This window comes from Sphingomonas sp. GW821-FHT10C01, from assembly GCF_059415525.1.
Genome location: NZ_JBWKNK010000003.1, coordinates 1 through 57,671 on the forward strand (window position 1 = coordinate 1; position 57,671 = coordinate 57,671).

Consider the following 57,671-nt stretch of genomic DNA (forward strand, 5'->3'; position numbering starts at 1 on the left):
CCAGCGTCAGGAAGATCACCGGCGCGATGATCATCTTCACCAGCTTGATGAACGCGTCACCCAGCGGCTTCAGCGACTCCCCCACGTCCGGCCAGAAGAACCCGATCCCCACACCACACGCGATCGCGATCAGCACCTGGATGTAGAGTTGGGCATACCACGCCTTGCGCCGCTGGGGTTCAGCTGCGTAATCGAGTGCAATCGCCATTCAGTCCCCCGCCGGTTTCGCCGCTTATGCTGCGGGTTCGGGGCAAGGGCCAGCGCTTCGTGCGGTCAGCGTCCGCCGCCCCGGATCATCCCCGCGACATAGCTGGTCATCATCGCGTCGCGCGCGGGCGATGGCGGGCCGATCACGCCACGGGCATGCTCGGGCAGATGCGCGGCCGCGTCGTGTGCGCCCTCACCGAACACATAATGGTCGAACCAGGCCCGCCACGCCTGACGCTCCGGCTCAGGCAGATCGCGGATCGAATGGATCCCGAGCATCAGCGCGGCAAAGGGAAACCGATCCGTCGGCTGGTCGAACCAGTAGTTGACCAGCACATTGAGCGCGCCCTCGGCCCGGACATGGTGCCACCACATTGGCGGGATGTAGATCGCATCGCCCAGCCCGAGTTCGGCGACCTGCGCATGACGCCGCGCCTCGGCAAAGCGCGGGAAGCGGTCAAGGTCGGGGTGATCGGGATCGACCATGCTGGTCGGCTGCCCCGCCACGGTCCGCTCGACCGGCCCGACATAGAGGTTCGCGATCTGCTCCGGCGGGAACAAGGTGAAGCGTCGGCGCCCGGCAACCACCACCGCGACGTTCGCCGCCACATCATAGTGCGGCGCGATCCGACTGGCATTGCCGACCCAGATGCGCGGATCGACGCCGCGCGTATCGACCGGCAGCGGGTTCTCCGCCGCGAAGCTCGCGACACTCTCAGGGGTCGGCGTCGATCCGGCATAGAGGCCCGGCGCATCCGCCCGCCCCCGCACCGCGAGCAGCCGGTCGAGCAATGCCCGCATCGGCATCTTCTCGGTCGCGAAATTGAAGCCGCGCACCGCGTCGTCGTAGAAATAGCGCCCCGCGACCCCGGACGGCGCGACCAGCACGTTGAGCGAACGGCCATTGTCACGCGCCGAGAGATAGGCCGCGATCGCCTCATCCCCTTCCCATGCCGCCGCGACCGCGGGCCAGGTGGCGGCGACGCCACGGATCGCCACCGGCCGCGTCGCCGCGGCGATGGCGGCGGCGATGCCTTCGCTGTCGCCGCCGTCCAGTTCCTCCATGAACGCTCCCGCCCTAGTGCGCCGATCCGACCCGAACCGTCCGGCTCGCGCGCTTGCCGTCGGCCGAGCGGCTACGGACCTCGATCGCGCCCGTCACCGCCACCGGTCCGTTATAGCGCGTCCAGGCGCCACCATTCGCACGATATTCGATCGCGGTACCCGGGAAGACGTTGTTCGCCTCAAGCTTGCCGCCCACAATGCGCGCGCCCGGAGGCGAGACGCGATAGGCGATGCCCGCGCCTTCCAGCAGCGGGAACTGTGCCGAAACGCGGCCGGCGAAGTTCCGCCACTCGGCACCCAGCTTCGCCTGATCGACGCGCGCATCCTGCCACTGATAGCTCACGCCCGGCTGATAGGCGGGCGCCCAGGTCGCGGGCGTCCAGGCCCGCTCGGCCAGCGCGAGCAGGCGCGGGAACAGCATATATTCGACATTGGCATCGGTGCGGATCGTCTCGCTCCACAGCTGCGCCTGGATGCCGACGATTCCACGGCCCGCATCGCGCACCGGCTTGTCCTCGATCGACTTCTCCTGCGCCTGGATGTTGCGCACCAGCGCCGCATTGGCCGGGAGGTTGTCGGTCATGAAACCGAACACCTGATAGGGATCGACCCCGCGCGACGCCCAGTCATAGCCACCCTCATCCGGGTGCGGGGCATAGGGCATGTCGAAATAGCCGAGATCGGGGATCGACAGCACCACGTTCCAGCCACGGTTGAGCTGGTCGTGCGCCTCGCGGATCGCGCCGCTGTGCAGCACGCCCCAGATGTTGGTCTGGACGTTCTTCGGCATCCGTGCGGGATCGGTATGGCCCATGCCGTCGCTCCACCCGCCGGTGCGGATGCCCTTGGCGGCGACATTGGCGGTCACCTTCTCGATGAAGCGCGAGGTGAGCTTGGTCGCGTCGCCGCCATTCTCGGCAATCATCGTCGCACAGGCGGGCGACTTGACCCAGGCGCCCGCGGTCTCGTCGGCACCGAGATGGAAGGTCTTGAGCGGCACCCCCGCCTGGCGGTGCATGTCGGCCAGCGCATCCACCACCGTGTCCATGAAGCGATAGGTCGACGGCAGACAGACGTTGAGCGTGTTGTCGGTATAATGCTGGACGCTGCTGTACTTGGTCTGGTCCGCCGGATCGATCAGGCGATAGGCTTCCGCCTCGGCCTGCTTGCCCTGCGCGGCGAGGCGGCGGTAGCGCGCCTCCATCGCCGTCACCGCCGCGCGCGAATGGCCCGGCGTGTCGATCGACGGGATCACCTCGATCCCGCGCGCCGCCGCTTCCTTGACGATCGTCACATAGTCGCTGGTGGTGAGATAGCCGTTGACGTCGCTGGTCCCGTCCGGCCCGGCGCCAAGCTGGGGCAGCAGACAGGTGTTTTCCTCAGGATCATGGCAGCGCTTGCCGCCGATCTGGGCGAGTTCGGGCAGCGCCGGAATCTCGATGCGCCAGCCTTCATCCTCGGCAAGATGGAGGTGCAGCTTGTTGAGCTTGAACGCCGCCATGGCGTCGACCAGCTTCAGAATCTCGGCGCGATCATGGAAATTGCGGCCGACATCGAGATGCAGCCCGCGGAAAGCGTAGCGCGGCGCATCCTCGACCCGCAGCGGTTTCATCGCGCCCTTTTCGAACGCCGCCTGTTGCGCGAGCGAGCGCAGCGCGTGGCTGGCGCCCACCGCATCGGCGGCGGTTACCGTGATGCCCGCTGGCTTGACGTCGAGCACATAGCCCTCAGCCGCCAGCTTCGCGGCGGGATCGACGCGGATCGACAGCGGCAGCTTGCCGCCTTGCTTGACGCCGACCCGGGCGAGCGCGGCCAATGCCGGCGCCACCGCGTCCGCGCCAAGGCCCGCCAGGCTCACCGCGACGCCGCCGCGCAGATCGACCGTTCCGCTGCCTTGAACCGCCAGCACCGGCTTGGGCAGGATCACCACGCCCGTCGCCACCGGCGCGGTGCGCCCGGCCTGGAGGTCGAAGGCACGCTCGGCGGTCAGCCAACGCGTGCGGTCGGCCCCGCCCTTGTTGGCAAGCTTCGCCTCATTGGTCATCGGCGCGACGAAAGGCAGCACTTCCAACCCGGTCTCGGGATCGATCTTGGCGCGCGACGCCGCGATCGTGCGGGCCTTGACGCCGTCCGCGACCAGATAGGCGTTGGGCATCGGGAATGCCTTGGAGAAGAATTTACCGGTGCCCCACAGCTTCACGACATGGGTCGAGCCCGGCTTCACGACCGCGCCCGGCTTGAGCTTGAGCCGCTGCAGGTCGCCGTTGACGAATTCGAGATCGAAGATGTCGCTTTCGATCATCGGCAGCTGCGTCGGGAAGCTGAAGTAAAGCGACAGACCCTTGTCCGGCAGCCCGGCGGGGAGCGCCTGGGGGATCGTCAGCGTGATCGTCGACAGGAAGCAGGCCGGCGACTTCGCCGGGCAGGTCGGCTGATTATCGACCACCTCGAACCGGTAATCGAGCGACTCCGCAAGCGTGTCGAGCGCGGCCTGTGCCGGCGCCTCCGCGTGCGCCGCAACAGGCGCCGCAATCATCATAGCCGACAACAAAGCCCAGCCCGCCTTACGCATCACTCTCTCCCACTCGACAATTTGTATTCAATTTGTCATGCTCATTACGCAGGGTCAACGCTCTTTCGAGGGGCGGATTTTCAGGGGGGATGTCAGGGGCATGAGACAGATCACGCTGGCGCAATGGCTGTGCGGATTCGCAATTGGTTTCATATTAGTCCTATCGCCACTTTCCGCCTCCGCTTCGGCGAAGCCCGTCACCGTCGGCTATGTCGCGATCTTCAAGGGTCTCGACCTGTCGATCGACCGGACGCACCTCCCCAGCTTCACCCATTTCAACCTGTCCTTCGCCAATCCCGATGCGGACGGCGCCTTCGTTCGTGACGGCAATTTGACCTGCATGATCGGTGCGTTCGGGTCGCCGGTAACGGTCGATTCGCTGCGGCCTGGTATCGCCCGGCTCAAGGCAGGCGGCGCGAAGGTGCTGATCGCGGTCGGCGGCGGCATCATTCCCGACTGTTCGGGCGACTGGAAGGCGCTGCTCGCCCCCGACAAGCGCGACGCGACCGCGGCGGCATTGGTCGCGCTGGTGGATCGGCTCGGCCTCGACGGAGTCGATATCGATCTGGAAGGGAAATTGCTCACCGAGATCGACCAGGCGGGCAATTATGTCCCCTTCATCGAAACGCTGTCCAAGGCGCTCAAGGCGCGCAGCAAGCTGCTCACCTGTGCCACCGGATCCTATGAGGGCGGTATGATCCCGGTCGGATCGATCCCCTATTTCGACCTGGTCAACGTCATGTCCTATGACGCGATCGGGCCGTTCTGGGGATCGGCCGGTGCGGAGCATTCGCCGCTGGCGATGGCACAGCGCGACCTTGACCTGTGGCTCGCCCGCGGCGTGGCCCCTGAGCGGCTGGTGCTGGGGGTTCCCTTTTACGGCTATGGCTTTGGCGGAGAGAAGGCCAATTGGTCCTATCGCGATATCGCAGCGGTCCATCCCCATGCCGCAAAGGGCGATGTGATCGGCGCGGCATGTGCCGGTTGCCGCTACATCACCTACAACGGCCCCGCCACGATTGCGGCCAAGGCACGGATCGCCCGGGCGAAGGCCGGCGGCGTCATGGTCTGGGAGCTTTCACAGGATTCACCCGATCACGCGCTGACCCGCGCGATTCATCGCGGGCTTTCACTACCCGATGTGCGCGCTAACGATTGACGCTGCGATACCAATGAAACACATGGTGGCATCGCAATGGTATTATAACCGGCACAGCCGAAGAAGGTGGAGCCCAATCCCTTGTCGCTGATCGAACGTACAGGTCCGCTCCAGAAGGAAGACCCGACCCCGCTCTATTTGCAGCTGCAGAAAATCCTGCGCGACGCGATCGAGAGCCAGCTGGTCAAGGCCGAGGAGGCGATCCCCACGGAGCGCGACCTGGCCGAGGAATTCGACGTGTCGCGCATCACCGTGCGCAAGGCGATCGACGGGCTGGTCACCGACGGCATCGTCGCGCGGCGGCGCGGGGCCGGCACCTTCGTCACCCGCCCGCGCGTCGAAAAGAGTTTCTCCAAGCTCACCTCCTTCTCGGAGGACATGATTTCGCGCGGACGACGGCCGCACAGCAAATGGGTGAGCAAGACCGCCGGCGCGGTGACGCCCGAGGAAGCGCTGTCGCTGGGCCTGTCGCCCGGATCGCTCGTCTATCGCTTCCACCGCATCCGCTATGCCGACGACACATCGATGGCGCTCGAATATGCGACGATCCCCGCTTACTGCCTCCCCTCGGCGGAGACGGTCGGCGCGTCGCTCTACGAAGCGCTGGAGGCCGCGGGCCACCTTCCCGTTCGCGCGCTTCAGCGGCTGCGCGCGGTCGCGTTCACCGACGAGCAGGCCGAGGTACTGGGCGTCGAGCCGGGCGCGCCGGGGCTGTTCATCGAACGGCGCGGATTCCTGGCCGACGGGCGCACCGCGGAATTCACGCAGAGCTATTATCGCGGCGATGCCTATGACGTGGTCGCAGAACTGAACGGCTAAGCTGTCCCGCCCGTTCGCGCGCGGCGAGCGGGATCAGGCCGATAGCCGCCGCAGGAATTCGACGTGCGGCGGCAGCTCGGCGAGCTGCTCGGCGACGCGTCCCTTGAGCGTCGCGAGCCGCGCGGCGAGTTCGGCCGACGGCAACCCGTCGGCCACCGGATGCCAGCTGCGCGGCCACACACCCTGCCCGGTCATCACGCAATACCAGTTGGTCGGGCCGAACAGGTCGCCTGGTTCGAACAGGATGTTGCCGGTCGCGCGGAACGCCTCGATCCGCTCCGCGAGCGTGTCGGGCATCCCGGCAGCGGCGACGTCGCGCCAGAACGGCGTGTCGTCGCGACCCGCCAGCGCATAATGCGCGATCACGAAATCGCGGATCGTCCGATATTCCTGCAGCGCGTCGCGGTTGAAGCGGGCAACGACATTGGGGTCGATCCCATCGCGCGGCAGCAGCGACAGCAGCCGGATGATCGTCGTCTGGATTAGGTGGATCGAGGTCGATTCAAGCGGCTCCAGAAACCCGCCCGCCAGCCCGATCGCGACGCAGTTGCGGTTCCAGATTTTCCGCCGGTGCCCCGCAGTGAAGCGCAGGAAATTGGGATCGGCCTGCGCCGCGCCCGGCAGGCGCTCGGTCAGCAGCCGTGCGGCCTCGTCATGCGCCAGATGCGCGCTCGAATAGACATAGCCATTGCCGTCGCGATGCTGAAGCGGGATGCGCCATTGCCACCCCGCCTCACGCGCGGTGGAGCGGGTGAACGGCGGCGGGTCGCCGTCTCCGGCGGCGGGCATCGCCACCGCGCTGTCGCAGGGCAACCAGTGGTTCCAGCTTTCGTAGCCGGTCTCCAGCGCGCCTTCGATCAACAGTCCACGAAAGCCCGAGCAATCGATGAACAAGTCGCCTTCGATCGTGCGCCCGTCATCGAGCGTCAGCGCCTCGATATAACCGTCCTCGGGATCGAGCCGGACATGGGCGACCTTGCCCTCGATCCGGGTGACGCCCGACGCCTCGGCGCGACCGCGCAAGAAGCGGGCGTAAAGCGAGGCGTCGAAATGCACGGCATGGTTGACCGGGCCGGATCGCGTCGCCGGTGCGAAGCGCCCCGCGCGTGCCGCCATCGTCTCCAGATTATAGTCGGAATGGTCGCGGTCGCCGCCGGCGGCGACGTACCGCAGCCAGAAATGGTGGAAATGGATCCCCGACATCTCGACGCCGAAATAGCCGAAAGGGTGGAAATAGCGGTTGTCCACCCCGCCCCAGCCGTCGAACTGGATGCCGAGCTTGATCGATCCGTTGGTCTCGCGAAGGAACTCACCGGGATCGATGCGCAGATAGCGGTTGAACTCCAGGATCGGCGGCACCGTCGCCTCCCCGACGCCGACGGTCCCGATCGCTTCGGATTCGACCAGGGTGATGCCATGATGCTGCCCGGCCAGCGCGCGCGCCAGCGTCGCGGCGGTCATCCATCCCGCGCTGCCGCCACCGACGATGACGATGCGGCGCACCGGCCGCTGCCGCGCGCTCAAGTCGCGCTGCCCCGGATGCGCGCCAATGCCTGTGCGTGCGTCTCCATGCTCCGCACTTCGGTGGCGACGGCCCGAAGCTGGCGCTGAAACTCCACCATCAACGCCTGATCTTCCACCGCATGCGCATGCGGGTCGAAACTGCGCGGCACAACGCCATGCCCGGCCATGCACAGCGCCCAGCTATCTTCAACGTGCGCTTCATGATTGCCATGCGCAAACATCCCCCGCGCCGCAAACAGATCGATCTTCGACGACAGCTCGCGTGAGATCGGCGCGGCGCGCGCAGCGTCCCAGAAGGGCTCGCCATCACGGGCGCTCAGGCGAAAATGCTGTGCAGCGAAGTCACCGACGCGTGCCCAGGACCCGCCCAACTCACTATTGTAGATCTCCGCCTCCGGCATATTCACGCGATCGATCGGCCAGAGCAGAACCAACTGGGCGACGGCGAGTTGGAGCAGGAGCAATTCCGCACCATCAAGCCCAGGCGCGCTCCCCACCGCCCGTCCGATCGCGACGCAATTGGCAACCCAGGGCCGTGCCCGCACCGCGGAAGAGATCGTCTCGACCTCACCGATCTCCACGGGTCGGCCCGCGATCCGGGCAAGCAGCGCGCGCGCGTCCGTGTCGGACAGATGGCGGCTATCATAGGCAATCTCGCCCGCAAGCCGATCGCCGAGCGGAAGAAAGCTGGTCCAGCCCGCGGGATGCGCGGTGACGCGACTGTAGAGCGGCGGCGGTTCGAGCGGCGCCGCAGACCCCCGAATCATCCGGTCGCAAAAGCCCGAGCTCTCTGTCACGCCGTGCGGATCGAGCAGCCCGATCAACGCGCCGTCCGCATCGACGAACAGGTCGGCGGTCACCGCTTCGCCATCCGCAAGCTCGATCCGCTCCAGCGCCCCGTCACCGACATGGGCCCGCGCATGAGCTCCGGACAGAATCGTCACGCCAACGCCGTTGCACGCCGCGCGCAACAACGCCGAATAGCCCGCGGCATCGAGGTGCCAGCCATATTTGGCCGCCTGACGCGTCGCCGGATCGCGCGCCTCACCCGTCCGCCCTTCTTTCGCGGCGGCGGCGGCCAGGCAGAAATCCTCAAGCTCCACGCGCAGCCCAGCCTGCCTGGCACGGGTCCAATGCTGAACAAAGGGAAGCGAGGCGAACGGCGTCCCGGCATCGCCATAGGCGTGAAGGAAAGCCCCATCCCCGCCCGACCAGCCGATGAATTGCTGGCCCATATTGAGCGTCGCCGATCCGTGTTCGATCAACGCCGCGTCGCCGATCCCGAGCAGTCGATGGAAGGAGGCAAGGTCGGGCAATCCGACCCATGCGGCATGTGCCCGCGGCACCTGACCAGTATCGATCCAGCTGACCCGTGTCCCCAACCGCCCGAACGCGCGGGCGATGGCGAGCGCGGCCATGGGCGCGGCAGCCCCGCCGCCATAGACGGCGACATGCTCGACCGGCTCCCTCACAGCGGCGGCGCCGGACAATAGCCTGCCACGAACTCGGCATGCGTCGGCATCGAGGCCGCCCCGCGCGCGATCGTCGCGGCCAGAGCCTCGAGCCGCTGCTTGAGCAGGTCCGCGGGCAACACGTCGGCCAGCCGATCAGCGGCCCGGGGTTCGATCCCCTGGCCGACGAACACCGCCTGCCAGCTCGGCGGGCCGAACAGGCCATCCCGATACGCCTCGATATGGCCACGGTGGCGGAAGCGCTCGATCTTGCTCACCAGCGTATCGGGCACGTCCATCGTGGTCACATGCTCCCACAACGGTGCGTCGGCATCGTTGGCGAGATAGTGGAGGATCAGAAAGTCGCGAATCCGGTCATATTCGACATCCATCACCCGGTTGAACTCGGTGGGCAGCGCGGGATCGATGCCATGCTTTTCCGGCAGCAGGGTCAGCAGATGCATGATCGCCATCTGGACGAGGTAGATGCTGGTCGATTCAAGTGGCTCGAGGAATCCACCCGCCAGGCCCATGCCGATGCAATTATGACTCCAGGCGAGCCGCCGCTTGCCCGCCTTGAACCGCAACACGCGTGGTTCGGCCAGCGCTTCGCCGTCAAGATTGGCGAGCAACGTTGCCGCAGCCTCGTCATCCGAGACATGGGCACTCGAATAGACATAGCCGTTGCCGGTGCGGTGTTGGAGCGGAATGCGCCATTGCCAGCCCGCCTTGCGCCGAGTCGAGCGGGTATAGGGCGTGAAATCCGTCGAACGCCCGCATGGCACCGCCTGCGCGCTGTCGCACGGCAGCCAGTGCGACCAATCCTCCAGCTCGACGCCGAGCTTCGATCCCAGCAGCAACGAACGGAAGCCGGAGCAATCGACGAAGAGATCGCCCGCGACCCGCTCGCCCGAAACGAGTTTCACCGCTGCGATCGCGCCGCTTTCCCCGTCACGCTCGACCTCGACAATCCGCCCCTCGACCCGCTCGATCCCGCGCGCCTCGGCCCATTGGCGTAGATAGCGGGCGTAAAGAAAGGCATCGAAATGATAGGCGTAGGCAAACGCGTTGCGCACATCGTTCGGAGCACCATTGGGCAGCATGAAGCGGTTCTGCGACGCGGTGACGATCGGGAAGCAATAGTCATCGAGCCGCGCGGCAACCCCTGAACGCCTTGCCCGGATCCAGTAGCTGAAGAAGTCCGCTTCTCCGATCGGGCGGCCATAGGTGCCGAAAGGATGGATATAGCGATGACCTTCGTGCCCCCAGTTCACGAATTCGATGCCAAGCTTGAAGCTCGCCTGGGTCGCCTTCATGAACTCAACCTCATCGAGCCCGATAAAGTCGTTGAAGTCCTTCATTTGCGGGAGCGTCGCTTCGCCGACGCCGACGGTGCCGATCTCTTCGGATTCGACCAGACGCACACGAACGCCGGCCGGAACGAGCTTGGAGGCACAGGCCGCCGCGCACATCCAGCCGGCGGTTCCCCCACCGATAATCACAAGTTCAAGCGGTTCCGCCATCGTTATGAACCTTACCGCACAAGGTTGCCGACGCCAGTCCCCCCGACCGGCGCCGGCGCAGGGTCAGAACGTCAGGCGCGCACCAATCTGGAAGCGGCGATCATTCTTGAACCAGGCATTGCCCTTAAGCAGCCCGGCGCTATCGACCTGCTGTTTGAGCACGGTGGTGGTGTTGAGCAGGTTGGTGCCTTCGACGACGAACTCGATATTGCTCGTCGCGCGGAACCGGACCGAGGCATCCATATAGCCCGTCGCGTCTTGCCAGATCGGCAAACCGACGCAGCAATCGATCGCCGTCACCAGGAACTTCGAGCGCCAGTTATAGGCGACGCGCGCGGACAGCTTACCCTTTTCGTACATGCCGACGACGTTGAAGGCGTGTTCGGAGACACCCTCCAATGCCTTCGCCTGCACCGCCGAAGTGCGGTAGTCAATGTCACCACCGCGGATACCCCCTGCGGTTTCATTGGTGATCGCCACGGTCTCGACGCCATTATTCTTCACCCAGGTATAGTTGGCCTGGATCCCGAACCCATCCAGCGGCTTGGGCAGGAAGTCGAAGAAGGTCTGGAACGCCGCCTCAGCACCGTAGATGCTCGCGCCCTTACCATTGAATGGACGTGTGACCTCGACGGTCTCGGTCACGCCACCATTCGCAATTGTGACGTCGAACGGACCAAGCTGAATATAGTCGTAGAACTTCTTGTAGAAGCCGGTGAACGTCAGCGAGCCGTTGGGCGAAAAATAATATTCGAAGGTCAGGTCGAACTGGTCCGCCGTCATCGGCTTCAAGCCCGCATTACCCATATCACCGGTATAGTCCCAGTCATAAGCGGTCGGATTGCCGGCCGCGTCACGAGTCACGCGAGGATTGTTGAAGTCGTTGAGATTCGGCGCAGTCCGACTGATGGTGAGGAAGTTGCGCAGCAAGCCAAGATCCGGCCGCGACATCGCCCGCGAATAGGCGAAGCGCGAGACGAGCTTGTCGGTCAGGTCGAACTTGATGTTGAAGCTCGGCAACGCATGGAAATGGTTGACGGTGGCCGCACTCCCCACGGTCGCGCCGTTGTTGAATGCGAGTTCCGACGCGCCGACAACGCAACCCGCACTCGCGGTGGGGCGACCCGTCGTCGGGTCGGTTCCGCGCACGCAGCTTCGTTCGGAGGCGGTGAACGGGTTCGCGAATGTCGTGGCACCCGCCGTCTTGTTCTGCGTCCAGACGAGCCGGACACCGAGATTGCCCGAAATCCCGACATTGCCGATCTTCAGGCTGTCGCCGCCGAACTTTGCCATCGCATAGGCGGCATAGGTTCGCTCGCTGACCTTATGGATTTCGCTCGGCAGATAGCAGCCGAACTTGCCCTTGACCGTCTCACCGGCGCGATAGCCCTGGTTCGAGCAAACCGGATAATAGTCGCCGACGCCAGTCGTCGGGCGCCCCAGCGCCTTGCCCAGATCGCTGAGATTCTGGAGCTTGTCCATGTTGAAGAACGGGAAGGAATGGTGATTGAGCTGGTTTCCGGCAAAGAAATCGTTGCCGAAATTGTGAGTCGCAACGCTGTTCGCGCCATAGACCGGCTTGTCGATGTTGAAATAGGGCGCCTGCGTATAGGTCCAGGTATTCGAGATATTCGCCCAGTTATAGGCACCCCAGCGCACCGTCTGATCGCGATCGGCATAGCGCGCGCCGATCTTGATCGCATCGAGCCATCCCGAATCCACATCATATTCAAGGTCGCCGCGGAGCGCGAATTCCTTGCCTTCGCTGTCCTCGGTGTGATCGGTGATCGCGTGGAAATAATAGTTGTTCGCATTGCTCAGGCCACCCGGCGACAAATTGATGTTGTCGGCAACGGTCGGGGTGAACTGCAGGCGCGGATACTGCCCGGTAAGATCGACAAAGGTGTTGGCGAAGCTGCGCGCAGCGACCGATGCGTTGTATTTGTTGACGGTCGCATCGACATACTGGCCATCCACCGTCAGGCGTAGCCGATCATTGATGTCCCAACGATATTTCAGACCGAAATCCTGGGTAACCTGCTTGCTGCGGAGCGCATTCGCATGGGTATCGACCTGCGGCGCACGACGCGGATTGGTGCAACCCTCCCAGTTGTAGCAACGATTGAAGAAAGCCTGACCGTTTTGGTTCATGCCCAACCCGCGGTTGGTATCCCCCTCTTCCACATACGGACGCGGCACCGACCACCAGCCGGTCAGAAAATCACCGTCCGAGTCGAACGTGAAGGCCGGCTTGCCCTGCAAGCTCGCGACCTGATCCGAATTCGTGTACATGAAGTCGGTGGGCCGACCGTAGAGGTCGAGATTGAACGCGGCGGCGAAGATCGCATACTCGCGCCAGCTATTGTTGTACTGTGACCGGTTATACTGGCCGGTGAGCTCCATCGAATTGTCGCTGGACCGCCACTGGAACGCCGCCGAAACGCCGTAGCGCTTCCGGTCATACTCGTTCTCGCGCATGTAGATGCCGCTCGGGATATATTGCTTACCCGGACCGAACACGTTGTTGAAGATGCCCATGCGCTCGAACTGGACGCCCTGGCTGGCCGTGATCGCGTGCGAATAGGCGCCGTTGACCATCAGGCCGATCTCGCCGATCCCGGTTTCCCAGCGATCCGAGATGATGCCCGAAACCTCCGGCGACGATTTCTTCGAGAGATCGCCATAGGTGTTCTTGACCGAGATCGAGATCAGCTGCCCCTTGCTGTCGAACGGCAGGCGGGTGCGCAGGTTGACGGTGCCGGCGATGCCGCCCTCAATCAGGTCGGCAGTCTGGTTCTTGTAGACATCCATGCCACCCAGCAGTTCGGGCGAGATATCCTGCCAGCTCAGGCCGCGCGAGGAATCGGCGCTGAACACGTCGCGGCCGTTGAATTCTGATCGGACCTGATTGAGGCCGCGGATGATGACGCCCGACGGCTCGGCCGAGAAGTGCGAGGTGTCGTCGGTACCGGCGAAGCGATTGACGGTGATGCCGGGAACGCGCTGAAGCGCCTCGGCAACCGATTTGTCCGGAAAGGACCCGATATCCTCGGCCGTGATCGACTCCACCACGGTGTCGGCGTTGCGTTTGCGGTTCTGCGCTGACTCAAGGTTCCGGCGCGCGCCCGTGATGACCACGTCCTCGGTAACGACTTCGTCGCTGGCGGCGGCCTGCGCGGCGACTTCCTGCGCCGATGCCGGCATCGCGATCGCGCTGGCGAGCGCGGTGACACAAATTCCCTGAAACAGATTGTGGCGCGCCCCAGCCGCCTTGACCGTCGATCCGATCATTCCCCGATCCCCCTTCCCTTGATACCCCCAGGCCGTTCCACTCAGCCTTTTATGAGACCAATTGCACAATTGGACTATTACCAATAGACTACAAATTCGACAGCCTGTCCATTGCAAATTTATGTCAGCGTAATGAAATTGCGCCGTGGCACTGGATGGCGGAACGGGGGAGATGCCATGCGCCTGATTTCACTCGATGTGTTGCGCGGGCTGACCGTGGCGGGGATGATCCTCGTCAACGCGGCGGCCGGGATGAAATATGGTGCCGACGCCCATGTCGCACCGATATTGCTACACAAGTCCTGGGAGGGACTGACGCTCGCGGACCTGGTGTTCCCGGCCTTTCTGACGATGGTCGGGATCGCTATCCCCTTCTCCCTGCGGCAACGGGCCGCGGCAGGCGCCCCAACCGGCCAGATCCTGAGCCGCACGGCACGGCTGATCCTGCTCGGCTTCATTCTCTCCAACCTCTACTGGTTCGCGGATTTCAGCGTCCGCGACTGGCGCCTGTTCGGCGTGCTCCAGCGAATTGGCCTGGTCTATGGCGCCTGCGCCCTGCTGTTCCTGTTCGTGGGTCCGCGCGTGCGGCTTGCGCTGATCGCAGTGCTGCTGATCGGCTATTGGCCGCTCACCCTGCTCCCGGCGCTCGACGGCCTGCCCAACGACCTCTGGCAGCGCGGGCATAATTTCGTCGCCTCGGTCGACCGCGTCCTGCTCGGCAACCATCTCTATGTGAAGGGGCCGGAAGGCTACGACCCGGAAGGGATTCTGGGCACGCTCCCGGCGATCGCGCAGGGCCTGATCGGCATCGCCATCGGCGAATTGCTGCTGAAGCGCGAGGGGCAACGCACCCGCCTGCTGCTGGCTGCCGGCGCCGCGATGCTGGCCGCCGGCATCGCGTGGAGCTTCGCCTTCCCGATCGTCAAGGACATCTGGTCCAGTCCGTTCGTGCTGGTGACTGCGGGCATCACCGTGCTGACGCTGGCGGTTCTGCATCAGATTCTCGACCGCGAGGGCCGCGCGCCGGGCATCGCCGCAACCGCGATGCTGGCGTTCGGCGCCAACGCCATCGCGGCCTATACGCTGCACCAGGTGACCTCGAGCGTCGTCACCTGGGACCTGCTGCTCGTCCCGTTCCAGGCGACCCGCGCCGCGATCGGCGATCCGATCGCCTCCCTGCTTCCGGTGCTGATCTACCTCACCCTGATCTGGGCGGCGATGGAGTGGTTGCGGCGCAAGAGGTGGATCATCAAAATCTGATCCATCCGAACATACATCTTGATGAGACCAATATAACCTATATAGTACCAACTTAAGCAATGGCCTTACCGGCCGGCAGATTTGGAGAGATGCGGGAATGGTGCCGAACGCGGCCGAAGCGAAGTTGGGTACGCTGATGGAGCGTGAGGCGGCTGAAGCCGGTGCCGCGGTGTCGCGGATGCTGGCAGCGAATCACGACACCATCGCGCAGGTCGCCGCACGGCTGCGGGCTTCGCCGCCCGCAGTGGTCGTCACCTGCGCGCGCGGGTCGTCCGACCATGCCGCGACCTATGCCAAATATCTGATCGAGACGCTGACCGGCGTCCCGACCGCCTCCGCGGCGCTTTCGGTGGCATCGCTCTACGATGCGCCGGTGGCGCCGGGGAACCGGCTGTGCATCGCCATTTCGCAATCGGGCAAGAGTCCCGACCTGCTCGCCACGATCGAACATCAGCGCAAGGCAGGCGCGTTCGTCGTCGCGATGGTCAATGCCGAGGACGCGCCACTCGCCGCGCTCGCGGACGTGGTGATCCCGCTCAAGGCCGGACCCGAGCGTTCGGTCGCCGCGACCAAATCCTATATCTGCTCGCTCGCGGCCATTGCCGCATTGGTCTCCGCATGGGCGGAGGACGCCGAATTGGAAGCGGCGGTCGTCGACCTGCCGGCCCAGCTTGAGCGTGCGTTCGAGCTCGACTGGTCACCGGCGGTGACATCGTTGACCGATGCGTCCAGCCTGTTCGTGCTCGGCCGCGGCTATGGTCTGGCGGTGGCGCAGGAAGCAGCGCTGAAATTCAAGGAAACCTGTGCGCTGCACGCAGAATGCTTTAGCGCGGCCGAGGTTCGCCATGGCCCGATGGCCATCGTGGACGACGCCTTCCACGTCCTCGCTTTCGCCAGCAGCGATCGCGCGGGCGGGAGCGTGCGTGAGACCGCTGCGGAATTCCGCAGTCGCGGTGCCGAAGTGCTGCTCGCCGACCCCGCCGCGCCGGACGCCGGCCTGCCGGCACTCGCAGCGCATCCAGCGATCGAACCGATCCTGATCGTCCAGACTTTCTACAAGATGGCCAACGCCCTGTCGCTGGCCCGCGGCTGCGATCCCGATTCGCCGCCCCACCTCAACAAGGTTACAGAAACACTATGAGGATTCGACTGGAGAACGGCCGGATCGTCACACCGCAAGGGGTGCTCGACGGCGCGGAGGTGACCATCGCCAGCGGGACGATCGTGACGCTCGGCCCCGTGAGCGGCGGCAAGGCCGATCGCGCCATCGATCTTGAAGGCGGCTGGGTACTTCCCGGCTTCATCGACACCCAGGTCAATGGCGGCGGCGGCGTCCTGTTCAACGACGAAGTCGATGTGGGCGCCATTGCCGCGATCGGTGCGGCGCACGCACAGTTCGGCACCACCGCATTCCTGCCCACGCTGATCAGCGACACGCCCGACCAGATCGCCGCGGCGCTGGCGGCGGTCGATGCCGCGATCGATCATGGCGTGCCTGGCGTGGTCGGTATTCATGTCGAGGGTCCCTTCATCAACGAGGTGAAGCGCGGCATTCATGAGGCGCGGCGGATCCGTCGGCTCGACGCCGACACGCTGGCGCTGCTCGCCGCACCGCGACGGGGTCGGGTGATGCTGACGCTGGCGCCTGAGCTGTGCGATGAATCAGACATCCGGACCCTGGTCGAGCATGGCGTGATCGTCAGCGCGGGGCACACCAATGCCACCTATGACGAAATGATGGGGGCGATCGGCGCAGGCCTGACCGGCTTCACGCATCTGTTCAACGCGATGTCACCACTCCACCATCGCAATCCCGGCGCAGTGGGCGCGGCGTTCGATTCCAGCACCTATTGCGGGATAATCGTCGATGACGCGCACCTTCACCCCGCCGTGGTCCGCCTCGCGGTTCGTGCCAAGGGGGTCGAGCGGCTGATGCTCGTCACCGACGCGATGCCCAGCGTCGGTACCAACGACAGTGAATTCATGCTGCAGGGCAAGCGGATCATGGTCCGCAACGGCGTCTGCCTGTTCGAGGATGGTACGCTGGCCGGGACGCATCTCGACATGGCCTCCGCGCTGCGCAACACCATCGCCGAGACCGGGTTGAGCGTTGCCGAGGCGGCGGTGATGGCAAGCGCCACGCCTGCACGTTTCCTGGCGCTCGAAACACATGGCGAACTGGCGCCAGGCAAGCGCGCCGACTGGGTCTGGCTGGACGACAAGCTCCAGCCGCGCGGAACCTGGATCGGTGGCGAACCACTGACTGACACAGAAGAATTCGCCCGCGCGGCGCAATAAATACAGAGCCGGGGGAAGGATGGCATTGATTATCACGTCGCCGCTGCGAGGCTGGGCTGCGCCCCTCGACAGCGTTCCGGATCCGGTCTTCGCACAGCGGATGATGGGGGACGGAGTCGCGATCCAGCCACTGGGCGATACCGTCTGCGCGCCGTTCGACGGCGAAGTGGTGACGCTCCATGAATCGGGCCATGCCGTCTCGCTGCGCAGCGTCGAAGGCGCGGAAGTGCTGATTCATGTCGGCCTCGACACAGTCGCTCTGAAAGGCCGCGGCTTCACCCCGCTCGTCGCGGCCGGCGCCACCGTCGCGCGCGGCGATCCGCTGATCCGTTTCGACATGGACGCGGTCGCGCTGGGCGCGACCAGTCTGATCACCCCTGTGATCGTCACCAACGCCGAAGCGTTCACGATCACGCGCAGCGTCACCGGGCGCGCGGTGGGTGCGCATGAAGAACTGATGGCACTCGCCCCGGTGCGGGTCGAGACCCGCCGCTGGTCCAATGATGGTACGGCAATCGAAGAACGCGTCAGGCTGATTCTGCCGCACGGCATCCATGCCCGCCCCGCCGCCCGCCTGGGTGAGTGCGCGCGCCAGTTCGAGGCCGAGGTGCATCTGCTGCTCGGTGAGAAGCGCGGCGATGTCCGCAGCACCGTTGCGCTGCTGGCGCTCGGCACGCGGATGGGCGACGAGGTTCGGGTCCAAGCGCGTGGCAGCGATGCCGAGGCAGCGCTGGCCGCGATCACCGCGCTGTTGGGATCGGATATGGGCGAAGGCGCAGCAACGGCTCCAGTCGCCATCGTCGCTGCGCCGGCCATGCCCGCGCTCAAGCCCGGACAGATTGGCGGCGTGATCGCTTCCCCTGGTCTTGCGATGGGGCCGGCCACCCGTCTGAACCAGACCACCATCGCGGTGGAACGCGAAGGCAAGGGAACGACCGCCGAGCGCGGTGCGCTCGAAGCTGCCCGCAACGAGGTTCGCGCCCGGATCAATGATCGCGCAGCGAGCACGGATGAGAGTGTCGCGTCGGTGATGCGCGCGCATCTGGCGCTGCTCGACGATCCGGAGCTCATCGCGGGCGCCGAGGCACGCATCATCATGGGGAACAGCGCAGGCTTCGCCTGGCGCGGATCGGTGCACGATCAGGTCGCCGCGCTCAAGGCGACCGGCAATGCGCATCTGATCGAACGGATCGACGATCTCGTCGATATCGAACGACAGGTGCTGCGCGTACTGGCAGGGACACCAGCCGACGCCGATGTCGTGCCGGCAGGTGCGATTCTGGTCGCAGACGATCTTCTTCCCTCGCAACTCGTGACGATTGCCGCGAGCAAGCCGGCGGGTATCTGCCTCACGCGTGGCGGACCGACGTCGCACGTCGCGATCCTCTGCGCCGGGATGGGACTGCCCGCCCTGGTCGCGATCGGCGCGGCCCTCGACACGATCGGCGACGGCACGCAGCTTTTGCTCGACGCCGAGGCGGGGCATCTAACGCCCAATCCCGATCAGGCCGATGGGGAGGCCTTCGCCGTTCGTCTCGCCAAGCGCGACGCCCGGCGTGAGGCCGCGCGCGCCGCCGCAGCCGACACCTGCCGCACGGCCGATGGCGTGCGGATCGAGCTATTCGCCAATCTGGGCACGGTCGCAGATGCGCAAGCCGCCGCCGTACAGGGCGCCGAGGGATCGGGACTGGTACGCAGCGAGTTCCTGTTCCTCGACCGCGACGATGCGCCGTCCGAGGACGAGCAGCACGCCGCCTATCAGGGCATCGCCGACGCGTTGCCCGGCAAGCCGATCATCGTCCGTCTGCTCGATGTCGGCGGTGACAAGCCAGCGGCGTACATCCCGATCGACGCCGAAGAGAATCCCGCACTCGGCCTGCGCGGCATCCGCGTCGGGCTGGCGTATCGCGATCTGCTCGAAACCCAGGTCCGCGCGATCCTGCGTACCCAGCCCGCCGGCCAATGCCGCATCATGCTGCCGATGGTCGCGAGCGTCGCTGAGGTGCACGCGGTGCGCGAGGTGGTCGAGCATTTGCGCAGCGAGATGGGCATCACGACGCCGGTCGAAGTCGGCGTGATGGTTGAGACCCCGGCAGCCGCGATCACCGCCGACCTGCTGGCCGATGCCGCAGACTTCCTGTCGATCGGTACAAACGACCTCACACAATATGTGCTGGCGATGGACCGCGGCAATCCGGCGGTCGCCGCTGGCGTGGATGCGATGCATCCGGCCGTGCTGCGGATGATCGCCGAAACCTGTCGGCGTGCTACCGCCAAAGGGCGGTGGGTTGGCGTGTGCGGCGGCCTCGCCTCCGATCCGGCAGCCATACCTATCCTGGTGGGCCTGGGCGCGACCGAACTCTCAACCGTTCCCGGCTTCGTTGCAGAAGCCAAGGCGATCGTGCGCGGCGTGACGCTGGCCGATGCCCGTGAACACGCCGAACAGGCGCTGCTGTGCAACTCCGCCGCCGAAGTGCGCGCGCTGGCCCGCGCGTTCGAGGAGAAGACACGATGAGAAAGATCCTCGAGACGCTACAGCCGCTCGGCCGAGCGCTGATGCTGCCGATCGCTGTACTGCCGATCGCCGGCCTGCTGCTGCGCATCGGCCAGCCCGATCTGCTCGACATCGCCTTTGTTTCCGCCGCCGGCACCGCGATCTTCGGCAATCTTGGCATCCTGTTTGCGATTGGCGTCGCGGTGGGCTTCGCGCGCGACGGCAACGGTGCCGCCGCGCTGGCGGGTGTCACCTGCTATCTCGTCACCACCACAGGCGCTCAGACATTCCTGATCGCCCCGCCCGAAGTCATTGCGGGTCTTCCAGAGGCCGCCGTCAAGGTGGCCGCGCAGGCTTGGGCGACGGGGCAGATCGACCGTCTCGAAGTGCCGATCGGCATCATATCGGGCCTGATCGGCGGCAAATTCTACAACCGGTTCGCGACCATTGCGCTGCCGGAGTATCTCGCCTTTTTCGGCGGTCGCCGCTTCGTGCCGATCGCGGCCGGGATCGCCGGGCTGCTGCTCGCAGGGCTGGTCGGCTATGGCTATTCGCATATCAGCTCGGCACTCGACGCGGCGAGCCACGCGGTGGTCGAATCAGGCGGCATCGGCATGTTCGTCTACGGCGTGCTCAACCGGCTGCTCCTCGTCACCGGGCTTCACCACCTGCTCAACAACGTCGCCTGGTTTCTGGTCGGTGACTTCGCCGGGGCGACCGGCGACCTCGGCCGCTTCTTCGCGGGCGACCCCAATGCCGGCGCATTCATGTCGGGTTTCTTCCCGGTGATGATGTTCGGCCTGCCCGCCGCGTGCCTCGCGATGTACCATGAGGCGCGGCCCGAGCGGCGCAAGGCGGTAGGCGGCATGCTGTTCAGCCTTGCCTTCACCAGCTTCCTGACCGGCGTGACCGAGCCGATCGAATTCACCTTCATGTTCCTCGCGCCGTTCCTCTACGCGATCCATGCGGTGCTGACCGGGATCGCGATGGCGCTGATGGACGTGCTGGGAATCAAGCTCGGCTTCGGCTTTTCGGCAGGGCTGTTCGACTATGTGCTGAACTTCAAGCTTTCGTCCAAGCCACTGATGCTGCTGCCGGTCGGTGCGGCCTATGCACTGATCTACTATGGCCTGTTCCGCTTCTTCATCCGCAAGCTCGACCTGGCGACGCCGGGACGCGAGAAAGGTGACGTCGCCGCTCCCGCCCCTGCTGGCGAAGCGGCTGCCGGAAGCGCCCGTGGCGAGGCGTTCGTCAAGGCGCTCGGCGGGGCAGCCAATCTGACCAGCGTCGATGCCTGCACCACCCGGCTGCGGCTGATCGTCGCCGACCAGAATGTGATCGACGATGCAGCGCTGACCGCGCTCGGGGCACGCGGCATCATCCGTCCGTCCGCCAATGCGACCCAGGTCGTGCTCGGCCCAATCGCCGATCTGGTCGCTGAAGAGATCCGCAACGCCCTGGGCGGCGGTGCGGCGCCGGTCACACAAGCTGTTCCAGCGCCCGTTCCGCTGACGGACGACGCGCTTCCGGCCGCGATTCTCGCGGCGCTGGGCGGCGGCGACAACATTCGCTCGCTGCGCGCACTGCACGGCCGCTTCCGCGTCGAGGTGGCCGAGGCCAGTCTCGCCAATGAGGCCGGACTGGTCGCCGCCGCGCGCGGCGTCGTCTCACCCCAGCCCGGCGTCTATCATATCCTGAGGGACTGAGATGATCGCGATCCTTGCCGCCGGGCTGCTGCTCGGCTCCGCCGAGTCCGCTGTGTCGCTGCCGGTCCATATTGGCGGCCGCACCGCCCCCACGCCGGACGGGAGCCAGAGTTTCGGCTGGCCAGGGGTCTATTTCGAAGCCCGCTTCCGTGGGACCGCGGTGCGGGTACGCTTCGATGCACCGGCAGACCATCTGCGCCTTTCGATCGACGGCAAGGAGCATCGCGTGTTTCGCGCGCCAGGCGCCGTGGACGTCGTCATCGATGGCCTTTCACCAGGCGAACATCGCGTGCGGCTGGAGAAGCTTACCGAAAGCCAATACGGGTCGAGCCGCTTCATCGGCTTCGAAGCACCGGGCGGCACCCCGCTTCCGCCCCAGCCGCGCACGCGCCAGATCGAGTTCATCGGCGACAGCTTCACCGTCGGCTATGGCAACACCTCCCCCAGCGTCATGTGTACGCCACAGCAGGTGCACGCACTGACCGATACCCGCCAGGCGTTCGGACCACTGGTCGCATCAGCCATTGGGGCGGATTATCGCATCCATGCCTATTCGGGCTTTGGGGTGGTCCGCAATTACGACGGCAATGTGCCGGACCAGAACCTTCCCCTGCTCTATCCACGCGCGATTCCCGGCGAAGCGGAGCGGATGGCCGCCGCCGATCCGACCTGGAAGCCCGAGGTGATCGTGATCGGCCTGGGCGGGAACGATTTCTCGACACCAATCAAGCCGGGCGAAGCGTGGCGCGACGCTGAAGCCCTACGCACCGCCTATCGCGATCGCTATGCAGCGTTCGTCACCGAACTGGCGGCGCGAAACCCCAAAGCACGCTTCATCCTGACTGGCGCCGATCTGTTCTTCGCCGAGGTCACGGCAGTCGCTGGCCGGCTCCAGCCCACCCTTGGCACCCGCGTGCGGACGTTACGCGTCACCGGCTTCGAACTCACGGGTTGCCAGGGACATCCCTCGCTCGCCGATCACCGGCGAATGGCGACGTTGCTCGGTGACGCGCTGGCGAAGCACTGAAACAGCTCAGCGAGGACAAGTCCCTGCGGTTGCACGATGGCGGATCGCCTTGCCCCCGGCCTTGCCGGTCAGCTGGCCGTCCGCGATCACCGCGGTGCCGTTGACGATCAGCGTGCGCACACCCTCGCTGGTCAGTTCCGGCTCGAGATAGGTCGCGCGCGGACGGTAGGTCTTGGGATCGAACACGACGATATCGGCGAAATAGCCGGCCTTCAGATGCCCGCGCCGGTCGAGCTTGTAGAAATCGGCGGTGCGCCCGGTGCTGGCGTTGATGAAGGTCGCCAGGTCAATCGCCTTCTCCGCGACGACATATTTCGCATATTTGGTCGGGAAGGTGCCGAACATGCGCGGATGCCCGGATGACCCGTCCGATCCGGTCATCACCCAAGGCTGTTGCATGAGCAGCTTGATGTCCGGCTCGACCATGTTGAACGAGACGATCGGCGACCCCCGCCCCTTATCGGCGAGGATGATGCGGACCGCCGCCTCGATCGGATCGACCTTCCAATCGGCCGCGACCGTATCGAGCCGCTTGCCGGCCCAGGGCTGGCCTTCGCCACGAAGCAGCACCGCATTGGGTCCGCCACGACGGACGAGGTTGGGGGCCATTTCGGCAACGATCCCCGCGCGGTCGGCGGGCGTCTCGAGCCGCTTGACCAACGCCACAGCGCCGCCGTCCTGCGCCCAGCGCGGCACGAGCGAAGCGACCAGGCTCGAGCCCGACGCTTCATAGGGATATTGGTCTGCGGTGACATTCTGTCCCTTGGCGCGCGCCGCCTCGACCGCCGCGACGATCTCGCCCGCCTTGCCATGGACGTCCGCGCCCAGCGCCTTGATGTGCGCGAAATGCACGGGGAGTCCCGCAGCGCGGCCGATCTCAATCGCTTCGGCGACCGAGTTCATGAGGCCGATCGAGTATGAGGATTCGTCGCGCTGGTGGGTGTCGTAGATGCCGCCGCGCTTCGCCGCTTCCCGCGCCAGCGCGATCACCTCTGGCGTCTTGGAAAAGCTTTGCGGCGCGTAGAACAGGCCCGAGGACAGACCGAACGCGCCTTCGCACATGCCTTGCGCGGTGATCGACTTCATCTGACCGAGTTCGGCGGTGGTGGGTTCGCGATCGTCGTTCTTGAGCACCTTCACCCGCACCGCGCCGAAGCCGACAAAAGTCGCGATATTGGGGCCGATGCCGCCGGTATCGGCATGATCGAGCAGCGCCTTCACCGTACCCGCGCCCTGGCCATAGCCATCGACACCGGTGAAGATCGTGGTCACCCCCTGAGTCAGCCACGGCGCGACCAGCCGCTCCTGCGGGGTCTTGCCCCAGATCAGCGCATCGGCATGAGTATGCGGATCGATGAAGCCGGGCGAAACCACCAGCCCCCTGGCATCGATCCGCTTCGCGCCGGGATATTTCTTCCCCACGCCCGGCCCCACAGAGACGATCTTGTCGCCGATAACCACGACATCACCGGTGACGGGCCTGGTGGAGCTGCCGTCATAGATGATGCCGCCGGCGATCACGATCGTCTGAGGCGCGGACGCGGGGGCCGCCGTGGCACCGGGAAGCGTGGCCACGGCGGCGAGCAGAAGGGCTTTGTGCATGGTCAGTTGGTCCGGCTGAAGTGAAGCGTGACGCGCGGGATTTCGAGCGTGAAGCCGCGCGCATCGTCGTCGGGGGTGAGGGTAAACATTTCCGCCTTGAACGCGCCCTCGGGCGTCCGCTTGAGCGTCTTGGCTGGGACGCGAGTGCCGTCGGCACGCTGGATCGTGAGCGAAAGCGCGTCGCCCTTCGCCTCGACCCAATAGGTCGCGGCGAGATTGGGGTTGCGATAGGCGCCGTTGAGCGCGCTGCCGTCCGCGCTCGGCTCGCCGATCGCCGGAAGCCCCTCATTCAGCGCCGCGATAACCTTGTCCGCGTGCGGCGCCGGATCGACCGCGCCATTGTTGCAGAGGAGCGCGATACCCAAGCGCTTCTCGCGCAGATGGCCGTAGAGCGTCTTGAACCCCACCGCCCCGCCGGTATGGTGGAACCAGTGACCCCCGACCAGCAGCGCATTGCCATAAGCGATGCCGCGTCCGGCGCGGATCGCGGGCGCCCCGTTCAGGAACTTGCCCGGTTCCGCCATCCATTTGCTGATCTGCGGGGTCCACACCTTGTGCCCGGTGTCGATATCGTAATCCCATTTGGCGAGATCGCCGACAGTGGTGATGAGGCCGCCCGATCCGCCGAACAGCGGATATTCGTCGGCGTCGGTCACCTTGCCGTCCTTCGCCACATAGCCCTTGGCGACATTTGGGTCGGTGGTGCGACTGCCCAGCATCATGAAGCTGCGCGTCATGCCGATCGGTTTCAGCACCTTCGCATTGACATAGGTTTCGAAGGGCTGGCCCGAAACGCGCTCGACCACCTCCGACAGCAGCAGATAACCGCCATTGCTGTAGTCGTACTGCGTGCCCGGCGCGAACTTGGCGTCCTGCTGCCGATAGACGCCGAGCAGCGCCTGCTTGCGGTCCGGGCCGGAGATGCGTTCATAGCCCTCAAGCGCCAGCAGCGAGAGCGAATCCCGCACCCCGCCGGTCATGTTGAGCAGCATCTGCACCGTCACCTTGTCGGCATAGGGTGCGAGCTCGGGAATGTACTTTCGGACGCTGTCGCCCAGCCCGACCTTGCCCGCCGCGACCAGCTGCAACACCGCCACCGCGGTGAACTGTTTCGAGACCGACGCTGCATAGAATTGCGTATCGGTCCCGATCGCGCGACCCGTCGCGACATCGGCCAGGCCGGCATTGACCAGTTCGGCCGGCTTGCCGTTGCGGAAGATGCCGATCGCGCACCCCGGCTGCGCTCCGTCCGGCACCCCAAGCGCAGCGCGGATGCGAGCAGGCGCAGCCGGGTCGGCGGCGCTTGCCGGCGAAGCCGCCAGCGCCACCAGGGGAATCATTGCCAACCATGCCTTCATGCCATTTCTCCCCTATTCCGCCCCGGTCAGAAGTTCAGACGAACCCCGCCGATGAACTGGCGTCCGATCGTGTCGAACAGACCGCGCGTCGTGCCATAGCCGCCCGCGCCCGTGATCGGCGGATCGGTGTCGAGCAGGTTCTGTACCGCCGCGAACAGCGCGACCTTGCTGCCCTCGCCCTTCGGCTTGAGCACGGTCACTTCGCCCGACAGGTCGAAATAGACACGCCCCTTCACCGTCAGCCTGTCGAGATCCTTCGCGGTCATCGTCCGGTCGATATAGCCGCCGCCGACATAGCGCGCCGTGCCGCTCAGGCGAAAATCCTCCGCGACGTAGCTGGCATTGAAATTCGCCTTCCAGCGCGGGTTACCGCCGAGCGCCGCGACGGTCGACTGTGCCATGCTGTTGTCGAGACGGGTCTTGCTGATGCCATCGTCCAGTTCGGTCTTGATCAGATAGTTGACCAGGGTCTGGAAGGTGATCCGATCGCTGCCCACCGGCAGCGAATATTGCAGCTCGACATCCACGCCACGCGTCATCGCGCTGGCCAGGTTCACCGGGCCGCTGAACACGCTGACGATGCGGCCGGCGGTATCGCGCGTGATGAAGGCGCAGGCCGCCGTGTTGACCGTGAAACATTGCTGCACCGTCGCCCCGGGCGTGATCTGGATGATCGCGTCCTTGATCTGGATATCATAGTAATCGACCGACAGGCGCAGACCCGGGATCATCGTCGGCGTCAGCACCAGGCCGCCGGTGAAGGTATCGGCGATTTCCGGCTTGAGGTTCGGATTGCCCGCCGTCAGCGCGGTCACCAAATAGCTCTGCCCCAGATAGCGCGGATCGAAATCGGTGACGTTGAGGTTCGAGCTGCCGCTGCGCTGGAACAGCTCGGCCAGCGAAGGTGCGCGGATATCGCGCGAGCGCGTGGCGCGTAGCCGGATCGAGTCCGTGATCGAATAGTCGAGGCCCGCCTTCCACGTCTTGACCGTGCCCGAGGTGCTGTAGTCGGTGATGCGTCCGGCCAGGTCGAGGCTCAGCCGCTTGCCGAGCGACGAATCCTTGAGCAGCGGGACCATCAATTCGCCGAACAGCTCCTTGACGTGAACCTGCCCCGAATAGGGCAGGCTGGGCGCGCCATAAGCGCCGGCCTGCGAGCGCACGTCATAGCCGACCGTCAGGTCCTGATCGCGATATTCAGCACCGATGGCGAACGCGACTGGCCCGGCCCAGGTCGAGAAGGGCTTGCCGCGTACCGTCGCCGCGATCGTGTTCTGGCGGATGTCGCTGGTGAAACGCTGGAAGCCGTTCACATAGAGCAAAGCCGGATCGTTCGGATTGACGATGCCGAGGATATCGAGCGGGACGCAGCCATTGCCCGGATTGGTGATGGTCGAGCGGCAAATCGGATCGACGATGCCGGGCGTGCGCGGGTCGTCGATCGAGTCGAGCGCCAGCGTATACGCGCCGGTGACGCGGACGTTGCGACCGATATTGTCGGTATAGTTGCGGCCATAGGCGTAATAGGCGTCGACCTTCCATCCCGGCGCGAACTCGCCGCTCAGCCCCACCGCCGTCTGGAGGGTATCGGTATCGAACTTCGTCCGGACGCGCGAATGATCGAGGTTGTTCTTGCCGACCGTGATCGTCGCGACGTTGTTGTTGATCATCGTCTGCCGCAGCGCGGCGGGCAGGAACACATAGTCGGAGCGAAGCGCGTACTGGAAGCTGGACGGGATGTTGTCCTGCTCCGAATTGAACTTGTGATAGGACAGCTCGGCGAACAGCTCGAAGTTGCTACCGACTTCCCAGGTCAACCGTCCGAAGCCGCTGTAGCGGGTGATCGGCGTCGCGCCGACCTGTTCACCGACCCCGTTCAGACCGTCGCCGCCGAGCATCGATCCCGAGCTGACCTGGGTTCCGAAGTTGAACGGAACCGCCGAGCCGTCGTTCGCGAACTGGATGCCCTTCAAATAGCCCGGCAGGTTGACGATGCTGGTGATCGCCGAGCCATTGCCGGGGGTGAAGGTGGCGCCGGTGATGACGCCGCCATAGGTCACGTTGCTGCTGCGCACGCCGCATTCGGTGACGAAGAAGCGCGGCTGCTCCGGTGTGCCGAGCCCGCCATTGCCGGCGTTCGGGTTAGTGAGCAGACCGGGGCCGCACGCGCTCCAGTCGCGGTCGAACAGGCGGTTGATACCATTATTGTCCGAAAATTCGCCACCCACGACGAGGTGGAGACGATCGGTGACCTTGGTGCCCGCGGCGACCGAGGCGAGGATCTGGCGATAGTCGCCCTCCTCTGCAGCCCCGCCCTGCAACGTCGCGCGCACGCCCTGCATCTTCGAATTGATGCGCAGGTTGACGACGCCCGCCACCGCGTCCGCGCCATAGGCGGCCGATGCGCCGCCAGTGACGATGTCGACGCGGTCGATCAACGCCTGCGGGATATTGTTGATGCTGACCGCGCCGGTCGGGTTGGTCGGCACGTAACGGCGGCCGTCGAGCAGCACCATCGTGCGCGCATAGCCCAGGCCGCGCAGGTCAAGGAAATTACCGCCGGTCTGGGTGTTGCCGCCCGCGTTCACCGCGCTGGTCGGCGTAAGCGAGGGACGCACCGACGGCATCTGGTTGATCACATCGGCGATGCTCGGCGCCGCGACGCGCTCGATCGCGTCCATGCCGATCACCGTCACCGGGGTCGGTGTGTCGAAGCCGCTTCGCTCGACCAGCGATCCGGTGACGACGACTTCCTGCGCTTCATCGGCTTCCTGGACCGGTTCGTTCTGCGCGAATGCCGGCTGGGCGGCGGCAAAGACGCTTGCCAGAAGGAGGAAGCGCGAACGCCGCATGACGCCCCTCCGGATACGATGCGTGGCAAGCGTCATGTTCTGTCCCCCGATTATGTCGCGACGCAACATCCATGTGATACGTACCACAAATCCAGAACGAATCTTTCGCCTAGCTATAGCCACAGGTTATGGTGATTTTGCGGGCGACCGGGCATAATCGGCCAACCGCCGCGCCGACCAATGCCGTGATGAAATGACGCAAAGAATCATGCTGCGGCGCAGCATGGAAACGTCCGCAATCAGATGGCCTCAGTGGCCCCAGAATCCAGCTTCGGGCGGGTACATCAGGCCATGCTCGCCCATATGGATCCCGCCCGGCCGGTCCTCCGCGAGCCACAGCGGCCCGTCGAGATCGGCGCAATCGGCCTGCACCGCGACACGAAATGCCGCCGCGATCGCGAGCGATGTCGAGATCATGCAGCCCACCATCACGCCGAGTCCACGCGCCCGCGCACCGGCGAGCAGGTCGAGCGCCTCGGTCAGGCCGCCGGTCTTGTCGAGCTTGATATTGACCATCTGATAGCGTGACGCGAGCCGGTCGAGGTCCGCGGTGACATGACAGGATTCATCCGCACAGGTCGGGACCAGGCCCCGGAACCCCTCAAGCGCGGCATCCTCCGCGGCGGGCAGCGGCTGTTCGAGAAACTCGACCTCCAGCTCAGCGAGCATCGGCTGGAGCGCCTCGACCTGGGTCATTGTCCACGCTTCGTTCGCGTCGACCACCAGCCGTGATCCCGGCACTTCGGGACGGATCGCGCGCAGGCACGCTTCTGGTTCGTTGCCGTCGACCTTGACCTTGACGATCGCCGCGCCGCGAATCTTTCGCGCGGCGGCAGCCATCGCCTCGGGTGTGTCGATGCCAAGGGTCAGCGCGGTATGGACTGGCCGGATCGCGACCGGCGGGGCGACCGTGCCGAGCTTTGCCTCAAGATCCCAGAGCGCGCAGTCCACGGCATTGCGAGCAGAACCTGGCGGCATCAGCGCGCGCAGATCGTTACGGCTTGCGCCCTGCGCGATCGCATCCTCGATCTGGCGGAGCTGTTCGGCGACACTGTCGACGCTCTCGCCATAACGCGCCGTCACCGATCCCTCGCCACGACCGACGACGCCATCCCGAGCGATCGTCACGACCGCAAGGTCGATCGCGGTGCGGGTCCCGCGCGAGATGCGAAAGGGCGTGTGGAGCGCCCGCTGCTCGATGCCCGTGGTTACAGTTCGAAGCATGTGCCGAGCCGATCGACGATCCGTCCCACACCGTGCCGGACCGGGTCGGCGCAGGGCAGGCCCAATGCGTCTTCCGCCGCCTTGCACGCGGCGATGGCCGCCGCGTCGTCCAGCCCCTGCGTATTGAGCGCGGTGCCCACCGCGATCACGGCCGGATTGGTGAGGCGCGCCGCCTCCAGATTACGCTCGAGGCACAATTTGAGGTCGGGCACGGCGTGCGTCTTCATGTGGCGCATGATCGTGCGGCCCGCCTCATGGCACATCACCAGCGCATCGGCTTGAGCACCGTGAAGCAGGCCCAGCGACACACCGGCATAGCTGGGATGGAACAGCGACCCCTGCCCCTCGATCACATCCCAGCCGCCATCGTCGCGAGCGGGCGAGAGCTGCTCGACCGAGCCCGAGATGAAGTCGGCGACCACCGCGTCGACCGGCATGCCCGAACCCGCGATCAGGATGCCGGTCTGGCCGGTCCCGCGGAAATCGGCGGCGATGCCGCGCGCGCGCATTTCGCGCTCCAGCGCCAGCGTCGTGTACATCTTGCCGACCGAACAATCGGTGCCGACGGTCAGCAGACGCTTGCCCGCGCGCGGGGCGCCGGTGCCGACCTTCAGCTCCTTCGGCGGCTCGCGTACGTCCCACAAGGTACGGCCAAGCTCGGCGGCGCGCGCGGAAATCTGCGGCTGATCGGACAGGCGTTCATGCAGTCCGCTGGCGATATCGAGCCCGGCTTCCATCGCCGCGATCACATCGGCCACCGTCGCCGGCGCCATCACACCGCCGGCATTGGCGACGCCCAGCACCATCGTCCGCGCGCCGGCCGCGACCGCTTCGGCGAAACCCATGTCCGGAACGCCAAGGTCGATCGGCGAGCCGGGTGAGCGCACCTGGCCCACCGCCCATTCGGGGCGCCACACCGCGATGCCGCGCGCCGTCTTGGCGGAAATCGGATCGGTCGCCTGGGCGATATAAAGCAGATAGGGCGGCTTGCTCATAAGTGATTGGGTTCCCCGAAAGATGATCGGGTTGAACGGGAAAGCGCAGGTTTCGCCAATAGAAAATTGGAGGCGGGGCCATAGCCCCGGGCTATGCCAGCCAGCCAAATATGTGCACGCATTCGGGCTGTGCGCCCCTTGCCTCGTGCCGGTCACTTCGTTCTACTGAGGCAACGTTCCAGCTGCGGCGCGGAGGACGCGGTACCCGCCAGCGAACGTCAACGACAAACTCCAGGGATGAAGGTGCCTCACATGATGAAGACCCGCTCAACGCACGCGATGTGCCACGCATGAACCTGGTACGCGCATGGTTCGCGACCGCGCTGTGGAAGCGCGTCGTTGCCGGGATGGTCCTTGGCCTGCTGCTCGCGCTGATCTGGCCCGCCGCCGCGCCAAAGGTCGCGATCCTGGGCGAGTTGTTCGTCCGGTTGATCCGGATGCTGGTGGTCCCGATCGTCTTCGTCAGCATTGCGTCGGGCATCACCGCGCTGGGCGACACGCGCAAGCTGGGGTCGGTCGGGCTACGCACCGTCGGCCTGTTCGCGATGACCACCGCCGCGGCGGTCGCGATCGGCATGACCATCGGCATCCTGCTGGAGCCGGGCGTCGGCGCCAATGTCGGTGGCGCGGCACCGCGTGAGCTTGGTGCAGCCAAGACCGTCTATGAGCAGCTTGTCGGCATCATCCCGCTCAACATCCTGCAGGCGATGGTCGATGGCGACATGTTGGCGATCCTGTTCGCGGCGACTTTGCTGGGGGCGGGCGTGATTGCTGCCGGCGATGCCGGGAAGCCCGTCGCGGGCTTCCTGCAATCGCTCTCAGCGGTATTGTTCCAAGTCATCCGCATCGTCATGGAAGTCACACCGTTCGGTGTGTTCGCGCTGATCGCAGGGGCGGTGGCGACCAATGGCCTGGCGGTGTTTACGCATATCGGCCTGCTCGCCGCTGCGGTGGCGATCGCCGCATTGCTTCAGATGCTGCTGGTCCATGCGCCGCTGATCCGATGGGGGGCGGGCATGTCGGTCCCGCGTTTCTTCCGCAGCATCGCGGATGCGCTCGCGGTCGCCTTCTCAACCGCCTCCTCTTCGGCGACGTTGCCGGTCGCGCTGCGCGTCGCCTGCGATCGCCTCAAGATCGACCGCGCGATCGCATCCACCACGCTGCCGCTCGGCGCCAGCATCGGCAAGGACGGGACGGCGATGTATGTCGGACTGCTCAGCGTCTTCGCGCTGCAGGCGTTCGGAGTGCATATCGACGCGGGGGTGTTCCTGACCCTGCTGTTCGTCGGCGCGCTCACTGCCTTCGGTACCGCGCCGATCCCATCTGCGTCGCTGTTCATGCTCACGGCGGTGCTGCCGACCGTCGGCGTGACGCCCGAGCAGACCGCGCTGCTGGTCGGCTTCATCCTGCCGTTCGACCGGCTGCTCGACATGACCCGCACCGTCCCCAGCGCCTGTGCCAATCTGACCGTCTGCACGATCGTCGCGCGGAGCGAGGGGGCGATCGGGAACGAGCCTCAAGCCACCGTCGAGGGTGCCGCCGCCTGACGGCGGCGGCAAAGCCTCAGGCCTGCACGGCGTCGCGGCCGCGCCACAGCCGCCAGACGCCGATCGTCATCAACGGCAGCACGAACACGATCAGCGTCGCGATCGCCATCGCGCGATAACCGTTGGCGATCAGCGCGACGAGGCCGATGGCGCTCGCGATGAACACCGATCCGATCGTGACTGCGGCGGGAACGGCGATGCGCACCGATTGCGGCATCGCCTTCCCACGCCGCTGATAGGCGGCGTCAATCCGTGCATTGAAGGCTTGGACGAAGCCTACGCTGCATTCGAGTAGCGCAGCGAATACCATTGCCTGGAAGGCGAAGTGGAAGAGCGGGCTGCCGAGCGCGTCCAACACGTAGTTCGACGGCAGTTCCTCGTTCACGATGCCGGGATAGAAGCCGACAAGGCAGACGAAGAAGGCAATCGCCGGCGCCATCGCCAGCGGTCCCGCGAGCAGCCCCGACACGACCGCGTCACGCCCGCTGCGCAGATGCCGCAGCACCGGCAGGATCAGCACCGCGCCGATGACATTGTACGAGGCATAGGTGACCCCGCCGGTGAACCAGCCGTCGGTCGGCACCGGCATCGCGAAGCCCGCGCGGATCTGGGGCGTGAACTGCCACAGCACCATCACCAGGAAGATCGCATAAACGCCGTAGAGCAGGATCGAGACATATTTGAACACCGCCTCGGCCGCGCCCTGCCCTACCGCGCACACCACCAGCACCGACGCCACCAGCGCGAGCGTGCCGACGATATGCGGCAGTCCGAACATCGCCGCGCCGATCGCCCCCGCCGCCGATCCGAACACCGACAGCACCAGGATCAGGAAGCCGAAATAGATGATCTCGAACGCGACATCGAACTTCCCGAGCAGGGGACGAAAGAAGCCCTGATAGTCGGTCGCGCCGACCGCATAGGCGAAGCGGAAGGTGATCGCGCAGATCACGCTCCACATCACCATCGCCAGCAGCATTCCCCACAGCCCGCCGACGGGGCCCGTGGGCATGAAGAATTCGACCAGCTCGCGCCCGGTGGCATAGCCGCCGCCGATCACGACCGCCTTGAAGGCGAATCCGGGGAGCAAATAACGGTTGATCGTCGATGCAGCACTCACTTCTCAAGCTCCTCGAAACTGCGATTGCCGATCGGATATTGCTGCCACCCATCCCGGTCGAAATGCCACCATTCCTGCGGGTAAACGGTGAAGCCGTCGGCTTCCATCGCACGGCGCAGCACCTCGCGCAGCCATCGCTGCTCGTCGCTGCCGCCGACATAGTTGGTATAGGACCGGCTCGACATTTCGTCGTAGCGGCCGGTGGTGATCATTGGCGTGCCCGTCGCCAGATCGACCATGGTAAGGTCGACCGCCGCGCCGCGATTGTGGCGCGACCCCTTGCTGGGATCGGCGACGAAGATGCGGCTGGCCGGCGGGGTCGCGTCCCAGAACATCTTGGTGACGTACCAGGGGCGATAGGCGTCATGGACGAGCAGGCCGAAGCCCTGCGTCGCCAGCGCCTGGTTGATCCGCGCCAGCGCCTGCGCCGCCGGACGCTGAAGAAACGCACCCGAGCGTTCGTAGATTTGCTGGCCGAGGAAGTTGTTGGTTCCGGCATAGCGGACGTCGAGCCGGATCGCCGGATCGAGCGACTGGACCGCGACCAGATCGGACGCCACCTTCGGCTCGGCCTCCACCGGCGGGGTTGCGCGACGCGCGCCGTCGCGCACGGTGGCGATTCCTCCGGTCGCCATCACCTTGCGGATCGCCGCCTCCCCCTCCGCGCCGAAATCGCGGCGGGGAAAGCGGATGTCGCCGAGCTTGGCGGCGGTGACCTTGCCCGCCGTGTCGCGCTCGAAGGTCAGCGCCTCAAGCGGGTAGAGGCCGTGATCCTTGGGGAAGGCATAGTGATCGGCGGCGACGCGAGTGAGCGGGAGCCAGTCGACCCATTCGACACGGACATAGGGTTTGCCGTCGCGCTCATAGATGCGCAGCACATTATAGTCCCAGCCATAGTCGCCGATCAGTCCGGCGAGTTCGGCATTGGGCGGCGGCGGGCGGCGCCATTGCGCGCGGGCGAAACGGCGACCGTCAAGCTCGATCCAGCTGGCGTCGGGGGCGACCGCGACGCCTTCGCGCCAGAGCTGCGCGTCGTCGAGCACATAGCGGTCGCCGATCCGACGCAGTTCGCCCGCCAGTTCGGGCGCGTCGAGCACCAGCCGATCGTCGAACACGCGCAAATTGAGGCTGTCGCCGCCATTCTCGAAGCGGCCGCTGAGCCGGATCGCGTCTTCCCCGCTGATCGCGGCGCTGCGCCGCCAGCCGGGCAGTGCCCTGCCCTCGCGCGCGGCGAGCCAGCTGCGCAGCGCGTGCGCGCCGATCCGCTGGGCGGCATTGCCGGCATCGACCGTCGCGAAGACGACCACGCCGATCCCGGCATCGGGCATCAATTGCAGGCTGGTGACATGACCATAGACCGCGCCGCCATGGCCGACGGTGCGCTGGCCATCGAGCGTGCCCAGGCCAAAGCCGAGCCCGAAGCTGCGCGTCCCGGTCTTGCCATATTGCTCGCGCCACATTTCGGCGAGGGTCGCGGGCTTCAGCACCGCGCCGCCGCCATTGAGCATCGCGCGGGCGAAAGCGCCGAGATCGGCGGTGTCGGTGTAGAGGCTGCCCGCTGCCGGGGTGCCGAGTTCGAGCGGCGGCGCGGCCCAGCGCCCGCCGTCGAAGCTGATCATCTGCGAATAGGCGACCGGTCCCTTCACCGCGCTGCGCGCGAACCCGCTCGACGCCATGCCGAGCGGGCGCAACACCAGATCGGTGACCGCCTGCGCATAGGGCTTGCCGGTGACGCGGGCGACGACTTCGCCGACCACGGCGATGCCGGCGTTGGAATATTTGGTGATCGCGCCGGGCGCGGCGACCAGCCGGGTCGCATTGAGGCTGGCGACGGCGTCGGCCTGCCCCTTGGCGTGATCGTCGAAATAGTGGCCGCGCGGCGCTTCGCGCACCAGCCCGCTGCGATGCGTCATCAGCTGACGCAGCGTGATCGCGCCGCCGAACGGGTTTCGCGGGCGGAAATCGGGCAGGTAGCGCGTGACCGGCGCGTCGAGATCGAGCTTGCCCTGTTCGACCAGCCGCATCACCGCGACATCGGTGAACAGCTTGCTGACCGATCCGGCACGGTAGAGCGTCTTAGGAGTGGCGGGCAGTTTGCCGTCGGCATCCGTGGTGCCCCAGGCGCGCGACCAGACGACGCCGCTGCGATCGATCAAGGCGACCGCGACCGACGGGATTTCCTTGTCCGTCAATTCAGCCCGTGCCGCCGCCTCGATCGAGGCGGTGACGTTGGTCTGAACCGGTTGCGCGACGGCGGGCGCGGCGCAAACCAGCGCCGCGACCAGCAGGGTGCGCATTATTGTCCGCCCAGCAGATAATGGTCGTAGGCGGTTCGGGCGATCTCAGCGATCACGCGCTCCTGGGTGTCGATCCCCTTGGTGTCACTCTTCACGAACGCAGCGATCGCGAACTTGCTGCCATCGGGCATGGTGACGATGCCGACATCGTTGGCGATGCTCATCAACGTACCGGTCTTGTGCGCGACGACGGTGCCGAGCGGGAGCAGGCCCTTCAAACGCTTCTCACCGGTGATGCAGCGCTCCATGATCTCGATCAGCACCTTGGTGCTCGACGCGCTCAATGCCTTGCCCGACTGGATCACGGCGAGCAGCTGAACCATCGCTTCCGGGGTCGAGGCGTCGCGCGGATCATTGTTGAACGGGATGTTGGGGGTGCGCTTCTGGTCCATGTCGCGCTTCGACGGGTCGGCGGCGAAGGCGCGCTCGATATTGTCCTTGAAGCTGCCCGGCCCCGGAGTGATGTCGAGCGCGCGGTAGATCAGGCGCGCGGTATCGGCATCGACGCGCTGGCCGCTGGTGACGCCGACCTTGCGCAACCAGGCGGTGACCGCGGCGGGACCGCCCGCCTGGGTGACCATCACATCGGTCGCGGTATTGTCGCTGCGCGTCAGCATCAGTTCGAGCAGATTGTGCACCGACAGCGCGACGCCGGGATGCTTCATCTGCTCGGTGATTCCGGCCGACTGGACCCATACCGACGGGTCGACGGTGACCATCGTGTCGAGCTTCAGCTCGCCCTTGTCGATCCGGTTCAGCACCGCGCCCGCGACCGCGATCTTGAAGGTGCTGGCCATCGGGAAGGTCTGGCCGGCGTTTAACGTGTAGACCGGCCCGCCGCCGATCCGCTGCACCGCCACCCCGACGGTGCCGTCGGTCTGCTTGGCGAGCAGGGCGAAGGCGGATTCAAGCTTCGCACGTGCCGCCGGCGCCGGTGAGGCCTGGGCGCCGGCGGCGGGAATCAAGGGCGGTGCGGCAAGACACAGCACCGAAAGGGAAACCAATACTCGGCCTTTCAGCAAGCTCATACGCACACCCTGTCTCCCCATTCGATTGTCTTGTTGTCGTCTTGATCAGAAGCTGAAGCGGATCCCCGCCGTGAATTGCCGCCCGATCACGTCGTAGAGATGGCGCGCGGTCGCCCAGTCGTACCCCAGGATCGGCGGATCGGTATTGAGCAGATTGAGGATCGAGCCATAGGCCGCGACCTTGCTCTTGCCGCCGGTCGGACGGAACAAGGTCACCTCGCCCGACAAATCGAGATAGAAACGGCCCTTGCCGTTCATCTTGTCGCTGATCGGCGTGCCGAACGGCTTGGTCGCGGTGGTGTCGCGGGTGATGAGGCCGCCGCCGACCCAACGGCCGGTGAGGTTCGCGCGCCAGCCATCGGTGCTGTAGCTTGCCGAGCTGGTGACCCGCAGATTGGGCGAGCCGTTCACGCCGTCGACAAAGGTCTGCGACAGCGTGCCGGCCAGAATCGTCCGCGCGCCGCCGTCGCCGACGAGTTCGAGCTTGTTGATGTAGTTGGCGAGCACGCGCAGATCGAGGCTGCCGTTCCACAGATCGGTGCGGTACGACGCCTCGAAATCCACGCCCGCGGTCATGATTGACTGGAAGTTCGCCGGCGCGAGCAGGATGCCGCTGATCTGGCCCGGCGTGCTGCCGCTTCCGGCACCGCGGGTGACGAGCGCACAGGCACCGGCATCGCCATTGTTGCAGCGATTGACGATCTGTTGCGCGGTCAGCGCGGCGATCGCGCCTTCGATCTTGATGTCGTAATAATCGATCGAGAAGCGCAGATCGCGCGTCGGCGACACGATCATGCCCAAGGTCAGCGTGTCGGCCTTTTCAGGCTTCAGGAACGGGTTGCCACCCTGGGTGGTCGAGACCGAATAGATCTCGTTCGCGCGGGCGCTGTCGGTGATGTTGAAGATCAGCGTCTGGCCGGCGGCGAACAGTTCCTGCACGTTCGGCGCGCGGATGTCGCGCGAGCGGGTGGCGCGGAAGCGCAGGAAGTCGGTCATCGCATAGTTGATGCCGGCCTTCCACGTTTCGACCTGACCCGAGGTCTTGTAGTCGGTGATGCGACCGGCCAGGCTGAGCTCAAGATTCTTGGCATAGGCCTGATCCGCGAGCACCGGGATCAGCAGCTCGCCGAACGCTTCCTTGACCTCTTCGGTGCCCGAGAAGGGCAAAGTGTTGCCGACGCGATAGACGGTCGCCCCGCCCGGACGGCTCGCCGAGATCTGATCGGACAACACGTCGACCTCGAACTTGCGCCAGTGGACGCCGCCCGCGAAGCCGACCGGGCCGGCCGGCAGCGAGAAGAGGTTGCCGCGCACGATCAGGTCGGCGGTCTGCTGCTTCATGTGCCAGTCGCGAATCGAATCCCCGGTGATATAGTCGATCGCCGCCGCCTGCGTACCCGGCGCCACGACGCCGAACAGGTTGAGCGGGACGCAGCCATTGGTGGGATTGGTGATCGTCGAGCGGCAGATCGGATCGACCACGCCGGGGGTCGCGGGATTGTCGACCGCGTCGAGCGCGTTGCGCCAGTTGGCGGTGATGCGCGCGCCGGCGAAGTTGGTGTAATCGCGCGCCTTGCCGTAGGTGTAGGAGACGTCATAGCTCCACGACCCGCCGATCTTGCCGCGCATTCCGGCGACCGCCTGCCAGTTCCAGCTCATCTTGTTGATGTAGCCGCGCGCATAATCGTTGATCGCGCGGCCCATCACGAAATTGGTGATGTCGGGATTGGCGGCGAGGACGGTCTGGATCGAGCTGGGCAGATAGACATTGTCGCGCTGGATCGTGATCTGATCGTTCGCGGTGATCGACGGCGCGTTCTCGATATCCGAGCGGGCATAGCCGAAGCTGGCATAGAGCGTCGCGGCGGTGCTGAATTCGAACTCGCTCGCGCCATAGGCGGCCCAACGCTTGTAGGGCTGTTTCAGGACCGCGTCGCAGATGCCGCAGACGCCGTCGCCGCCCTGGTGCGAGTTGGCGGTCTGGTTGGTGCCGTAGTTGAACGGGCCGGTCTGGCCGTTGCCCAGGAACTGGATCCCGCGCAGCAACGCGGTGCCGTTGGCGCCGGTCGCGCTGTTGATCAGGCCTCCATAGGAGGCGTTGGACGCGCGCGGCTGGTTGACCAGGATGAAGGTCGGCGCGGTGTTGGTCGCCGTGCTGGCGGGGTTGGCGATGGTGGCATAATCGCCCCATTCGCGCGCGCCATAGTTGAGGATGCCCTTGCTGCCCGCGATCTCGCCGCCGACGATGATGTGGCCGCGGCCCTGCGCGAACTTGGTGCCCGCGGCGATCGAGCCGAGATAGCTCTTGTTATCGCCATAGTCGCTGATGCCGTATTGCGCGTTGCCGCGCACGCCCTCGAGCTTGTGGTCGATCTTGAAGTTGACCACGCCGGCGACCGCGTCCGAGCCGTAAGCGGCGGAGGCGCCGCCGGTCACGACCTCGGCGCCGGAGATCACCGCCTGGGGGATGTTGTTGACGTTGACCACGCCCTCCGGCGACGAGGGCGTCGGTCGCTTGCCGTCGAGCAGGGTCAGCGTGCGGAGGTAAGTAAGGCCGCGCAGGTCGAGATAATTGCCCGACGACAGCTTGGAGAGGTTGGTCGACGCTTCGGGCGTGACGCTGGGCTTGAGCGCGGGATATTGGTTGAGCGCGTCGGCGATGTTGGGGGCCGCCACGCGGTCGAGATCGGCGATGCCGACCACCGTCACCGGGGTGGGCGTGTCGAAGCCGGTGCGCGCGATCTGCGATCCGGTGACGATGACTTCCTGCGGCTCTTCCTCGGGCGCGTCCTGCGCCCAGGCGAAGCTCGGGAGAACCAGCGGAAGGCCGAATACCGCGCCCGCCATGATCCGGCGCTTCATGTCGCGCCGCATACCCATCAAGTCCGCCATTGCGTGTCCCCTATTTTCGATTCGTGAAAATCGTGCCCCTGTGCGGCAATGGAATCGCTTGATCCGCGACTCTCTTTAGTTCTGGGGTGGCATTTGTTCTCTTATTGGAGAATGTCGTCAAGACAGAAAATGACACGACAGACCGGAGCCCGCGAAACTTCCGTTCCCGAAGCAACTGCACCGCCGGAACCGATTTCAAATCCGCAAATCTATGCTAAATAGCTGGCAAATGACGCCAAGCCTTGGAACCATCGTGAAACGCCTGCGCCAGGAGCGCGGATGGAAATTGTCGGATATGAGCCATGCCGTCGGCATCCCGCTCTCGACCTTGTCGAAGATCGAGAACGACAAGCTGACGCTGAGCTATGACAAGCTCCAGCAGTTCGCGCGGTCGCTCAATATTCCACTGACCGCCTTGTTCGCCGAGCCCGCGCCGAAGAAGGGTGCGCCGGTCGTGACTGGGCGGCGCAGCATCGCAACGCTCGACCGCGCGATCCAGATCACCACGAACAACTATGAGTATAGTTACTTCTCGGGCGAGCTTCGTAACCGCCGGATGATCCCGATCCATGCACGGGTCACGTCCAAGACGCTGGAGGAATTCGGGGATCTGGTGCGGCACAGCGGCGAAGAATTCGCCTATGTGACCAAGGGTGCGGCCATCCTCCACACCGAATTCTACGAGCCGGTGACCCTGCATGAGGGCGAGGGCGTCTATATCGACAGCACCATGGGCCATGCCTATCTGGTCGCGCCCGGCCATGACGAGGCGGTCATGCTGGTGGTGTGCGCATCGGGCGACGAGCATTTGCAGGACGAACTGATCGCCGAGGCCGCAGCCCGGCAAGGCGAGGAAACGGGAGACACCGCCGCACCGCGCTGGTCCCGGCCCGAATAGACCCGGCGATGTTTCCCGGGGTAGAATACTTTCCAAAATGAAAATCAGCCGCTAGCACTGCTCCAACAGCGATTCGAGAACGACCGAATCGCGGACAGGGGAGTGGCGCATGAAGCTGCACATTTTCGCCGCCGCGGCCGCGGCCGGCATGGCCGTCGCACCGGTACAGAGCCAGGAATCAGCACCCGACTATGACATCGTCATCCGGGGCGGCCGCGTCCTCGACGGCGCGGGCAACCCCTGGGTTTCGGCCGACGTCGCGATCAAGGACGGGCGTATCGCCCGGATCGGCAAGGTCGTCGGCAAGGGCAAGCAGGAGGTCGACGCGCGCGGCCGTTATGTCTCCCCCGGCTGGATCGACGTGATGGACCAGTCAGGCCGCGTGCTGCGCACCAACGGCATCGCCGAGAACAAGCTGCGCACCGGGGTCACCACGCTGATCGCGGGCGAAGGCGGCACCCCCGTCCCCGCCGACCAGGTCACCGCCTATTTCAAGGAGCTGGAGACCAAGGGGATCACGGTCAATTTCGGCACCTATTATTCGCCGACCCAGGCGCGGCGCGAGGTGATGGGCGACGCGGCGGGCACGCCGACGCCCGAACAAATGGCGCAGATCAAGGCCAAGGTGCGCATCGCGATGAACGCGGGCACACTGGGCCTGGCCACCGCGCTGATCTACCCGCCGGGCAGCTTCCAGACCACCGACGAGCTGGTTGAGATCGTCAAGACCGCCGCGCCGTGCAACGCGATCTATGCGACGCACATGCGCGATGAGAGCGAAGGGCTGCTCGACGGCGTCAAGGAAGCGATCGCGATCGGCGAGCGCGCCGGGGTGAAGGTCGAGATCTTCCACCTGAAGGCCGCCTGGGCACCCAAATTCGGTCAGCTGATGCCGCAAGCGGTCAAGCTGATCAACGACGCGCGCGCGCGGGGCGTCGATGTCGCGGCGGACATGTACCTCTATCCCTTCGCGGGCACCGGCCTCGAGATCATCGCGCCCAACTGGGTGTATGAGAAGGGCTTTGCCGAGGCGGTGAAGCTGCTCAACGATCCGGCGCAGCGCGCCAAGATGAAGCGTGACATCGCTGCGGGACCCCAGCCGGGCTGGACCAACATGGTGGTTTCGGCCGGCGGCTGGGACAAGATCGTGCTGGGCAACGCGCACAATCCGCGCTGGGACAAATACCGGTTCCAGTCGCTCGCCGCGATAGCCAAGGCCGAGAATGCCGACCCCGCCGACATCGCCTGGGACATCACCCTCGCCGCGCTCCCCAAGCGCGCGGTCGCGCTCTATTTCATGATGGACGAGCGCGATATCGAGACCGCGCTGAAACAGCCGTGGGTCTCGATCGGCAGCGACGCCGGCGCGGCGGAGGTGTTCGGCCAGATCGACGGTCTCGGCCTGCCCCACCCCCGCGCCTATGGCAACGCCGCGCGCACCATCGCCGAATACGTCAAGCGCCGCCCGGTGCTGACGCTGGAGGACGCGGTGCGCAAAATGACGTCCTGGCCCGCGCACCGCCTGGGCCTCGCCGACCGCGGCGTGCTGCGCGAAGGGCTTCGCGCCGACGTGACGATCTTTGACTATGACAAGCTCGACGACCGTGCGGCGTTCAACCAGCCCACCGTCTCGCCGGTCGGGATCGACGATGTGATCGTCAACGGCCAGCTGGTGCTGGCGGGCGGCAAGGTGACCGGCGCCCGGCCGGGTTCCGTCCTGAAGGGCGCCTGCGCGGCGCCGGGAGCGCAACTCAAGTGACCAGATTGAACCTGACGACACGGCTGGAGGAATGGGCGACGCACAGCCCATTCCGCATCACCGGCAAGGTATGGACGAGCGTGCCGCTGCTGATCGTCGAGCTTTCGGACGGCGAGCATGTCGGCCGCGGCGAGGGTGCGGGCGTCTATTATCGCGACGACACGCCGGCGAAGATGATCCATGAGGTCGAGGCGGTACGCGACGCGATCGAGGCCGGCATCACCCGCGCCGAACTCCAGCGGCTGCTGCCCCCGGGCGGGGCGCGCAACGCGGTCGACTGCGCCTTGTGGGAACTTGAGGCACGGCAACAAAACACGACCGTGATGGCGCTGGCCGGGATCGACGATCCGCGTCCGCTGGTGACCGTCTGCACCGTCGGTGCCGACACGCCGGAGGCGATGGCACAGCAGGCCCTGGCCTATGGCCCGGTCCCCGCGCTCAAGCTCAAGCTGACCGAGGACCCGTCCAATGCCGATCGGGTGCGCGCCGTGCGCGCCGCCTGTCCCAAGGCGTGGATCGGGGTCGACGCCAATCAGGGCCTCAATCGCGCGACGACCGAGGCGCTGCTGCCGGTGCTGCTCGAAGCGAATGTCGCATTGCTCGAACAGCCGGTGGTCGCCGGGCTCGACGCGACGCTCGACGGGTTGAAGTCCCGCATCCCGCTCGCCGCCGACGAAAGCGCGCAGAGCCTGGCCGACCTGCCATCGCTGATCGGGCGCTATCAGGTGGTGAACATCAAGCTCGACAAATGCGGCGGGCTGACCGAGGCACTGGAGATCGTCAAACAGGCTTCCGTGCTCGGCCTCAAGGTGATGGTCGGCAACATGCTCGGCACCTCTTGGTCGATGGCCCCGGCCTATGTCGTCGGGCAATATTGCGACGTCGTCGATCTCGACGGCCCGCTGCTGCTGGGCCAGGACCGCGATGTCGCCGCGCAGTATCGCGATGGCCGCATCGAAATCTCATCGCGGGTGTGGGGAGGCGTCGATGAAAATGCCTTCGCTTGAGCTGCCCGCCCCCTATCTGCTCTTCCTCGGCGATGTGACCGAGCCGGGCTATGCCAAGACCGGCCTGGGCCTTGCCGAATGGGCGCGCGACCGCTGCGTCGGCGAACTCGATTTCGCCGGGACCGTCGTGACCACGGGGCTGCCGCGGATGAGCGCGGCCGACGCGGTTGCCGCCGGCGCACGATCGGTGGTGATCGGCGTCGCCAATCCGGGCGGCGTGATCGCCGACAGCTGGATCGCGCCGCTGGTTGAAGCGATGGCCGCGGGTCTCGATCTCGTCAGCGGGATGCACGGCCGCCTTGCCGATCATCCGGCGATCGCGGCGGCGGCACAACGCCATGGCGTGAAGCTGCACGATGTGCGCGTGCCGCCCGCGCGGATTCCGGTGGGCACTGGCGACAAGCGCGCCGGCAAGCGCCTGCTGACCGTCGGCACCGATTGCGCGCTGGGCAAGAAATATACCGCACTGGCCCTTGCCCGCGCCTTTGCCACGCGCGGGGTGCCGAGCGACTTTCGCGCGACCGGGCAGACCGGCATCCTGATCGCGGGCGGCGGCATGCCGATCGATGCGGTCGTCTCCGACTTCGTATCGGGCGCGGCGGAGCTGCTCAGCCCGGCGGCGGCGGCCGATCACTGGGACGTGGTCGAGGGTCAGGGATCGCTGTTCCACCCGAGCTACGCCGCGGTCACGCTGGGCCTGATCCATGGCAGCCAGCCCGATGTGATCGTGCTGTGCCATATGCCGGGACGGACGACGATCCTGGGGCGGCCGACCTATCCGCTGCCCAGGCTCGATGTCGCGATCGACGCCTATCTGAGCGCGGCGCGGCTGACCAATCCGGACGTGCGCTGTGCGGGGATCAGCCTGAACACCGCCGCGCTGGACGACACGGCGGCGGCGGACGAGATCGCCCGAGTGGCGGATCGCTATGGCCTGCCCGCCGCCGATCCGATCCGCGGCGGTAATGCGTTCGAAACACTGGTCGAGGCCTGTCTGCGCTGACAGGATGGACTGACGAAATCGGGGAGTGATGGTGATGCGGAAACATGTCGGACTGGCACTTGTCTCACTGGCCGTGCTGGCCGGCGTTCCGGTCACCGCCACCCCCGCGCCGGCGCCGACGGCAAGCGCACCCCGCCAGTCGGCGCCGGCTTACGATATCGTGCTGCGCGGCGGCACCATCTATGACGGCAGCGGCAAGCCAGGCGTGAAGGGCGACGTCGCGATCCGGGGCGAGCGCATCGTCTATGTCGGACCCAAGGCGCCGGGCAAGGCGAAGACGGTGATCGACGCCACCGGCATGGCGGTCGCGCCGGGCTTCATCAACATGCTGAGCTGGGGCATCGAATCGCTGATCGCCGACGGCCGGGGCCTGAGCGAGCTCAAGCAGGGCGTGACCTTGCAGGTGTTCGGCGAGGGCGAGAGCATGGGGCCGCTCAACCCGGCGATGAAGGCGGACATGGTCCGCCGCCAGAGCGACCTGCGGTTCGCGGTCGAATGGACCAGCCTGGGCGAATATCTCGACTGGCTGGCGAAGCATGGCGTGTCGCAGAACGTCGCCTCGTACGTCGGCGCGGCGACGGTGCGCACCAACGTGCTGGGCGAAGGCGATGTCGATCCCGATGCCGGCCAGCTGGCCCGGATGCGCGCGCTGGTCGCGGCCGAGATGCGGCAGGGCGCGCTGGGCGTCGGATCGTCGCTGATCTACGCCCCCGCCAGCTATGCCGAAACGCCCGAGCTGATCGCGCTGGTCGACGAGGCCGCACGCTGCGACGGCGGCTATATCAGCCATATGCGATCCGAGGGCGACCGGCTGCTCGAAGCGATCGACGAGCTGGTCGAAATCGCCCGCGCGACCGGTGCACGCGCGGAAATCTATCACTTCAAACAGGCCGGTCGCGATAACTGGCACAAAATCGACGCGGCGATCGCGCGGGTCGAGGCGGCGCGGCGCGAGGGGCTGAAGATCACCGCCGACATGTATCCCTATGACATCGCCGGCACCGGGTTGGATGCCGCGATGCCGACCTGGGTCCAGTCGGGCGGGCTGGAGGCGTGGATCGAGCAGCTGCGCAAGCCCGAGATTCGCGCGCGCGTGATCGCCGAGATGAAGGCGCCGGGCGTCGGCTGGGAGAATATGTACCGCGCCGCCGATGGCGCCGGGGGGATGATTGCGGCCGGCTTCAAGAACGAGAAATTGAAGCCACTGGCGGGCAAGACCATCGCCGAGATCGCGGCGATGCGCGGCACCAGTCCTGAGGACACGATCATCGACCTGGTGATCGAGGACGGCAGCCGCGTCGGCACGCTCTATCGCCTGATGAACGAGAAGAATGTCGCGCGGGCGACCTCCTTGCCATGGATGAGTTTCGGCTCCGACGCCGGGGCGCAGGCGCCGGAGGGTGCGTTCCTCAAGTCACGGCCGCATCCGCGCGCCTATGGCACCTTCGCGCGCGTGCTGGGCAAGTACAGCCGCGACGAAGGGCGGCTTTCGCTGACCGAGGCGGTTCGACGGATGAGCGCACTGCCCGCCGCCAACCTGGCGCTACGCGAGCGCGGCTCGCTCAAGCCAGGCTATTATGCCGATGTGGTGGTGTTCGATCCCAAAACGATCGGCGACCGGGCGACGGTGGAGAATCCCTGGGCGCTCGCCACCGGAGTGCGCGACGTGTTCGTCAACGGGACCGCGGCGCTGCGCGGGGGTGAAGCGACCAAGGCGCGCCCGGGACAGGTGGTGCGGGGACCCGGCTGGACCGGATGGCCCGGCGGCGGGGCGTGCAAATAGGCGTCTGACCGGCGAAGATATTCCGCCCCGTTCGCGTCCGGGAACGATGATGCTCACGAGTCGAGCCAGGTCGGTCGACATCGGGCCGTCCGATGCGCGGTCACGACCCCAAGAACGCGGCCTGGATGAACACCGATCCAGCGCTCACGCTGAAGTCACCAATACCTCCATTCCTGAAGCATTGATTTCAAAGAACCAGCCATAAACCTAAATGTTTATTTACCCAATTTGGATATCCATTCCGGGTAACCGACGTCGCGTGTGTTGCGTACCGGTAAATAGGCGGGCGGTGCATAAGTGAGGGATGTGCTTCGGGACCATTATCATAGTGCTCAGTGTGGATGCGCGGCGCGGTATTGCCGACATCCGTGATCCTGCATCGCATTCCTCCGTTGTCGGTGGTTCTGGACTTTGACTGGAACCGCCTTCCTCGTTGAGGAGTGGTGACAATGACCGGATCATCGCGGATATCGCTGGCCCTGGCGGCATGCTTCGCTTCCCTGGCATCCGTTTCCCCCGCCTGGGCGGCCAAGCTTAGAATTTCACCGATCGGCATCCACCTCACCGCGACCGAGCGGGCCGGGGCCATGACCATCGTCAATACCGATGAGCGGCCGGTCAATCTTCAGCTGCGCATCTACGAATGGTCCGAGGGCGAGGATGGCCGCGAACAGCTCGACAAGACCACCGACATGATCGTCAGTCCGCCGGCCATTACCGTACCCGCCGGCGCCTCCTACACCATCCGCATCGCCCGGGCGGTCACCACCCCGGTGAACGGCGAACTGGCCTATCGGCTGCTGATCGACGAGCTGCCGCAGCCCGACGACCCCCGCACGCTGGGCCAGGGCATCAAAATGGTGCTGCGCAACTCCCTGCCGGTCTTCGTTTGCGATACCAAGGCCATGGCCGACCTCAAATGGACCGTATGGCAGGATGAAACAGGCATCCATGCCCAGGCCCGGAACCAGGGCAAGCGCCATGCGAAGATCGCCGATCTGACGCTTCAGACAGCCGCGGGCCGCGCGCTCAGCTTTGGCGGAGGGCTTAACGGCTATGTTCTTGGCGGAGGGACCCGGACCTTCACCACCCAGATCGACGCGGCGGGCGCGCGAGCGCCGCTACGCGATGGCGACCGCATCAACCTTGCCGCCAAGAATGATGAGCTGGATGTGAAGGCCGCCATCATTGTCGGCAGGCGCTGAAGAGAACGGGAAGCGCCCCAGAGGTGCGCCGCTCCACGCCATTTCTTGTCCTTGCCGGCATCCAGGCGGCGATGTTGCCCGGCAGCGCGGTTGCCGCCAGCCTGGACACGGAGCGGCCAGCCGTTTCGACAAGCGACGCGGAGCGAGCAGGGTGGGAAACGCTCTTGCTTGCCGTGATGGTCAACAGCGCGCCGACCGGCGTCTTGCTGACGGTGCTGAAATTACCGGACAACCGCTTGCTCGCGCGGGCCAGCGAGCTGCGCGCGTTGCGCGTTCAGGTCGATCCGCGGGTTGTGAAGGAGGATCTCGTCGCCCTTTCGGCGATTCCCAATCTCGGTTTCGTCTATGACGAGCCCGGCCAGACGATCTCGCTGACCATCGGCGATCAGGCGCTCGATCCATACCGGATCGAACTCGGCACCGGCCGACGGGTGTTCGATGCCACCCAAATCCATCCGACCCCGGGCGTGATCGTCAACTATTCCATCTACGCGACTCAAACGCGCGAAAGGACCGCCATCGCCGGTACGACGGGCCTGATCGCCATGATCGGCGGCAGCGCCGTTACGAGCGACTTCAACTTCAACAGCGACAGTCGCTGGGACGGCAAGGGACTCGTGCGGCTGGACAGCCGCTGGCGCCTGATCGACCCCGAGTCCGTCCGTTCCTATACGATCGGTGACTTCGCTTCGAATGCGCTGCCCTGGTCGAACAGCGTGCGACTGGGCGGATTTCAGATCGCCAGCGCTTTCGAGCAGCGCCCCGATATCGTCACAACGCCGCTGCCGCGGTTCGCGGGGTCGGCCGCGCTGCCATCTACCCTCGATCTCTATATCGACCAGCAGCGGATATTCTCTGGAGCGGTTCCGTCCGGTCCGTTCGACATCCAGTCCCTCCCGCAGGTCTCGGGCGGGAAGGTCCGCCTTGTGACGACCGACCTGAACGGACGTCAGGTCGAGATCGTGCGCGACTATTACTATACCGCCTCCCAGCTCCGTGCCGGACTGCTTGAATATTCGCTCGAGGCGGGTTTCCCGCGGCGGGATTTCGGCTTCGCCTCGTTTAACTACGACGGCAACTTTTCCGGATCGGGGTCGCTTCGCTACGGCCTGACGGAAACGACCACGGTCGAGGGGCACGTCGAGGGCGCCGTCGACGGCCTCGTCAATGGTGGGGTCGGCATCGTCCAGGGCCTGGGCGGCGTCGGCGTGCTGACCGTTTCCGCCTCCGGCAGTCAGTACAAGGGCCATGACGGCACCCGCCTGGCCGTCAAGGCGGAAGGGCGCATCGGTCAGCTGATCCTCTTCGCCGGCACGGAACGCAGCTTCGGCGACTATTTCGACCTCGCCCGCGTGGCGACGGCGCGAGAGCGGCAACGCCGCCGCGTCGCCGGATCGGACGATCCGGTATCGGCATCGGCGCGGGCGACAACCATCAACCGCGCGGGCCTGTCTTTCGGACCGGTGCTGGGCGGCGCATCCGTTTCGCTCAACTATAACGAGATCCAAGACCGCGATCACGGACAGCGGCTAGCCAACATGTCGCTTTCCCGACCGATTTCAGGCCGCGTCACCGCCTATGTCAGCGCCTATTCCGATCTGGATCGTGGCGACAGCTATGGTGCGTTCGCGATGCTGAACATCCGCATCGGCAAATCGACCATGGCAACCGCAAGCGCGGAGCGCGACAGGGGGCACTCCGCCCTCGACATGCAGCTGGAGAGCCTGACCGGTCAGCGTCAGGGCGATGTCGGGTGGGGCGTTTCCAACCGGATTGTCGTGGATGGCGAGGATTCGCGACGCGCCTATGTCAGCTATCGCGCGCCTGAGGCCTTGGTACGCGCACGCGTCACTCAGGTCGGTGGCGACTGGCTGGCCAGCCTTGAAGTGGAGGGCTCGGTCGTCGCGGCGGGCGGCGGCGTCTTCTTGGCCAATCGCATCGGCGAGAGTTTCGTCATCGTCAAGAATGCCGGCCCGGGAACGGAAGTGCTTCAGGGCGGCGTTCGGATGGGAAGGACGAATGGTGCCGGTCGTGCCCTGCTGCCCGATGTGCTGCCCAATTATCCGCAGCAGATCTTCATCGATCCGGCGACGATGACCGACGGCTGGGAACCTGAGGCAACGGAGCGGATCGCGGTGGCCGGCTATCGCCAGGGCGCGATCGTCGATTTCAAGACGCGTCGCGTCCACAGCGCCCTGATCGTGCTTCACGACAGTTCAGGGCAGCCGATCCAGGCGGGGTATGTCGCCATGATCGAAGGCGGCGAGAGCGCCGTGATCGGCTATGACGGCGAAGTCTATCTGCACGACCTGAAGCCCGACAATCGATTGTCGGTCGACCGCGGCCTCGCCGGCCGATGCCAGGCCAGCTTTACCTATCAGGACAGTGGGACACCCCAAACCAAGATTGGACCCGTGATATGCCAATAGCGTCGCGCAGGCATTTCCCCCTCCTTGCTTACGGCGTTCGGCCGGGGACAAGGCGGCGGTGGGCGACGGGTAGACGGCCGCGATCTCTGGCGCGCCGGCTGGCCGGGCTGTTATCGGTCCTCGGCCTTGGCGCGAACGCGCTGTCCGCATCCGTTGTGGCCGTGCCGCTGCTGCTGGTCTCCACGCCCGCGCAAGCCGCCTGCACCAACACCTCGGGCGCTTCACAGAACCGAACCTATACCTACACGGTCGCCAATCTCGGCAACGAGGCGCGGATCGATTTCCCGTTCGTGATCAATTGCACCGGCGCGCTCGACGGCAAGAATGTCTGCGTCGGCGCCACCTATACCCGCAGCGCCGCCAATGGGGCGAACACCGTCACCATGCGCCTGGATGCGGCCATTCCGGTGCACAGCGTGACCATTACCGACATGGACAATGCCGGTGCCATGTACGGCCCCTATGGCGCCCTGATCGCGCTAGGCCCCTCATCGACATCGACGACGATCACCAGCGTCGTCCCTGCCGGATCCGCCAGTGGAAAGGCGGCGGGCACCTACACCAACAGCTTCACCATCTATGAAGCCAAGACGGCCACGACGATCCTGGGCCTATGTGGGCTGTTCGGGGCGCTGACCGGGGCGCAGGCCTTTGGCAATTACACCGCCAACTACGTCATTCCCAAAATGTGCGCGCTCAATGCGACGCCCGCGATCAATTTCAACAACGTCACCAGCATCGGTCCGACCCCGGCCCGGATCGATGCGCAAGGCACCGTGACCGTCGAGTGCAACACGCCCTACACCATCTATATCGGTGACGGACAGAACCGCGTCTCCCCGGGATCCGGCAACCGGCAAATGGCGCTGGGCGCCGCCCGGCTGCCCTATCAGCTCTTCAAGGATTCGGGGCGCACCCAGGTGTGGGATGCAACCGGCGGCACCGCCGCCATCGGCGGCAGCGGGGGCGTTTCGGATACCGGCACCGGCGCCCCGCAAAACAAGACGGTCTACGCCTCGATCCCCGCGGGAACCACGCTGCCCGCACCGGGCACTTACACCGACACGGTGGTGATCACCGTGACCTACTGACGATCAACTGGAGAATGGGCATGTTCGACACGATCAGACGAAATGGGACCAGGTTGGTGCTGGTGACCCTTGCCTGCACGTTCCTGGCGCAACCGGCCCGCGCCGACACGGTAACCGGAAACGGCACGGTCACCGCGACCGTCACCGCCACCTGCGATCTCGTCGCGGCGCCGACGATCGCCTTCGGGACGATCAGCGGCATCGGCACGGTCGCCACCGACGTGACCGCTCAGGGTACGATCACGGTTATCTGCAGCTCGGGCGCCAGCTACACCGTCTATATCGGCGACGGCGCCAACCGCGTCGCGCCCGGCAGCGGCAATCGCCAGATGGCGAACGGGGCGGGCCGGCTTCCCTACCAGCTCTACAAGACCAACGCGTACGCGGCGATTTGGGATGCGACCGGCGGGACATCGACCACGGGCGGCAGCGGCGGAGTCAACGGCACCGGATCGGGCGCCAATCAGAATCTCACCGTCTACGGAAGGGTCGCCGCCGGAACCACCGTGCCCACGGTATTGGGCAATTATTCCGACACCGTCCTGATCACCGTTACCTATTGATTCACACGTTTACGTCAAAATTCGAGTCGCAAGATCAATACATGGAGTCGTGCGTAAATTGATTTCTGGATAGGATGGAAGAAATGAATAAGATGACTGTAATTGGCGTAGTCGCCCTTGTAGCATCGGCCACGCCTTCATTCGCTCAGGACACCGGATCGCTCGACGTAACAGCAGAGGTGCTGTCATCCTGCAACATCACATCGACATCGACGCTCGCGTTCGGCTCCGTCGATCAGTCAGCCGCCAATATCGACAATCAGGGTGCGGTCACCCTCATCTGCACGGCCACGACCGCCTGGGTTCTGCATACGGACGACGGCATTAACGCCTCAGGCGCTCAAAAGCGGATGAAGCATGCATCGCAGGCCGACACCTTGAACTATAATATCTTCACCGACGGCGGCCGATCCGTGCCGTTCCCGACGGTCGCGGGCACCCCAGGCAGCGGCGCCGCCAGCGGCACCGGCAACGGCGTTGCCCAGTCCGTTACCGTTTTCGGACGCATTCCGTCAGGCCAGACATTGCCGCGCCCCGGCACCTACAGCGACACGCTCACGGTCACCGTATCCTATTAGGCACAGCGTCCACTGTGGCGGAGGCCCGTCGCGCTTCCGTCACAACCCGCGGAATCCGCCGCACACGATATCTGATGGAATATTCGCCCGGCCACTTACGTGACGGTGATGGACGTCAACGGACCGGGAAAATGGTCAGAAGAGAACTCGTCAATTAATAATATGATTTTGATAATAAAAATCTAAACCAATACAAAAACTGATTGATTACCCGAAAAAGCCCCACAAAAAACATGGCTCAATTCGGTTCGAGTTCCATTTCCATTTCCGCAAAAACTTCAAACGGCGTCCTATATATAGCGCACGCGTTCGCATCCGTCCATCGCTGCCGAGATGATTACTAAGTGAATTGACATACAATCCGGTCTATTTGAACCCGACTTCACTCTCGAGGCACTGCTGCCGCGACCCATCGCTGAGGATAGAGCTGGACCACAAAGGTAGAGAAGATCTGGCAAACTCACTGACCTCCAAATCATTGCGCAACGCCGTACATTGGGCCGCTTGCGGCCTGCCCGCTTTCAGGCGCCGGGCGGTGAAAGCCGACATGTCAAACTCGACTACCTGAACGGCTGGAAATGGGCTGGCAGTTGATGGTCCGCCTTTGGCCGTCGGCCATTTGGCCCCGTGCTTTAGCGACGGCCTTGCATAATTCTCACGCCATGCTCGATTAGCAGCCGGCAAGATCAATTGTGGGGGGCAGAAGGTGGATACGGAAGAAAAGCAGGTCGGGCAGACTTGGCCCTTGGGTGTCAAAACCCTCCTCCTGGACGGCCAGCGCGGCGAAGGCGTCATCCAGGTCCGGCCAGGCATCACCACCCTGGTTGGCCCTAACGGCACCGGCAAGACCCGCGCCCTCCGCGCGATCAAAGGCGCCCTAGAGGGCACAAATTACATCGCAATCCATGGGAGAAAGGTCCACTACCTCGCCGCCGGACGCAGCAGCCCCTTTGAGCACTTTCGCGCGAGCGTAAATGGGCCGGGCTCAATGCTGGACGGCGATGCAGCCGTAGGTCAACAAAACTATCTTGCTCGGTGGTGGACCATCGAAAGCCTGACTGCGCATCTGCTAACCCTCGATAGTCGCGCCGATCTCAAACTTAAGATCGAAGCGCGACTGCAGCAGCTCTTCGACCGAAGCGTGCATCTTTCTTGGTCGCAGAGCGGCCTTAATGTACGTCTCTCTCCTACCTCCGGTGATGAAAGCTATCCCGCGAACTATGAGGCGAGCGGCATCCTCCAGCTCGTCGGCTTGCTATCGGCAATCCACAATAACGAGATCGGCGCTCTTATCATCGACGAGCCCGAAATCTCGCTTCATCCCCAGCATCAGGCCTTTCTGCTGGAGGAGATGGAACGCGTCGCCGGCGATCCGGCAGATCCTGAGAAGAAGCTCATTGTGCTGGCGACGCACTCAGCATCGCTCCTGCCGCTACATCGCATCGCCGACCTGCCAAAGCTCATCTTCTTCAATTCCGTCAAGAAGGCGCCCGTCCAAGTCGCGGAAAACGACGACACCCTCAAAAGCTCCAAGCTCGCGGCACTCGTCGCTAGGCTCAGCAGCACGCACCGTGACGCGATCTTTGGCGAACGCGCTCTGTTAGTCGAAGGTCCCAGCGATGAGATTGTCTCGACGCAGCTCGCCAGGCGCTTGGACCTTCGCCTGCTCGCCCGCAACGTCCAGGTCCTACCCGTCACCGGCAAGGGTGAGTTCATTGAAGCGGCCAAGCTCTTCAGCCTTATGAACAAGCAGGTTGCCGTCCTCGCGGATCTCGATGCCTTGGCCGACGATAACAAGTTGGTGAACCATTTCTCCCAGCTGCAGGGCGCAAATGAAATCGCGAACCGGCGGGGTCGTGCCAGTGTCGTCGATCTCGATAAAGACCTACGCAACCAGCTAAGCCAGTTCATGGTCAAGCACCAGACAGCGGTGGACGCCGCAGCCCAAACCTATCCCGACTGGTCGAGCAAGGGCAGCAAGGCGAACACCAAGGGCCGCGTGACGCTCGCCCGTATTCTCACCGACCCCGCCAGCTTTACAGGCACGGCTGCGGCATCCGCAAAGGCACTCCAAACTCAGTTCGAGCACCTGCTCTCGGCTCTAGGCGAGCTGGGTTGCTTCTTCCTCAGGCACGGCGCGATCGAGAATTATTACGCCTCCACCGCGGCCGACAATGGGAAGCCCGACCTGGCGGCGAACGAGGCCGCAAGCTTCGAGACCAGAGCCCCGGCGCAGCTGCGCGAGGACTATGCCGATATCGTCGCGGCACTCGAGCATATCGCGCCCAAACAGCTCGTAGACGAGGACCTACTCTTGCGCCCCAAACTGGGCGCGATGCTGACGGCATCCTTCCTCACGATGGACAAGGACACCACCGACGAGAAGCTGAACGCAATCGCCAGGGATGCAGTCGGCCCCGTCGCCGGGATCTTTAGCCTGTCCAACACCTCCCAGTTCGAAAATCCCAGCCCCAGGATCCAGGTCGGGCTAGCCTCGCCCATCTTCAAACGCGATACCTTCCCCTTCGAAGTCGGGAAGGGGGACAACGCCAATGACTATGTGGCGGAGAAACTGCCAGGGCTGTCGGGATCGCGCTGAACCAAGCTAAACGACTGTGATGAGGACGCATAGCTGCTATTAACTCCGAACGACGAAATCTGGGCCGTTTGCGGTCAGACCGCTTCTGGGCGCGATGATCGGGAAGCCGCCAGGCAATTGGTGAGGTGTAGGTGTCTAAAACCAGCTTGTGTCGTTGCCACAGGCGGCAGCACAAAGGCTGCGCATAAAAGGCAGAATTCCCACCCGAAACGATAATGGTTCAAATCTTAGTTGCCTTAGTCGCGGGGCGCGGGGCATCCTCACCCTGTGCTACATACCGAGAAACCGCCGCTCACCGAACTCAAGTCCTTCTTCACCGACGCGACCGGGGGCTCAGGCACCTACGGCCACCTGCTGTTGGAACAGTCAACAGCGCCGTTTCAGGACGGCATAGTTGATGCACTTCGCCCCTATTTCGAATCGGCTCATGCCGATGCGCGCGAACACTTCCACAAGGCTGTCCGGATCTCGCTCCATCCTGAGGCGGGCGAGATGGGTGCCGACGCCACCTATCCGAACTGCCTGCCGCCCAAGACTATCCGCGGTCTGTTCGGCGAGGTGATGGCGGGCATGATCGCCGAGGCCTACCCAATGGTGGGCACCAAGTCGTGGCGGATCCCGATCTTCCTTTTTCGCGGCCATGGCGCGGTCGAGGACTACATCTTCGACCTCGCGCGCGATCCCACGAAGAAGCGGGAGGTGCACGGGCGGCCAGGAAACGACTTCATCGGGCTCGAGATGGCCGCCGACGGCACAGTGACTGCCTTCATCGCCGGCGAGGCGAAATGGCGCGCCGACCTCACGGCTTCGACGATGGACACGATCATGAAGGGCGATGGCACGGGCAAGGGCGCAGCACGGGTCTACAAGGACAACGGCGTCTGGAACGACATCAACACCGCGCTCCCGGTGCCGAAGGGTCTCCAGCAGATGTGCGACCTGCTCGCGATAAAGGATCGGGACACCTTCGCCCGGACCATCCTTTCGCTGGACGAGGCGCTGCTCGGGAAGTCGAGCCTGCCCCGCACCGACCTCGTCCTGGTCGCGGGCAACCGGTCACCGACGCGCCCGAACGGGGCGACCTTGCTGCCGACGGCGGCCGCGCCCGCCGACTACAAGGCGACGCGTCCGCTGCAGATCGTGGAGATCGTCCTCGAAGGCGGCGAAGACCTGATCAAGCGGATATACACCAGCCTGTGGGTGAAGCATGGCGGAGCTTGAGGCGGAACGCCGCGCGCTGGCCGAGGCCTTCCTCGCGGTCCATGCTACGGAAAACGCGCTGACCGCGCAGCAGGCGCGCCTTTTCGTGCGGTCGATCCAGAGCAGCTGGCGGGTCACGTCCCTCGACTGGTCGGTCAGACAATCGGTCGAGCTTTTCACCGATGCGCGTAGGCTGCTGCACGCAGCGACGATCTTCGAGGAGGGTGATGGCCCGGACGGCGCGGCGGCGGCGTCCTGCTACCGCCGCGCGGGCGAGATCCTGGAATGGCTGGCCCGCGCGGGAGACGACGTCACGCACGACGTTCCCGCTGAGGTGCTCGCCGCTGGCGCGTATCAGCTCGCGGGTCTGCCGGCGATGGCCGGCGGGATCCTGAAGCGGGTGAAGCTCGATGGCGTGGGCGCTATCCTGGGTGCGTTCCTCGGTTGCGACTTCGACTCCGTGATGGAGCTCACCGCCGCGTTCTGGGCTAGGCATGGGGATCTGACGGGGCCGGACGGATCGGAAGGGCTTCTCGCTGATACCGACGATGAGCCGCCACAACCGATGCCGTCCGTTGCACTGGAGGCGGACGAAGATGGCGACGCGCCGCCGGAAAGCCGGACGAGCCGGGTCGCCTGGTATGTCGCCGTCGAGACGGTGCGGTCTGTCGGTCTCCTCGCGGACGGGCTGCGGCGCGGCGAGCTGATCAGGACCGAGACGGCATTGCAGAAGCTGGCGGCATTGGCGGATGTCGCGACGCGCATCGTCGGCGACGAGGCTTGGATCATGCTCAAGCTGGTCCGCGCTTCCGCTGCCCGTTTCGCGCGGGATAGCCTGCACCGTCGCGCCGCGCCGCTTGCGGCGCCCAGCCCGGATGCGGCTGCGAAGCTGCACCGGTTTGCCCGCGAGCAGTTCGCCCGGGGTCGTGGCGTGCTGTGGCCGTCCCAGGTCAGCGGCCTCGCCCGTCTCGCGGCCGGCAGGTCGTTCGCGCTCTGCACCCCGACGGGATCGGGCAAGACGCTGGTCGCCAACCTCGCTCTGGTGAAGGAGCTGCTTCTGACCGCACCGGCGGACGGCAAGCCATCGCCGCTCGCGCTCTATATCGTCCCGTCACGCGCGTTGGCGGGCGAGGTCGAGGCCAAGCTGAGCGCCGAATTCCGCAGCGAGATCATCGTCACCGGACTCTACGGCGGCACAGATTGGGGCATCACCGATTACTGGCTGACGGCTGACACCTCGACCGTGCTGATCGCCACGGTGGAGAAAGCCGAGGCTCTCATCCGCTATGTCGGGCACCTTCTGGTCCGGCGCCTCGAATTGCTGATCATCGACGAGGCGCACCAGGTGGTCGTCGACGGCTCCCCCCGCACCATGCGCGATCTCGCCGCCCACTCCGATCGTGCGATGCGGCTCGAAGGCCTGGTCACCCGCCTTCTTGCGCTCAAGCCAGGCATTGCCCGCGTGGCGCTGACCGCCGTCGCGGGCGGAGCGGCACCGCCGGTTGCGCGGTGGATCGAGGGCGACGATGCGGCCAAGCCCGTGGGCCTCGGCTACCGCAGCAGCCGTCAGCTTGTCGGCGTGCTCGAATCGCGCCCGGGCCAGTCGGCGCGCATCACGCTTGAGCTAAACAACGGCCAGCCGCTTTACGTTCGCGGCCGCGAGGATCCTGTTTTCCTCAACCTCAGCCTTCCCCCGATGCCCGAACCACTGTCGGCCATACGCAACAGCCTCCCCCACTACGTGCAGAACCATGCGCTGTGGACAGCCCTGAACCTCGTCCCCGGTGGTCGTCGCATCCTCATCTCGGTCACGCAGGCGCCCGACCGCGTGATGAAGCGCTATGCCGAGGCGTTCACGCTCAAGGGTTGGGACGCCCTGCCGCCATTCGCGCCGCCGGCGGATGGCGTGCAGCTTTTCGCCGACGCGCGCGCAGCCTGCGTCGACTATTGCGGTCCGGCTTCGTCCGAGGTCGCTCTGCTCGACCGCGGCATCGCGACGAGCCATGGCCAGATGCCGCAGCGTCTGCGGCGCTTGATGGTCGAGTTGATCGAGAAACGCGTCTGTCCGGTGACGGTGGCGACCGCGACCTTGACCGAGGGGGTGAACCTTCCGTTCGACCTCATCATCCTGCCTAGCCTGGAGCGGACCGTGGACATACGGCCGACGGGCCAGCCGGTGACCGACATCCTGCCCACGGCGGAATTCCGCAATCTAGCGGGACGCGCTGGCCGGCCGGGCGCGGCA

Annotated in this window: 38 protein-coding genes (1 of these 38 running past the window's edge); 22 read left to right on the forward strand and 16 right to left on the reverse strand. The window is 65.3% G+C overall.

Features of this window, described 5'->3' with window-relative positions:
- The 3 genes from AC07M1_RS14085 to AC07M1_RS14095 form a co-directional block, all read right to left on the reverse strand.
- A partial coding sequence (locus tag AC07M1_RS14085; protein ID WP_495163254.1) for a cation:dicarboxylate symporter family transporter occupies positions 1-208 on the reverse strand: 208 nt, incomplete at its 3' end.
- A 65-nt stretch (positions 209-273) separates the two neighbouring features.
- The gene (locus AC07M1_RS14090) at positions 274-1,272 is read right to left on the reverse strand and encodes a cupin-like domain-containing protein (RefSeq protein WP_495163255.1); all 999 of its coding nucleotides are present in this window, start codon (positions 1,270-1,272) and stop codon (positions 274-276) included.
- 13 nt (positions 1,273-1,285) lie between these two features.
- Complete coding sequence (locus AC07M1_RS14095; protein ID WP_495163256.1) at positions 1,286-3,844, reverse strand: beta-N-acetylhexosaminidase; 2,559 nt, start codon at positions 3,842-3,844, stop codon at positions 1,286-1,288.
- Between the two features lie 100 nt (positions 3,845-3,944).
- On the opposite strand from AC07M1_RS14095, the gene AC07M1_RS14100 reads away from it, so the two are divergent.
- Together AC07M1_RS14100 and AC07M1_RS14105 are read left to right on the forward strand one after the other, a co-directional pair.
- Complete coding sequence (locus AC07M1_RS14100; protein WP_495163257.1) at positions 3,945-5,003, forward strand: glycosyl hydrolase family 18 protein; 1,059 nt, start codon at positions 3,945-3,947, stop codon at positions 5,001-5,003.
- A gap of 66 nt (positions 5,004-5,069) precedes the next feature.
- Entirely contained in the window at positions 5,070-5,822 is a 753-nt protein-coding gene (locus AC07M1_RS14105; protein ID WP_495163258.1) for a GntR family transcriptional regulator, read from the forward strand.
- 33 nt (positions 5,823-5,855) lie between these two features.
- Here AC07M1_RS14105 and AC07M1_RS14110 read toward each other — a convergent pair whose 3' ends face one another.
- The 4 genes from AC07M1_RS14110 to AC07M1_RS14125 form a co-directional block, all read right to left on the reverse strand.
- Positions 5,856-7,346 carry a tryptophan halogenase family protein gene (locus AC07M1_RS14110; protein ID WP_495163259.1) on the reverse strand — a complete coding sequence of 497 codons (1,491 nt, stop codon included), beginning with the start codon at positions 7,344-7,346 and terminating at the stop codon, positions 5,856-5,858.
- The gene (locus tag AC07M1_RS14115) at positions 7,343-8,818 is read right to left on the reverse strand and encodes a tryptophan 7-halogenase (protein ID WP_495163260.1); all 1,476 of its coding nucleotides are present in this window, start codon (positions 8,816-8,818) and stop codon (positions 7,343-7,345) included. The genes AC07M1_RS14110 and AC07M1_RS14115 overlap by 4 nt, the downstream gene beginning before the upstream one ends.
- Positions 8,815-10,320: a tryptophan halogenase family protein gene (locus tag AC07M1_RS14120; protein WP_495163261.1), complete on the reverse strand. Its 1,506-nt coding sequence runs from the start codon at positions 10,318-10,320 to the stop codon at positions 8,815-8,817. Before AC07M1_RS14120 ends, AC07M1_RS14115 begins: the two co-directional genes overlap by 4 nt.
- Before the next feature lie 63 nt (positions 10,321-10,383).
- Positions 10,384-13,611 carry a TonB-dependent receptor gene (locus tag AC07M1_RS14125; RefSeq protein ID WP_495163262.1) on the reverse strand — a complete coding sequence of 1,076 codons (3,228 nt, stop codon included), beginning with the start codon at positions 13,609-13,611 and terminating at the stop codon, positions 10,384-10,386.
- A gap of 177 nt (positions 13,612-13,788) precedes the next feature.
- On the opposite strand from AC07M1_RS14125, the gene AC07M1_RS14130 reads away from it, so the two are divergent.
- The 6 genes from AC07M1_RS14130 (at position 13,789) to AC07M1_RS14155 (ending at position 22,396) form a co-directional block, all read left to right on the forward strand.
- Positions 13,789-14,871 (forward strand): acyltransferase family protein, encoded by a 1,083-nt coding sequence (locus AC07M1_RS14130; RefSeq protein ID WP_495163263.1) that lies wholly within the window; start codon positions 13,789-13,791, stop codon positions 14,869-14,871.
- Positions 14,872-14,968: 97 nt separating this feature from the next.
- On the forward strand, positions 14,969-16,012 hold the full coding sequence (locus tag AC07M1_RS14135) for an SIS domain-containing protein (protein WP_495163264.1): 1,044 nt from the start codon (positions 14,969-14,971) through the stop codon (positions 16,010-16,012).
- On the forward strand, positions 16,009-17,169 hold the full coding sequence (gene nagA, locus AC07M1_RS14140) for an N-acetylglucosamine-6-phosphate deacetylase (RefSeq protein WP_495163265.1): 1,161 nt from the start codon (positions 16,009-16,011) through the stop codon (positions 17,167-17,169). Before AC07M1_RS14135 ends, nagA begins: the two co-directional genes overlap by 4 nt.
- Positions 17,170-17,188: 19 nt before the next feature.
- Entirely contained in the window at positions 17,189-19,684 is a 2,496-nt protein-coding gene (gene ptsP, locus AC07M1_RS14145; RefSeq protein WP_495163266.1) for a phosphoenolpyruvate--protein phosphotransferase, read from the forward strand.
- Positions 19,681-21,369, forward strand: coding sequence for an N-acetylglucosamine-specific PTS transporter subunit IIBC (nagE, locus tag AC07M1_RS14150; RefSeq protein ID WP_495163267.1), 1,689 nt, complete (start codon positions 19,681-19,683; stop codon positions 21,367-21,369). The genes ptsP and nagE overlap by 4 nt, the downstream gene beginning before the upstream one ends.
- A gap of 1 nt (position 21,370) precedes the next feature.
- Positions 21,371-22,396, forward strand: coding sequence for an SGNH/GDSL hydrolase family protein (locus tag AC07M1_RS14155; protein ID WP_495163268.1), 1,026 nt, complete (start codon positions 21,371-21,373; stop codon positions 22,394-22,396).
- A gap of 6 nt (positions 22,397-22,402) precedes the next feature.
- Here AC07M1_RS14155 and AC07M1_RS14160 read toward each other — a convergent pair whose 3' ends face one another.
- The 5 genes from AC07M1_RS14160 to dgcN form a co-directional block, all read right to left on the reverse strand.
- Entirely contained in the window at positions 22,403-23,998 is a 1,596-nt protein-coding gene (locus AC07M1_RS14160) for an N-acyl-D-amino-acid deacylase family protein (protein ID WP_495163269.1), read from the reverse strand.
- A gap of 2 nt (positions 23,999-24,000) precedes the next feature.
- On the reverse strand, positions 24,001-25,356 hold the full coding sequence (locus tag AC07M1_RS14165; RefSeq protein ID WP_495163270.1) for a serine hydrolase domain-containing protein: 1,356 nt from the start codon (positions 25,354-25,356) through the stop codon (positions 24,001-24,003).
- A gap of 26 nt (positions 25,357-25,382) precedes the next feature.
- Positions 25,383-28,208 (reverse strand): TonB-dependent receptor plug domain-containing protein, encoded by a 2,826-nt coding sequence (locus tag AC07M1_RS14170; protein WP_495163271.1) that lies wholly within the window; start codon positions 28,206-28,208, stop codon positions 25,383-25,385.
- 249 nt (positions 28,209-28,457) lie between these two features.
- Positions 28,458-29,432 carry an N-acetyl-D-Glu racemase DgcA gene (gene dgcA, locus AC07M1_RS14175; protein WP_495163272.1) on the reverse strand — a complete coding sequence of 325 codons (975 nt, stop codon included), beginning with the start codon at positions 29,430-29,432 and terminating at the stop codon, positions 28,458-28,460.
- Entirely contained in the window at positions 29,417-30,427 is a 1,011-nt protein-coding gene (dgcN, locus tag AC07M1_RS14180) for an N-acetyltransferase DgcN (RefSeq protein WP_495163273.1), read from the reverse strand. Before dgcN ends, dgcA begins: the two co-directional genes overlap by 16 nt.
- A 290-nt stretch (positions 30,428-30,717) precedes the next feature.
- Here dgcN and AC07M1_RS14185 point away from each other — a divergent pair, with 290 nt between their 5' ends.
- Positions 30,718-31,974, forward strand: coding sequence for a dicarboxylate/amino acid:cation symporter (locus AC07M1_RS14185; protein WP_495163274.1), 1,257 nt, complete (start codon positions 30,718-30,720; stop codon positions 31,972-31,974).
- Between the two features lie 16 nt (positions 31,975-31,990).
- On the opposite strand, the gene AC07M1_RS14190 is transcribed toward AC07M1_RS14185, so the two are convergent.
- Genes AC07M1_RS14190 through AC07M1_RS14205 form a run of 4 tightly spaced genes read right to left on the reverse strand, consistent with a single transcriptional unit; the run spans position 31,991 to position 39,311 of the window.
- Positions 31,991-33,094 (reverse strand): YkvI family membrane protein, encoded by a 1,104-nt coding sequence (locus AC07M1_RS14190; RefSeq protein WP_495163275.1) that lies wholly within the window; start codon positions 33,092-33,094, stop codon positions 31,991-31,993.
- Complete coding sequence (locus AC07M1_RS14195; RefSeq protein ID WP_495163276.1) at positions 33,091-35,391, reverse strand: serine hydrolase; 2,301 nt, start codon at positions 35,389-35,391, stop codon at positions 33,091-33,093. The genes AC07M1_RS14190 and AC07M1_RS14195 overlap by 4 nt, the downstream gene beginning before the upstream one ends.
- Positions 35,391-36,419 carry a class A beta-lactamase gene (bla, locus tag AC07M1_RS14200; RefSeq protein WP_495163277.1) on the reverse strand — a complete coding sequence of 343 codons (1,029 nt, stop codon included), beginning with the start codon at positions 36,417-36,419 and terminating at the stop codon, positions 35,391-35,393. The genes AC07M1_RS14195 and bla overlap by 1 nt, the downstream gene beginning before the upstream one ends.
- Before the next feature lie 45 nt (positions 36,420-36,464).
- The gene (locus AC07M1_RS14205; RefSeq protein ID WP_495163278.1) at positions 36,465-39,311 is read right to left on the reverse strand and encodes a TonB-dependent receptor domain-containing protein; all 2,847 of its coding nucleotides are present in this window, start codon (positions 39,309-39,311) and stop codon (positions 36,465-36,467) included.
- A 229-nt stretch (positions 39,312-39,540) separates the two neighbouring features.
- Between AC07M1_RS14205 and AC07M1_RS14210 the strand changes: the two genes are divergently transcribed.
- From AC07M1_RS14210 to AC07M1_RS14270, 13 genes are all read left to right on the forward strand, one after another.
- Positions 39,541-40,209, forward strand: coding sequence for a helix-turn-helix domain-containing protein (locus tag AC07M1_RS14210; RefSeq protein ID WP_495163279.1), 669 nt, complete (start codon positions 39,541-39,543; stop codon positions 40,207-40,209).
- 109 nt (positions 40,210-40,318) lie between these two features.
- Positions 40,319-41,968 (forward strand): N-acyl-D-amino-acid deacylase family protein, encoded by a 1,650-nt coding sequence (locus tag AC07M1_RS14215; RefSeq protein WP_495163280.1) that lies wholly within the window; start codon positions 40,319-40,321, stop codon positions 41,966-41,968.
- Positions 41,965-42,975, forward strand: a complete 1,011-nt coding sequence (locus tag AC07M1_RS14220; RefSeq protein WP_495163281.1) for a dipeptide epimerase — start codon at positions 41,965-41,967, stop codon at positions 42,973-42,975. The genes AC07M1_RS14215 and AC07M1_RS14220 overlap by 4 nt, the downstream gene beginning before the upstream one ends.
- Positions 42,956-43,978: an N-acetyltransferase DgcN family protein gene (locus AC07M1_RS14225; RefSeq protein WP_495163282.1), complete on the forward strand. Its 1,023-nt coding sequence runs from the start codon at positions 42,956-42,958 to the stop codon at positions 43,976-43,978. Before AC07M1_RS14220 ends, AC07M1_RS14225 begins: the two co-directional genes overlap by 20 nt.
- Positions 43,979-44,012: 34 nt before the next feature.
- Entirely contained in the window at positions 44,013-45,761 is a 1,749-nt protein-coding gene (locus tag AC07M1_RS14230; protein WP_495163283.1) for an N-acyl-D-amino-acid deacylase family protein, read from the forward strand.
- 449 nt (positions 45,762-46,210) lie between these two features.
- Entirely contained in the window at positions 46,211-46,966 is a 756-nt protein-coding gene (locus AC07M1_RS14235; RefSeq protein ID WP_495163284.1) for a fimbrial biogenesis chaperone, read from the forward strand.
- A gap of 23 nt (positions 46,967-46,989) precedes the next feature.
- A complete protein-coding gene (locus tag AC07M1_RS14240; RefSeq protein ID WP_495163285.1) occupies positions 46,990-49,395 on the forward strand; it encodes a fimbria/pilus outer membrane usher protein in 2,406 nt (801 codons plus the stop codon).
- 161 nt (positions 49,396-49,556) lie between these two features.
- Positions 49,557-50,486 (forward strand): Csu type fimbrial protein, encoded by a 930-nt coding sequence (locus AC07M1_RS14245; RefSeq protein WP_495163286.1) that lies wholly within the window; start codon positions 49,557-49,559, stop codon positions 50,484-50,486.
- 20 nt (positions 50,487-50,506) lie between these two features.
- The gene (locus AC07M1_RS14250; RefSeq protein WP_495163287.1) at positions 50,507-51,049 is read left to right on the forward strand and encodes a Csu type fimbrial protein; all 543 of its coding nucleotides are present in this window, start codon (positions 50,507-50,509) and stop codon (positions 51,047-51,049) included.
- An 83-nt stretch (positions 51,050-51,132) separates the two neighbouring features.
- Entirely contained in the window at positions 51,133-51,627 is a 495-nt protein-coding gene (locus tag AC07M1_RS14255; RefSeq protein ID WP_495163288.1) for a Csu type fimbrial protein, read from the forward strand.
- A gap of 706 nt (positions 51,628-52,333) precedes the next feature.
- Positions 52,334-54,226 carry an ATP-dependent nuclease gene (locus AC07M1_RS14260; RefSeq protein ID WP_495163289.1) on the forward strand — a complete coding sequence of 631 codons (1,893 nt, stop codon included), beginning with the start codon at positions 52,334-52,336 and terminating at the stop codon, positions 54,224-54,226.
- 267 nt (positions 54,227-54,493) lie between these two features.
- The gene (locus tag AC07M1_RS14265; RefSeq protein ID WP_495163290.1) at positions 54,494-55,447 is read left to right on the forward strand and encodes an aminotransferase; all 954 of its coding nucleotides are present in this window, start codon (positions 54,494-54,496) and stop codon (positions 55,445-55,447) included.
- Positions 55,434-57,671 carry the 5' portion of a DEAD/DEAH box helicase gene (locus AC07M1_RS14270; RefSeq protein ID WP_495163291.1) on the forward strand. Its footprint extends 1,434 nt past the window's final position, so the window shows 2,238 of its 3,672 coding nt (coding positions 1-2,238); it begins with the start codon at positions 55,434-55,436; its stop codon lies beyond the right edge, outside the window. The genes AC07M1_RS14265 and AC07M1_RS14270 overlap by 14 nt, the downstream gene beginning before the upstream one ends.

Excerpts from the sequence above, each read along its gene's own strand:
- AC07M1_RS14090 (WP_495163255.1), bottom strand. The coding sequence starts at position 1,272 with ATGGAGGAACTGGACGGCGGCGACAGCGAAGGCATCGCCGCCGCCATC.
- AC07M1_RS14095 (WP_495163256.1), bottom strand. The coding sequence starts at position 3,844 with ATGCGTAAGGCGGGCTGGGCTTTGTTGTCGGCTATGATGATTGCGGCG.
- AC07M1_RS14100 (WP_495163257.1), top strand. The coding sequence starts at position 3,945 with ATGAGACAGATCACGCTGGCGCAATGGCTGTGCGGATTCGCAATTGGT.
- AC07M1_RS14120 (WP_495163261.1), bottom strand. The coding sequence starts at position 10,320 with ATGGCGGAACCGCTTGAACTTGTGATTATCGGTGGGGGAACCGCCGGC.
- AC07M1_RS14125 (WP_495163262.1), bottom strand. The coding sequence starts at position 13,611 with ATGATCGGATCGACGGTCAAGGCGGCTGGGGCGCGCCACAATCTGTTT.
- AC07M1_RS14130 (WP_495163263.1), top strand. The coding sequence starts at position 13,789 with ATGCGCCTGATTTCACTCGATGTGTTGCGCGGGCTGACCGTGGCGGGG.
- AC07M1_RS14135 (WP_495163264.1), top strand. The coding sequence starts at position 14,969 with ATGGTGCCGAACGCGGCCGAAGCGAAGTTGGGTACGCTGATGGAGCGT.
- nagA (WP_495163265.1), top strand. The coding sequence starts at position 16,009 with ATGAGGATTCGACTGGAGAACGGCCGGATCGTCACACCGCAAGGGGTG.
- ptsP (WP_495163266.1), top strand. The coding sequence starts at position 17,189 with ATGGCATTGATTATCACGTCGCCGCTGCGAGGCTGGGCTGCGCCCCTC.
- nagE (WP_495163267.1), top strand. The coding sequence starts at position 19,681 with ATGAGAAAGATCCTCGAGACGCTACAGCCGCTCGGCCGAGCGCTGATG.
- AC07M1_RS14155 (WP_495163268.1), top strand. The coding sequence starts at position 21,371 with ATGATCGCGATCCTTGCCGCCGGGCTGCTGCTCGGCTCCGCCGAGTCC.
- AC07M1_RS14160 (WP_495163269.1), bottom strand. The coding sequence starts at position 23,998 with ATGCACAAAGCCCTTCTGCTCGCCGCCGTGGCCACGCTTCCCGGTGCC.
- AC07M1_RS14165 (WP_495163270.1), bottom strand. The coding sequence starts at position 25,356 with ATGAAGGCATGGTTGGCAATGATTCCCCTGGTGGCGCTGGCGGCTTCG.
- AC07M1_RS14170 (WP_495163271.1), bottom strand. The coding sequence starts at position 28,208 with ATGCGGCGTTCGCGCTTCCTCCTTCTGGCAAGCGTCTTTGCCGCCGCC.
- dgcA (WP_495163272.1), bottom strand. The coding sequence starts at position 29,432 with ATGCTTCGAACTGTAACCACGGGCATCGAGCAGCGGGCGCTCCACACG.
- dgcN (WP_495163273.1), bottom strand. The coding sequence starts at position 30,427 with ATGAGCAAGCCGCCCTATCTGCTTTATATCGCCCAGGCGACCGATCCG.
- AC07M1_RS14185 (WP_495163274.1), top strand. The coding sequence starts at position 30,718 with ATGAACCTGGTACGCGCATGGTTCGCGACCGCGCTGTGGAAGCGCGTC.
- AC07M1_RS14195 (WP_495163276.1), bottom strand. The coding sequence starts at position 35,391 with ATGCGCACCCTGCTGGTCGCGGCGCTGGTTTGCGCCGCGCCCGCCGTC.
- bla (WP_495163277.1), bottom strand. The coding sequence starts at position 36,419 with ATGAGCTTGCTGAAAGGCCGAGTATTGGTTTCCCTTTCGGTGCTGTGT.
- AC07M1_RS14205 (WP_495163278.1), bottom strand. The coding sequence starts at position 39,311 with ATGGCGGACTTGATGGGTATGCGGCGCGACATGAAGCGCCGGATCATG.
- AC07M1_RS14210 (WP_495163279.1), top strand. The coding sequence starts at position 39,541 with ATGACGCCAAGCCTTGGAACCATCGTGAAACGCCTGCGCCAGGAGCGC.
- AC07M1_RS14215 (WP_495163280.1), top strand. The coding sequence starts at position 40,319 with ATGAAGCTGCACATTTTCGCCGCCGCGGCCGCGGCCGGCATGGCCGTC.
- AC07M1_RS14225 (WP_495163282.1), top strand. The coding sequence starts at position 42,956 with ATGAAAATGCCTTCGCTTGAGCTGCCCGCCCCCTATCTGCTCTTCCTC.
- AC07M1_RS14230 (WP_495163283.1), top strand. The coding sequence starts at position 44,013 with ATGCGGAAACATGTCGGACTGGCACTTGTCTCACTGGCCGTGCTGGCC.
- AC07M1_RS14235 (WP_495163284.1), top strand. The coding sequence starts at position 46,211 with ATGACCGGATCATCGCGGATATCGCTGGCCCTGGCGGCATGCTTCGCT.
- AC07M1_RS14250 (WP_495163287.1), top strand. The coding sequence starts at position 50,507 with ATGTTCGACACGATCAGACGAAATGGGACCAGGTTGGTGCTGGTGACC.
- AC07M1_RS14255 (WP_495163288.1), top strand. The coding sequence starts at position 51,133 with ATGAATAAGATGACTGTAATTGGCGTAGTCGCCCTTGTAGCATCGGCC.